This is a genomic window from Ruegeria sp. B10 (assembly GCF_056539825.1).
This window is the reverse complement of sequence record NZ_JBQFVP010000001.1, coordinates 334,872-390,605: the sequence shown is the minus strand read 5'-3', so window position 1 is coordinate 390,605 and position 55,734 is coordinate 334,872. Positions and strand designations below refer to the sequence as shown.

Here is a 55,734-nt window from a genome sequence, read left to right as displayed (position 1 = left end):
CCGGGTTGGGACTGCCCGAGTTGTCCGCGCGGTTCTGGGTATTTGCAGTGATTGGCGGCACCTCCCAGATTTTGGCGACGATCTGTGTCGTCGCCCTGTTCAAGCAGCGCAACTTTGCCGTCGGCATCACGTTCAAGAAAACCGAAGTCATCCAGACCGCGATCGTTGGATTTGTGGTGCTGGGCGATCAGGTCTCGACCGGGGCGTTGGGTGCGATCGTCGTGGGGCTGCTGGCGGTGCTGCTTTTGTCCAAAACCCCCGGAGGGGACGGGGCGTGGTGGCAGAATCTGACCAATCGCGCCTCGCGGCTTGGGCTAGGCTCGGGGGTGTTATTCGCCTTCTCCTCGGTCAGCTATCGCGGTGCCTCGCTTGAGCTGGGCGATATCGAAGCGTGGTTTCGCGCTTTGGTCACGCTGGCTGCAGTGGTCACGTTTCAATTCGTCAGCATGGGGATCTGGCTGTTGTGGCGCGACCGGGCCGAGTTGCGTGCGGTGTGGAACACGCGCCGAACCGGCGTGTTCGTTGGCCTGACTAGCCTGTGCGGATCCTTCTGCTGGTTCTTCGCCTTCACCCTGCAGAATGCGGCCTATGTCAAAGCATTAGGGCAGGTTGAGCTATTGCTCAGCCTGCTTGCCTCGACCTTGTTTTTCCGTGAGATAATCACCCGGCGCGAGATCGCCGGGATGCTGTTGCTGGGCGCGTCGATACTGGCGCTGGTACTGTCAATCTAAGCGTCTGAGTGGTTAGCCCGCGCGACGTTCATCAAAGCTGAGGGCAATGAAGCTGGGCAGATGATCGCCCATGCCGACAACGGCCGGGCCATGATCGTCCTTGCGGCCACGACCACGACCTTTGGGTTCGCGGGGCTCGCGCTCTTTCTTGCCTTCGCTACGCTTGCCTTCCGCTGCTTTTGCGGGTTTCTCGGCCTTCGGTTTCTCGGGCTTGGGTTCTTCCTTGACCGGGTTGTCGAGGCGCGGAATTTCCTTCTGGATCAGCTTTTCAATCGCATCCAGAGCCTTTTCGTCACGACCTGAACAGATCGTCACGGCCTTGCCTTCGCGTCCTGCACGGCCCGTACGGCCGATGCGGTGAACATAGTCCTCGGCATGGCCGGGCACGTCGAAGTTGAACACATGGCTAACTGACGGGATATCGAGACCACGTGCCGCCACGTCCGAGGCGACCAGAAGGCGCAGCGAGCCATCGCGGAACCCGTCCAGCGTTTTCATCCGCTGCGACTGGTCCAGATCGCCATGGATCGCGGCAGCGTCATAGCCGTATTTCTTCAGGGATTTCGCGCAGATATCCACATCCGTCTTGCGATTGCAGAAGATGATCGCGTTGGTGCATTTGTCACCTTCGGCGTCGATCAGCGCGCGCAGAACCTTGCGTTTACCGCTGGCTTCACGATCCCGGCGACCGCCTTTAAACATCACCACGCCTTGTTCAATCGTCTCGGACGCGGTGGCCTGACGGGCGACCTCAATCCGGGCGGGCGCGGACAGGAAGGTGTCGGTGATACGCTCAATCTCCGAGGCCATGGTGGCCGAGAAGAACAGCGTCTGACGCGTGAAGGGAGTTAGCGAGAAGATGCGTTCGATATCGGGGATGAAGCCCATATCCAGCATCCGGTCGGCCTCATCCACAACCATGATCTGCACGCCGGTCAGCAGCAGCTTGCCGCGTTCGAAATGGTCCAGCAAACGGCCCGGAGTGGCGATCAGAACGTCTACGCCGCGGTCGATCAGGGCCTCTTGCTCTTTGAAGCTGACACCGCCGATCAGCAGCGCTTTGGTCAGTTTCAGGTGTTTGGAATAGGTGTCGAAATTCTCGGCGACCTGCGCGGCCAATTCCCGTGTCGGGCATAGCACCAGCGAACGCGGCATCCGCGCACGGGCGCGGCCACGGGCCAGCAGGGTGATCATCGGTAGCGTGAAGCTAGCGGTTTTCCCGGTGCCGGTCTGGGCGATGCCCAATACGTCTCGCCCTTCCAGCGCGGGTGGAATCGCACCTTCTTGAATCGGAGTGGGGGTTTCGTATCCGGCTTCCTCAATGGCTTTGAGGACCTTCGGGTTCAGGTTCAGTTCGGTAAACTTTGTCATATATGTCCGATTATTGCGGACACTTGACCTGGCCCGCGCGTCTGCGTCATGCCGGGTCAATCTGACCATGCGCACCATGCGCGTTTCGGCTTGAGGCGGGACATAACAAAAACGTGGGGCGGGGTCAAATGAACTGAAATCCCGACGGGATCAATCGGCTGGAAATGGCATTTTTTGCAACAATTCAGCAGCTTCTGGGGAAGTGTTTCGCCACTTTTTCATCCAGATGCAACGGGCGGAGCCGGATCTGATCATGTGCCTCAAGACGAGCACGGACGTCCGGGTCAGCGGCGCTGAGTTCATCGTAAAACGCACGCAGCCCTTTCAGACCGTGCGCAGACTCGATCTGGCTGAACAGCTCGTTCTTGTTCACACCGCCTTGATCGCGGGGCAGGTTCGGGGACATGCCGGGTTTGTAGGAGCCGCGCTCCATCCGGAAACGGTAATGTTTGAACCAATGCTCCCAACTCGGCGCGTGATGGTGGCACAACTCCAGCCCCGGTAGTTCGAATTTGCAGGGCAGGAGGGTCTTGTCCTGAAACAGGTTGTGGATGCGAAAACTTAGCTTTTTCAGACCCGTGCGCACGATCAATTTGCCCTGCACATGGCTGAGGAACCCTCCCAGCACATGGGCGCCATAAGTGGGATAAAGCGCCTGCACCAAAGCCTCGCGGTCCGGGCTTTTGGGGATATGCGCTTTGTACAGGTCCTCGGCCCCGGCAATGGCCTCGATCGGCCGGACCCGAACGGCGGGGATATCTGCGGGCACGGTATCCAGTAGCTGCGGGATTGGGGCGTCCGCCCACAGGAACTCATCCACATCGATATGGGCCAGCCAATCCAGATCGGTTTTGCGATAGGTATAGCTGGCATGAGTGGATTGGCGCACCTGATGCTTGCCCGGGCGCGTCCTGTTGCGGTCACGCCAAAAAGCATCATCGCAGAGTGTCACCTGCACCTTCGGATGCTGCTCCAAATGGTGCTGCGCCTCGGGGTTGGGCTCATCCAGATAGAGGTACAGCCGGTCGGCCCCCATATCCAGGTGGTGGGCCGCAAACCGCAGGATATCCTGCGCGGGCCCTCGCACCATCGAGACAACACCCCATGTGGTCATCGGCGCTGCATCCGTGCGAGACGGCGTTCGCGCATCTTTTTCAGGCGACGAAAGACGGTTCCGGGGTCTTTGTTCAGCTCGGTCATCAGGTGATCCGCCAGCGGCGCTATAGTCGGATCGGTCAGTGCCTTGGTCCAGATCGGTGCGATCAGCGACACGGCCAGCCCGCCGCGCTCCAATGAGAAAGACTGCATCTGCAACGGCAGTGGAGCGGTGCTTTTGCCGCGAAACCAATGGGTTTCCTCGGGTCCACGTTTGGAGAACAACCGCTCGAACTCATAAAGCTTCATCAGCCCGAACAGCATGCGTAGCGCCTGACCGACCTCGCGTTGCGTCGGGGTGTCGCCGTGATCGGCAAAGGTCTGCACCGACGAGACGAGCCAGCGCAGATCGAGCGCTTCCAGCAGATGCGGGGATTGCTCGGCCCAAAGCCGCCGAAACAAAGCGGGCGTGTGACGCGGGTAAGAGCGTTTGCGCAGATTGGCGATCAACTGGGCGTTCAGGAAAGCCAGTTCCGAATTGCCCACGAACTCGGTGGCGATCTTGGCGCGCTTCTGGTCCCACGCGGTGGCATCGTCGCTTTCAGGGGCGAAGGTCGCGCGTTCCGGCACGATCTGCTGCGCCATTGCGTCCAGATCAATGTTCAGATCGGGCAGGGGGCGGGTGCCGAACACAAAAGGCGCGCGCCTGTTTTCCAGGATCTCCAGCATGTCGGGCAGGCCGCCGGGAAAGGTCAGGTCGTCATCGCTCATGCGGGCAGAATTGCACAGCCGGGATTGGCTGTGCAATCAGGCAGTTGGATCACACCATCATCTCTTTGGTGGCTGTCAGGTTCAGCGCCGGATAGTCCCGCACGACCCGGTCGATATCCCATTGCAGGCGGGTCAGATAGACAATGTCGCCGTCATGGTCATGAGCGATGTGCTGCTTGTTGGCGTTGACGAATTTCTCAACCTCGGACTTCTCACCACTCACCCAACGGGCCGAGGTGAACTGAGACGCCTCAAACCGAACCGGCAGGCCGTATTCCATTTCGATCCGGCTGGCGAGCACTTCGAATTGCAACGCGCCGACGACGCCCACGATAAAGCCCGAGCCGATCGAGGGTTTGAACACTTTGGCCGCGCCTTCTTCGGCAAACTGCATGAGCGCCTTTTCCAGATGCTTGGCCTTCATCGGATCGCCCGGACGGACGGTCTGCAGCAGTTCCGGTGCAAAGGACGGGATGCCGGTCACGCGGATCGCTTCGCCCTCGGTAAGCGTATCGCCAATGCGCAGCTGCCCGTGGTTTGGGATACCGATGATGTCTCCGGCCCAGGCTTCCTCTGCCAGTTCCCGGTCCGAGGCTAGAAACAGAACAGGGTTCGAGATCGCCATAGGCTTTTTCGACCGCACATGGGTCAGCTTCATACCGCGTTTGAAATGCCCCGAGGCCATACGCACAAAGGCCACCCGGTCGCGGTGCTTGGGGTCCATATTGGCCTGCACCTTGAAGACAAACCCGGCGACCTTCTTTTCATCCGGGGAAATCTGACGCGGTTCTGCCGATTGGATCTGCGGCTGCGGGCCATAGGCGCCGATCCCCTCCATCAGCTCTTTCACGCCGAACGAGTTGATCGCTGAGCCAAACCAGATCGGGGTCATGTGCCCTTCCAGAACCGCTTGCGGATCGAGGGCAGGCAGCAATTCACGCGCCATCTCGACTTCTTCCAGCAGCTTCTCCAGCAGATGTTCGGGCACGTGTTCGGCCAGTTTGGGATCGTCCAAACCGTCGATCTGGATGCTCTCGGCCACTTTGTTACGGTCGGCGCGGTCCATCAGTTCCAGCCGGTCGCGCAGCATGTCGTAACAGCCGATGAAATCGCGACCCACACCAATTGGCCAAGCTGCTGGTGTGACGTCGATGGCCAGCATCTCTTGAATTTCGTCGATGATCTCGAACGTATCGCGGCTTTCGCGGTCCATCTTGTTACAGAAGGTCAGGATCGGCAGATCGCGCAGGCGACAGACCTCGAACAGCTTCTGCGTCTGGCTTTCGACACCTTTCGCTCCGTCGATCACCATCACAGCCGCATCCACCGCAGTCAACGTGCGATAGGTGTCTTCCGAGAAATCGCTGTGGCCAGGGGTGTCGACAAGGTTGAACCGGAAATCCCCATAGTCGAACGACATCGCCGAGGCGGATACCGAGATACCCCGATCCTTCTCCATCTGCATGAAGTCAGACCGCGTGCGCCGCGCCTCACCCTTCGCGCGCACCTGACCAGCCATCTGGATCGCACCCCCATAAAGGAGGAACTTCTCGGTCAGCGTCGTTTTCCCCGCATCCGGGTGCGAGATGATGGCGAATGTCCGACGACGAGCGATCTCGGGCGGCAATACGGGTTGGTTCGAGGCGGTATCAAGCATGAGCGCGCGTATAGGCGGGGAAACCCGCCGAAGCAAGACAAACGGACTGGTTCGAATCGGCAAGCTGTGGCAAAGAGAACATATAGTGAACAAATTATGGGAGTGAACCAATGGAATTGAAAGAGATTGCGAACGAGCTTGTAGCTGGTTGCCGTGAAAACAGGACCGCTGAGAATTTGGGTAAACTCTATGCCGCGGATGCTGTCTCGGCCGAGGCGGTGGATGACGTTGGCATGGGGCGTGAGGTTCAGGGTCTGGAAGCCATTCGTGGCAAACATGAATGGTGGGACAGCGCGACAGAGGTCAGCCATGTCTCGGTCAGTGATCCGATGCTGCATGGCGACGACCGCTTTGCCGTGATTTTCGAGATCAAGGGCAAGTTCATAGAAAGCGGCGAGAATTTCGATATGAGCGAAGTGGGTGTCTACCACGTGGCCGATGGCAAAATTGTGAGGGAAGAGTTCTTCTACTAAGCCCTGTTGAATTCTGGTCTTCTCTGTCTGGCTGGTGCTAGACATGCGGGCAACAACAGATAGAGGGGATCAGAATGGATCTTGGAATTCGCGGCAAGCGTGCGTTGGTTTGTGCCAGCAGCAAAGGGCTTGGACTGGGCTGTGCCGAGGCGTTGGCTGAAGCAGGTGTTGATCTGGTGATGAATGCGCGCGGTGCTGAGGCACTTGAAGCTGAAGCGGCGCGGTTGCGTGCGGACCATGGCGTCGCGGTTGAGACGGTGGCCTGTGATGTGACCTCAACCGAAGGTCAGGCACAGGTAATTGAGGCCGCGCAGAGTGTTGATATTCTAGTCACAAATGCGGGCGGGCCGCCTCCGGGTTTGTGGTCGGACTGGGATCGTGAGGATTTCATCAAGGCACTGGATTCCAACATGCTGACGCCGATCGCTTTCATGAAAGCGCTGCTGCCTGGGATGACGGAAAAAGGTTGGGGGCGGGTGGTGAATATCACCTCGCAATCCGTGCGCGCGCCGATCCCGGCTCTGGGGTTGTCGAATGCGGCGCGCACCGGGCTGACCGGTTACGTGGCCGGAACGGCGCGTCAGGTCGCCCCGCAAGGTGTGACGATCAACAACCTGCTTCCGGGAATTCATGACACCGACCGCGCCTTGTCGCTGGATACCGGTGTGTCCAATCAACAGGGCATTTCTCTGGATGAGGCCCGCGCGGCCCGGTCCGCCACGATCCCGGCGCGTCGCTACGGCACGCGTCGAGAGTTCGGCGCAGCCTGCGCTTTCCTGTGTTCTCAACATGCGGGCTTTATCGTTGGGCAGAACATACTGCTGGATGGCGGCGCAACCAATTTGACGATGTAGGAATGGCACAGAATTTCTCTCTGAAGGACCAATTGTTCAACATGGAAAAGACCCGCTACCTAGCGGGTTTATTCCAGACGGCGGACCCGGACTTCGACGCCGATGCGTTCGAAGCGCAGGTCATGTCGCGCCTGTTGGATCTGGAGCTGAAAGAGAGAATGACCTGGATCGCCGATTGCCTGCAGCAGTCCTATCCGGGCAATTTGCCAGCGGTCGCGCCGTTGATCCTGCGCGCCTTACCGCCGCCATTGGATCCCAGCAAGACAGATGACGATTTTGGCGATTTCATCTTTGCGCCGCTTGGGGATTGGGTTGTCGCCGTTGGAGCCGAGCATCCAGAGCTGGCGTTGGACTTGCTGGAGGAACTCACACAGCGTTTTTCGATGGAATGGGCGATCCGTCCGTTCCTGAACAGCCACCCCGATCTGGTCTTGGCGCGGATGCAGCGTTGGAGCAAGCACGACAGCTATCATGTGCGCCGTCTGGTCAGCGAGGGCACACGGCCCCGCCTGCCATGGGGGCAGGCGGTTGGTCTCGCGGTGACCGACCCCTTGCCTTTGCTGGATCGTCTGCATCGGGACACAACACGCTATGTAACGCGCTCGGTTGCGAACCATCTGAACGATATCACCAAAAAGGACCCCGATCTGGTTCTGGACTGCCTGCAGCGCTGGCGCGAGGCAGGTGAGCAGGACGAGGCAGAGTTGGAGTGGATGATCTCTCACACCCTGCGTGGGCTTGTGAAGGCGGGGCATCCGGGGGCGATGAAGATGCTGGGCTATGACCCGGACGCGGATGTCATTGCAGACATTTCGCTGGACGGCGAGGCCCGGATCAATGACGCTTTGGCGTTCACGGTCGAGTTGCAAGGGTCTTCTGACCAACCTGTTCTGGTGGATTATATCATTCACTTTCAACGCCCTAACGGAAAAACTTCAGCCAAGGTTCACAAGCTGAAACAGGCCGCGCTGAAGAACGGCGCGTTGCGTCTGGACAAACGCCACAAGCTCAAAGGCAATGCGACCACGTTCAAACTGGTGCCGGGTGCGCATCGGCTTGAGGTTCAGGTGAACGGAAAAATCCGCGCCGGTGTCGATTTCGAGCTGCTTGCGGAATAGCTGATCCCTTGCGCCGGATGGGCGGGGTTGCTATCCCCGCTCAAGCCCGATGGAATTGATCGGGAAAGGCAACAGGACTCATCTGTGACAGGCAACACACCTCCTCCTCGTTTGGAAATTCGCAATATGATCCGCCGGTTCGAAGGCCGGGTTGTGGTGGATGACGTCTCGCTGACGGTCGAGGCCGGGCGGGTGACCTGCCTGCTTGGGCCGTCCGGCTGCGGCAAATCCACAACCTTGCGGATGATCGCCGGGGTCGAGATGCAGGACTCGGGCGAGATCTATGTAGATGGCAAGCTGATCTGCGATACGGTGTTCCGCGTTCCGCCTGAACGCCGCGAGATTGGGTTGATGTTTCAGGACTTTGCCCTGTTCCCGCATCTCAGCGTGGCCGACAACGTGAGTTTCGGCCTGAAAGGCAGTAAGGATCAAAAACGCGCCCGGGTTGAGGAACTGCTGACCAAAGTCGATCTGATGCGGTTCATTGACGGGTTCCCGCATCAACTGTCCGGTGGAGAACAGCAGAGGGTGGCTTTGGCGCGCGCTCTGGCACCGCGCCCCCGGATCATGTTGATGGACGAGCCGTTCTCGGGCCTAGACAACCGTCTGCGCGACGGTATCCGGGACGAAACGCTGGCGATCCTGAAAGAGGAAGACGCGGCCGTTCTGCTGGTCACCCATGAGCCGGAAGAGGCCATGCGCATGGCCGATGAGATCGCCTTGATGCGGGGCGGCAAGATCGTGCAACAAGGCGCGCCGTACAATGTCTACACACGGCCAGCGGACAAAGCAGCTGTCGCATTCTTCAGTGATGTCAACGTGTTGCAGGCGCAAGTGAATGGTGCCTTGGCCGAGACCCCGTTCGGACAATTCCTGGCGCCGGGCTTTCCAGACGGTACCGATGTCGAGATCGTTTTCCGCCCCCAACACCTCCGGCTGGATTTCGACCGAAACGGCAAAGGGCCTTTGCCCACGGCCACAGACGGCGTCGCAGCGCGCGGAGTGGTTGAGCGGGCTCGGTTCCTGGGCAATGAAAGCCTGGTCGAGTTTCGGATGGACTACGACGGCTCGATCCTCAAGGCGACCGTTCCAAACGTGTTTGTCCCCGCGCCTGGGCGGGTGATGTGGCTGACCATCCGACGCGACCGCTGTTTCGTTTTCCCTAGATAGAGCGCAATTTACCCGCAAGTGGTGCGCGAAAGCCGCAGATTGCGGGCCTGCATTGCTTGCCGCAACGCGGGGTCGGGTCTATCAAGGGCGAAACGCGGGGGTGGGACGGTCATGCGTATTCTGATTACCAATGATGACGGCATCAATGCGCCGGGGCTGATCACGCTTCAGGCGATTGCAAAGGATCTGTCCGGACCTGACGGTGAGGTCTGGGTCGTGGCCCCAGCATTCGAGCAATCGGGTGTCGGCCACTGCATAAGCTACACCCATCCCATGATGGTCGCCAAACTGGATGAGCGGCGATTTGCGGCCGAGGGCTCTCCGGCGGATTGTGTTTTGGCGGGCCTGCATGACGTGATGAAGGATTGCCCGCCCGATTTGGTGTTATCTGGCGTGAACCGGGGTAACAACTCGGCGGAAAATACGCTCTATTCCGGGACCATTGGCGGCGCGATGGAGGCTGCTTTGCAGGGCGTGCCGGCCATTGCCCTGTCGCAGTATTTCGGCCCGCGCAATCTGGGGCTCGAGGATCCGTTCGAGGCCGCCAGTCGCTTTGGCGCTGATCTGGTACGCCGCATTCTGGACGCGACCCCTGCAGAGCAAGGCGACTACCGCCTGTTCTACAATGTTAACTTCCCACCCGTTCCCGCAGATGAGGTTCTGGGCACCCGCGTTGCCCCGCAAGGGTTCCGCCGCGATACGCATTTCTCGGTTGAGCCACACAGCTCGCCCTCGGGGCGGCGGTTTCTGTGGATCAAGGGCGGATACCAGCACAACCCGACCGCGCCCGGCACAGACGCGGCGGTCAATCTGGAAGGCTATATCTCGGTCACGCCGATGCGGGCGGATCTGACCGCGCATGACACGCTAGAGGCATTGAAGTCGATCGAATGAGTGGATTGGACCCGGAAACCGTCATGCAGTTCCTGTTCGCCCTGCGCAAACGGGGCGTGACCGATGCGCGTGTCCTCGCCGCGATGGAGGCGGTCGACCGGGGGCGCTTCGTCACCGGCCTGTTCGCCGACCGCGCCTATGAGGATATGCCGCTGCCCATCGCCTGCGGTCAGACGATCAGCCAGCCCTCGGTGGTGGGGTTGATGACACAGGCGCTGGATGTGCGTCCGCGTGACACTGTTCTCGAGATCGGGACAGGGTCGGGGTATCAGGCGGTGATCCTGGCGAAACTGGCGCGTCGCGTATACACGGTTGAACGGCACAGGCGGCTGGTCAGCGAGACCGGCAAGTTGTTTGCCGAACTGGGGCTGACCAATGTCACATCGATGCTGTCGGATGGCTCGTTCGGTTTGCCGGAACAGGCACCCTTTGATCGAATCATCGTGACCGCGGCGGCTGAGGACCCGCCAGGCCCGCTCTTGGCGCAGCTGAAAATCGGGGGTATCATGGTGCTACCCGTCGGGCAGTCGGATGCGGTGCAGCAGTTGATCAAGGTGACGCGCACCGAGACCGGTCTGGACTATGATGAATTGACGTCAGTTCGGTTCGTGCCGCTGCTTGAAGGGCTAGGCAAGGACGAGACGTAACAGGTTTTTTGGAATGGATCGCCGGAACCCCGGACAACAGGGGCAGGTGTTGAGGACAAAAGTCATGAGAGCAGTTACCAAATCAACGATGCGCCGTTGTGCGACCGGAGTTGCGGCTCTGGCCATTCTGGCCGGGTGCGAGGGGCCGTTGGATTACGACCTGCGCGGGCAGCTTGGCGGGTTTTCCACCACGGATGCGGCGCAATCCGCGACCACCAACCGCCCTGCGCCCGATGCGCGCGGGGTGATCACCTATCCGAACTATCAGGTCGCCGTGGCGCGCCGAGGCGATACCGTGCGCGATGTGGCGGCCCGGGTCGGCCTGCCCGAAGGTGAGCTATCGCGGTTCAACGGCTTGCAGACAACCGACGCGCTGCGCGAGGGTGAGGTTCTGGCCTTGCCGCGATCTGTTGGCGCGTCAAGCGGTGTGGATATTGCCTCGATCGCTGGAAACGCGATTGATCAGGCCCCGGATACGGGCGGGGTTCAGACGACGGTGCTGAAGCCGGTCGAACCTGCGCCAACGCCTACGCCGGTCGCTTCTGGTCCGGAGCCGGTGCGCCACAAGGTGAAACGGGGCGAGACGGCCTTTACCATTTCGCGTCTCTATCAGGTGCCGGTTGAGGCTTTGGGAGAGTGGAACGGGTTGGGCCCGGATTTCGCCATTCGTGAGGGGCAATATCTGTTAATCCCGGTCAAGAACCAGGCGGCCCCGCGTCAGGCGGCGGCAGCGGCTCCGGTCGCTGCGACCGAGGTGACGCAGCCGGGGCAGGGTTCTCCGACACCGACACCGCCGAGTGCGACCCAGCCGCTTCCGGATGAACAGGTCGCACCGCTGGCCGAGGCTCCCGAAGCGCCGGATGTCACAGCCGAAGCGCCCACCCGCAGTTCCGGTTCCTCCGCTCTGTCCTTGCCGGTCGCGGGCAACATTATCCGGACCTATGACAAGGGTAAGAATGAAGGCATCGACATCGCGGCCGCTCCGGGCACGTCGGTCACTGCAGCCGAGGCTGGAACAGTGGCTGCGATTACCGCAGATGCCGATCAGGTGCCGATCATTGTTGTGAAGCATAACAATGACTTGCTGACGGTTTATGCCAATGTTGAGGATATCACCGTCAAGAAAGGTGATCGGGTGCGGCGGGGGCAGAAACTGGCGGAATTGCGCGGTGGCGACAACGCCTATGTGCATTTCGAAGTCCGCAAAGGCTTTGAGTCGGTTGATCCTGAGCCTTATCTCAGGTGACCAGAATGGCCCGTTCCGGGCCATGCCTCCGGCGGGGATATTTTTAGCCAGATGAAGGGCGGATCACCCGTGTGGATCGAAGTCGCTCAGGCGTTTTCCCGGCTCGTCTGTGAAAAGCTCGGGCAGGGGAGTCACGGTTTCGATCAGGTCGATGCGGAAAACGCGAAAGCCGTTGCGCAGCTCGCACCATGCGGTGAGGGTCCAGACGCGGCCCCAATACTCCATATGGAGGGGGCGGATGGTGCGTTCGGTTAGGGTGCCGTCGATGCGGCGGTAGGACAGGTGCAGTTTCTGGCGGGTTTTGATGGCGGCGCGGAGCGGGGCCATATGCGCCAATCCGCGCGCGGCGTCGGCGAAGGGGTAGACCGCGAATTTCCATGTATCAGCCTCGGCCACGACCTGCGTGGGCAGGACAGCGTCGATCTTTTCCGCCAGTGACTCGGCTGCGGCTTTCAGGCCGGGATCAGCTGCCTCGGCGACGATGGCCATCCCGAGGTTCAGCGCCTCAAGCTCGGCCGTGGTCAGATTGAGTGGGGGAAGGGTGATCTGCTCGCGCACCATGTAACCCACGCCGCGTTCGCCGTCGACGGGAACGCCCGAGGCGACCAGAGTGTCCATGTCGCGATAGATCGTGCGGACCGAAACCTCGAGCCGGTCCGCGATGTCCTGCGCGCGGTGTAGTTTACCGTCGCGCAAGATTTGAATGATGTCGAACAGGCGATCAGTGCGGCGCATGATACGCCGTTCTGACCTGTGTCAGGTCATGTTCCATAGGACTGCCTCATGCCGCATCTGCAGGCTTTCGGGGTTGATGGCCGCCATCAGGGCTGGCGCAAACTCCTGCTGCGGGAATTCTGCGGCCGCCGTTTGTGCAGCGTTCATATCTTGCCAAACGACATAATCCGTCCAGCGGCCGTCTTCCCCTTGGCTGAGGTGGCGGTGGGCAAAGCCGGGTGCTGCGCGCACGAAGCTCTCGGTCGATTGGCTGAGTTTGACGAAGGCCTCGGGTGAGGTGCCCTCGGTCAGGGTGAAGGTGACGATTTCGGCGACATGGGTCATGTGTTTCTCCGTTGACCAGGTTGCGATACCGCTGTCCTAGCCCGTTGCAACTGACATAAACCTGTCAGTTGAGAAAAGCGAGAGCCATGAATCCGCAAGATCACATCAAATTTGCCGCCGGAATTGGCGCGGCTGTCTTTTTAGAACGCGGCTGGCCGCGTAAACACGGGGTCAGAAAAAGGTTCAGGCGCAGTGCGCCTTTGAGAAGGAGAACAAACATGCTCAACAATATCGGACTTCCCGGCCTGCTGCTGATCGCTGTTGTGGTGCTGGTGCTGTTTGGCCGCGGAAAAATCAGCTCGCTGATGGGTGAGGTTGGCAAGGGCATCACCTCGTTCAAGAAAGGCGTCAAGGAAGGCGCGGACGAGCTGGAGCAGGATGCAGCCGAAGTGGCCAAGGACGTCACGCCCGAAACCGAGAAAGACAAGGTCTAAACCCGGATGTTTGATCTGGGCTGGACCGAGCTTCTGGTCATCGGCATCGTTGCCCTGATTGTGGTGGGGCCAAAAGACCTGCCCGTGCTGTTTCGCAATGTCGGGCGGTTCGTCGGCAAGGCCCGTGGGATGGCGCGCGAATTCACCAGCGCCATGAACGAGGCTGCGGACCAGGCAGGTGTGAACGAGATCAAGAAGGGCCTGAACGCGGCTACGAATCCCGTGAACAGCGCGATGGACGGTGTCAAAAAGGCCGCTCAGGATTTGAGCAGCAGCATCGACCCCACGAAGTTCGACCCGGAAAGTGAAACGGGCAAGCTGGCGGCTGAGCGGGCGGAACAGGCCAAGAAGATTCAAGCCACCTCTGCTCGCGCCGCTGCCGAGCGCAAGGCCAAAGAAGCGGCTGATGCGCTGGCCAAAGCCGAAGAGGCCGAAGCCGCGCTGAACACTGAGAACAAGACATGAGCAAGACCGACGAAATCGAAGACAGCTCGGCCCCTCTGATCGAGCATCTGGCCGAATTGCGGACACGACTCATTCACTGCGTCGTGGCGTTTCTGATCGGTATGATCATCTGTTTCACGGTTGCGACGCCTCTTTTCAACTTCCTGACGCATCCTTTGTGTGAGGTGTTGAATGAGCGTGGCCAGGATTGCGGGCTGATCTTCATCTCGCCGCAGGAAGGCTTCTTTGTTGCGATCAAGGTGTCGCTGCTGGGGGGCTTTATTCTGGCGTTCCCCTATATCGGGATGCAGATGTGGCGCTTTGTTGCTCCGGGGCTATATAGGTCCGAGAAGAACGCTTTCTTGCCGTTCATGTTGGCCTCGCCCTTCATGTTCCTGTTGGGGGCAAGCTTCGCCTTCTACGTCGTAACGCCTTTGGCCTATGACTTTTTCCTCGGGTTCCAGCAGTTCGGCGCTGAAGGTGAGGCCGTCGTGGATGGCGCCACCTCTGCACCGCTGAGCGTGGTGTTCCAAGGCTCCGCTCAGGAATACTTGAACCTGACAATCAAGTTCATCGTGGCCTTCGGGTTGTGTTTCCAACTGCCGGTGTTGCTTACGCTGATGGGCAAGGCGGGGCTGGTCACGGCTGAGGGGCTGGGTAGTGTCCGTAAATACGCGGTAGTCGCCATTCTGGTGCTTGCCGCGCTCGTGACGCCTCCCGACGTGATCACACAGATCATTCTGTTCGTAGTGGTCTACGGCCTTTATGAGGTGTCGATCTTCCTTGTGGCGCGTGTCGAGAAGAAACGCGAAGAACAACTCCGCGCGGATGGCTACTATGATGACGAGGCCGAAGCGGATGAGGACCTGATGCAGGAAGAAGACGGGAAGTAATCTCTTGCTGTTTCCAAGACAGGCGCGCCCATGACAGGCGCGCCTTTTTCGTTGGAACCCCTTGTTGCCAAAAGCCGAACATGGTTTGACACCGTTGGAATAAGACCCCGGAGGCCGCCATGGATACCCAAGCCCTGAACCGTATCGCCGACGCGCTAGAGCGGATGGCTCCGGCCCCCCTAGCGGGTCCGGACTTCAACGCTGCATCGGCTTTCGTCTGGCAGGTTGAACCTGACCGGCTTGACCCTGTCCCTCAGGTCAACCGCGTGGATCTGGATCTGTTGGTGGGCATTAACCGTTCACGCGATACGCTGCTGGACAACACAAGGCGCTTTGCGAAGGGCTACAAGGCCAACAACGCGCTGCTCTGGGGCGCGCGGGGGATGGGGAAATCCAGCCTCGTGAAGGCCGTCCACGGCACGCTGCAAACCGAGCACGCAAACCTGAAACTGGTCGAGCTTCAACGCGAAGACATGAGCTCGGTCGCGCGGCTGTTGAACCACCTGCGCGCGGCGCCGCACCGGTTCATCCTGTTCTGTGATGACCTGTCGTTCAGCCATGACGACCAGCACTACAAATCGCTCAAGGCTGTGCTGGACGGCGGCATCGAAGGCCGGCCCGAAAACGTCGTCTTCTACGCCACCTCGAACCGCCGCCACCTGATGCCGCGGGACATGATCGAGAACGAACGCTCCAGCGCCATCAACCCGTCCGAAGCCGTCGAAGAAAAGGTCTCACTGTCCGATCGTTTCGGGCTGTGGTTGGGCTTCCATCCCTGTGATCAGGACGAATACCTGGCCATGATCGACCGTTATTGCGCCGCCTACAAAGTGTCGGTCGACCCGGAAACCTTACGCGCGGAAGCCATCGAATGGCAGGCGACGCGCGGGTCGCGCTCGGGCCGTGTTGCGTGGCAATTCTTCGTCGATCTCGCGGGGCGCAACGGCGTCCATATCGCGTGATCCCAGCTTCATCTGGCTAAAAATACCTCCGCCGGAGGCATGGCCCAAAGGGCCATTCCCTACAACAACGCCAGAATCCGAGCCGCTTCATCCGCTGTGCTGGTCAGCACATCGCGATCCTCACCGGGGTGAAACCGCGCGCGCACGGCTGTCGGCATCGGGGCAGGCTCCACAATCGACACTTTGGGCCCAGTCCGTTCAGTCTCAACCTGCCAACTGTGTGCCAGAGCGATCTGGGCGGCCTTGGTGGCGCCGTAGATGCCGTAGAACTTCTCGCCCGCTTTGGGGTCATCAAAGAACACGGCATGCCCGGCCTCACCCAGCAAAGGTGTCACATAGGGGATCAGTACCGAGGTGGCATTGGCGTTGGTGTTCATCGCCTTTGTCCACTCTTTGGGATCAACGAAATGCGCCGGTGTGAGGGCCGAAGTATGGACGGCCGTATGCAGCCACAAATCCACTTTGCCCCAGCGATCATGAATACCCCTGCATAGGGTAGCCATCGCGTTGGGGTCGGTGATGTCCATGGGCGCAAGGGTGGCCGAACCGCCCTTGGCTTTGATCCGGTCGTCCAGCTCTTCCAACCCGCCAGTGGTACGGGCGACGGCGACGATGTGATACTCGGGGGCCAGCGCTTCGGCCAGGGCTGCGCCCAACCCGCGAGAGGCCCCAGTGACAAGGGCAACTTTGGTCTGATCGGTCATGGCAGCGGTTTGAACGCCCGCGCGCGGGTCGTCAAGAGGGCGCTAGCCCCCCGGAATTCCAATCCGGCGGGTCTGGCCGCTTTGTCGCAGCATGATCCCGTGTTCATCAATGGCGACAACGGTGCCCGAGGCTACGCGGCTGCCCGGCTTGACCTCTTTTAAACGTCCCGAAGACAGGCGCATCAACGCGCGCAGGTCGGCTTTCGGGCCAAAGACACCCAGAACCGAGACCGAATTTCTTTTCAACGCGCCCCGCTGCGTGGCCGCGCTTTTGACATTGGCATTTGGCATTTTCTGCGGCTCGAACCGGGTTCGAACCCCCCATCTAAGTGGATTGTGTGAGTGGTGGAGAAGCGCTGCCTACCAAACCGCAAAATAAATCAAAAGATCACCCCGCTCGCAACAGATCACGGCGAGGTGAGGGGGGCGGAAGCCTTTGCAATCAGGTCATTCCTATCGGCAAAATCCAGCCAAAGCCGTGGCGATGTCCACGGCCTGCGTTGTTTTCTGATTCGCGTTGTCTCTTTAGCCCGACGCCAGTTTCGCCGCGTTCCACGACCCGCCGACAACCTGCATGTCTTCGCGCTTTTTGCTGACGCGGGTGCTGTTTTCTAGACTGTCGAGATAGTCACCGCTGACACTGCCGGTGATGTAGTTTCCGTCAAAGCAGGAACAGTCGAACGCCTCGATGTCAGGGTTGCCTTCTTTGGCGGCCCAGATCAGATCGTCGAGGTTCTGATAGAACAGAGCATCTGCTCCCAGTTCTTCGCGAATCTCTTCGATCTCTTTGCCGTTGGCGATCAACTCGTGCTTGGTGGGCATGTCGATGCCATAGACATTGGGGTATTTCACCGGGGGCGAGGCGCTGGCGATGTAGACCTTCTTGGCCCCGGCCTCGCGGCACATTTGCACGATCTTCTTGATCGTATTGCCGCGCACGATCGAGTCGTCGATCAGCAGGACATTGTGATCCTTGAACTCCAGCGGAATGGCGTTCAGCTTGCGGCGCACGGATTTCTGACGCTCTTCCTGACCGGGCATGATGAAGGTCCGACCGACATAGCGGTTCTTCACCAGACCTTCGCGATAGGGGATGCCGGTGATCTTGGCGGCCTCAAGCGCCACGGGGCGGGCGCTGTCTGGAACTGGGATGATCCGGTCGATTTGAAGACCCGAGTCCTGGATCTGTTTGGCCAGCGTTTGCCCCATACGCATCTGGGTTTTGTAGACCGAGACTCCATCCAGAAGGGAATCCGGACGGGCGAGGTAGACATATTCGAAGATACAGGGCGTCAGCTTGCCTTCGACGGCCTGAAACTCGTGCATGTTGCCGTCCAGATCAATCAGGATGGCCTCGCCGGGGTTCAGGTCACGGATCTTGGTAAAGCCGTTGATGCCAAAGGCCACGTCCTCGGAGGCAAAGGCGTAGTCATTGCCGTCGCCCTCGGTCTCGCGGATAGCAACCGAAAGCGGACGAATGCCGTGCGGGTCGCGGAAGGCCAGCATGCCAACACCGGCGACAAGGCAGATGACCGAGTAGGCACCCTGCACACGCTCCATCGTCATCTTCACGCCGGCAAAGATGTTGCGGATGGGTTCGGCATTGCCATTCACCTTGATCGCGTCGGCCACCTTGTCGGCCAGAACGTTCAGCAGGATCTCTGAATCTGACGTGGTGCGCAGGTGACGGCTGTATTTGCCGGTGACTTTTTCGCGCTGCTCAGCCGTGTTAGTGATGTTGCCGTTGTGGACCAGATAAATACCGTAAGGCGCGTTGACGAAAAAGGGCTGCGCCTCGGACGCGCTGAGCGACCCTGCGGTGGGATAGCGCACATGGCCCATGCCGACTTTGCCCAGAAGCGTTTCGGCGTCCGTCGCGTTGAACACGTCTTTGACCAAACCGTTGGCTTTTTTCTCGCGAAAGAACTCACCATTATATGTGACGATCCCCGAGGCATCCTGACCCCGGTGCTGCAGCATCAGCAGCCCGTCATAGATTTCCGCAAACACATCATGTGTCCGGCTTGCGATCCCCAAAATCCCACACATTTACGGGCTCCAATTACTATGACGTTTTGACCAGAGGGTTGAGTGACGGCCGGATAGGGAGGGGTCGTACCGTTCGTATCTTGCAGGCCAGACGGTGCATTATCACCGCATTGCAGGCAGATGAACATTGAAAGGACAAACCCGACAGCTCCGATTCCGTGGCAGTTTGGCCTCCACATACTGCCTTAGAACGCGGCTGTCATCAAAGGATCACATTTCTATAGGCCGCAGTTCTGATTTCTTCAGTTGCGGCGTGGTGACATATGAATTCATTTGTGCTGACATATGCATAATTTCATCGCGGAACTTATCGGGGAGGGGGCCAGAATGTGGCAGGAACGCTCACCAAACAAGAAAGATGAGCCGCCGAAAAGGCGCTGCCATCGGTGCCGCGGCATGGGGCGTGCGCCGTGCCCGATCTGCAATGGGGCAGGTGAAGTGGTCAAAAGTCGTGATATTCTGGGTAAACCGATTTCCAGCCGGTGTGATGGCTGTTTCGGCTTGAAAACCACCCGCTGCACGGTCTGCGGGGGTGAGGGGTTTGTTCAATGAAAAAGCCCGGCGCGAGGCCGGGCTTTTCGATTAACTGTCTGTGTGATTTAACTGTCGGTGGTTTCCGCAGCAGGGGCCGAGTCGCCTGCGGTGCAGCTGGCCACCAGCTCTTCGTATTGTGCAGTGACCCAACCCAGCGCGGCCTCGGGGTTTTGTTCTTCGATCTGGGTGCTGAACTGTTCGAACACCTTGGCCGAGCGGCTTTCGTCTACAAGCGTGTAGGACTGGCCGGTCATCACGGTGTCGTAGACAAAGAACGCGATAGCGACCAGCAGGATGCCCCGCGCGATGCCGAAGAAGAAGCCAAGCGCCTGATCCAGACCGCCCAGTGCCGACCGTTGCACCAGCGATGAAAATAGCGGCGTGAAGATGCTGACGATGATCAGGGCAATTGCAAACACGGCCGCAAAGCCGGTGATGACCGATAATTCGCAGCTGTCGCGCAGGAAATCTCCGACCACCGGGATTTCTTTGACCAGCGGCACGGCCTGCGGTGCGAAGATGAATGCCAGAACGGCTGCTGCCACCCAGCCAGCGATGGCAAGAACCTCGCGCATGAACCCGCGCGAATAGGCCAGAATGCCTGACAGCACGATGATCAGGGCCACAACCCCGTCAATAATTGTAAAACCTTCCATGGCCCTCGCCTGTTCTTTTCTGCCCCTCAGGGCCGGACTTTAACCTGCTCCGAAGGTTTCGCCAACAAACCCCACCAAATCAGAGGGTCGGGTGAGTGTCAGACCTGCCACAGTACCGGTTTTGCCGCCCGCCGGAGCGATTGCCGATGTGAAACCAAGTTTTTGTGCTTCTTTCAACCTGTTTTCGGTCTGAGGGGCCGGTCTAAGTGCCCCGGACAGAGAGATTTCTCCGAAAACGACTGTATCTGCAGGCAGGGCGCTGTCTTCGCGTGCACTTAGTAACGCCGCGGCAACGGCCAGATCGGCGGCGGGTTCACTGACCTTCAGCCCTCCGGCGACGTTCAGATAGACGTCGAGACCCGCGAAGGGGATGCCGCAGCGGGCCTCGAGCACGGCGAGGATCATCGCCAGCCGTCCGCTGTCCCAGCCGACGACGGTACGGCGGGGTTGCGAATGCGGTGACGGAGCAACCAAGGCTTGCAGTTCGACCAAAACCGGACGTGTGCCTTCAATTCCGGCAAAGACGGCCGAGCCGGGGCTGGGCGTGCCGCGTTCGGACAGGAACAGAGCCGAGGGATTAGTGACCTGCGCCAGCCCTTTGCCTGTCATCTCGAACACGCCGATCTCATCTGCGGGGCCAAAACGGTTTTTGACCGCGCGCAGGATACGGAACTGGTGGCCGCGTTCGCCCTCGAAATAGAGAACGGTGTCGACCATATGTTCGACGACGCGCGGGCCTGCGATTTGGCCCTCTTTGGTGACATGGCCGACCATCACGATCGAAACACCGTGTCGTTTCGCAAACGTGGTCAATTCATGCGCTGCAGCCCGGACTTGTGACACCGAGCCGGGCGCGCTATCCACCGTATCGGCCCACATGGTCTGAATCGAGTCGATGATGGCGAGGCCTGGTTTTTCAGCCTCAAGCGTTGTCAGGATGTTGCGGAGATTGGTCTCAGCCGCCAGTTGGACCGGCGCATCCTCGAGCCCCAGACGCCGGGCACGCATACGGACCTGCGCGCTGGCTTCTTCCCCCGAGACATAGATCGTTTTGACGCCAGCGCGGGCGAACCGAGCGGCGGCTTGCAGCAGAAGGGTGGATTTGCCGATGCCGGGGTCTCCGCCCACCAACAGGGCCGAGGCAGGGACGAGGCCTCCACCCAGAACGCGGTCAAGTTCATCCACCCCGCTGAGCGTACGGGGTGGCGGGGTCTCCTCGGTCGACAAGTCCGTGAGTGCAATGGACTGGCCCCGCTTGCCGCCGAGGGATTTCTTGGCTGGACCAGCCGACAGGGGCACGTCCTGGGTGATCGTGTTCCATTCGCCGCAGGCGTCGCACCGCCCGGACCATCTTGTATGTGTCGCACCGCAGGCCGAACAGGAGAAAGAAGTCGTCTTTGCCATGAGGCCTTTGGTGCCCGAGGACGGGCGGTTCTTCAAGCCCTTGCGGGCTTTCATCTCCGCCGGTGGCACGCCGCGTCCTTAGGCCCTGCGGGCCATCGGGTGCGCCGGGCGCTGACGCGCCTATTCTGCGGCGCGAGGGGGCGACATGGCGACCACGCTGGACGCGCTTGGGTCGCTGCCGTCGGGTGGTGTCTGCAATTGCGCTGAAAGTTCGGGGAGGAGGTCGAACAGTTCATCTCGTAGGCGCGTCAGTTGGGATTTGGCGATGGATTCCTCGATCTCGATATCGCGGGTCCATTGGCTGAGTTCATGCAGGATGGTCTGGGCGTCCTCGATCCGTTGCTGGAACAGTTCGACCTCTTCCTGCCGCTGTTTCAGGAACATCCGGGCGCGTTCGACCCTCTCGTTGCCATAGGTTTCGGCCAGTTCGTGGCTGATCTGGCTCATCTGAGCGGCGGTTTCCAGGATCTCAGGTTCTAACGCCTGAAGGTCGGGGTGGTCGCGCAGAAAGGCCATACGCTCTTTGACCGCATCGAACTCCGAGGCCAAGGCAAAAACGCCGCTACGGTCGGCGGCATGGGCGACCTGGTAGGCCTCGACGATGTCCTGCATATTCAGTGAAAACTTCCTGTGGGCGTTCTCAAGGGCCATCATCCGAGCGCTGGAGGGCAGGTAGAAGCCCAGCATGAGAATCAGGCAGGTCAGGCCGATCTGAACAAAAATACCTGCGTCGATCACGCCGGTCTGGCCGAATCCGGCCTGAAGTGACAGCCAGGGCAAAACCCCCAGCGCCGAGAGTGAAGTTGCAACCACTGCGCCAAGGGCCGCGATGCAGATCATGAAAAAAGTCAGTCTTAAAAAGGCATTCTGAAATTGCAATGTAATGTTGTTGAGGGCGGGCATGGTCGTCCATCTCCTTCTCAAACCGATACAAATCGGGCCGAAGCGGAGGACATATCAAACACGCAAGGTGATCCTCTGCGGACCCGTACACGACTAGAACTTTGCTGCTCGAAATATAAAGATGATACTTAGAAATGTGTTTTCAATCAACACGGTCTAAGGTTTTCGTGATGTGGATGTCATCTCAGTAATATATCCCAGCGCGATCGAGGCCAGAATGCAGCCAGTAAACAGGTAAAGGCCCCAGGCCGTCTCGATGGTCGCGTAGGAGATCCCCTTGGCCAGCGTGATGTAGAGCGCGATGAGGAAGATATCGGCCATGGCGAGCTTGCCGAGGATGTTCAGTGCGGGTTGGACGCGGGCATCCAGCAGGTCCCATTGGATCAGGGCGGTGCCGATGGTTTTGATGTAGGGCGCAAAGAGGGCGAAGACAGTGACGACCAGCGCGAGGAAGATGTCGGATTTCCACAGGGATTGGAGGCCGGTGATGACGCTGATTTCGGAAAGTCCGAAGATCGGTAGCAGGCCCGCGCGCATCAGTGGGGCGAACCACGCGATCGGGTAGAGGATCAGGAGGGAGAGGGTAGCGAGGCGGAGGGTCATTTGCTGTGCGTCTCGGCGAGATTTCAGATTTTGCGGCGATGTTTTGTTATGGTTAACTTAAACCGGTACTCGCCACTGAGTTATTTTTAGACGGGGAGGAACGATGTCGGGTTTTGTGGCCTACAAGTCAATTGTCGATCCATCAGACTGTGATTTTCTGGGGCATATGAATGTGTCCAAGTATTTTGCTGCATGCTCGGATTCCGTTTTTGCGTTGCAGTCAGAGCTGGGGCTTACGGCCGAAGACATGCGATCGGGACGAAAGCTATCCTTTGCGGTGGTCCATGCAGACAGCAATTTTCTTGTGGAATTGAGTGCCGGCGAAGCGATACAGATGGAAAGCGAAATCCTGGAGGTAGGAACGAAATCCATGACCTTCAGCCACAAACTAATTCGAGTTACGGACAGTGAAACGACATTTTCCACTGTTTTCAAATGCGTTTTGCTCAACCTGCAGACAAGGCGCGCAGAAGCTATTCCGCAGGACGTTATCGAACGTTCGACTAAGTGGATGGCAAAGATTGAAGATTAGCGCACCGCCTCAATCGGCCCCTCTGCACTCCCGCTGATGAACTGCTCTAGATACGGATCACCCGACGCGTCCATCTGACTAACAGGTCCGGTCCACTGGATCACCCCGTCATGCAGCATCGCCACGTTGTCGGCAATTGCGCGGACAGAGGTCATGTCGTGGGTGATGGTCATGGCGGTTGCGCCCATCTCGGTCACGATCTCTCGGATCAGGTCGTTGATGACGCCGGACATGATCGGGTCCAGCCCGGTTGTGGGTTCGTCGAAAAAGATGATCTCGGGCTCGGCGGCGATGGCGCGGGCAAGGCCCACGCGTTTCTGCATCCCCCCCGACAACTCGGACGGAAAGCGGTCGGCGACGTTGGATTTCAGACCCACACGGCGGAGTTTCTCGATGGCGATCTCGCGCGCCTCATCCGTGGGGCGTTTCAGCGAGCCACGCAACAGGCGGAAAGCCACGTTCTGCCAGACGGGCAGCGAGTCAAACAAGGCCGCGCCCTGAAACAACATGCCAAAACGCGCCAGAAACGCGTCTCGGTCGCCTTTGCTGGCGTCCTTGCCGTCGACATTAATCATACCGCTGTCGGGCTTGATCAGACCAAGGATACACTTCAGCGCGACCGATTTGCCCGTGCCGGACCCACCGATGATCACCATTGAGGTACCCTTTGGGATCTCAAGGTTCATGCCCTGCAGCACGTGGTTGTCATCAAAGGACTTTTTGACGTTCTCCATCCGGATCATAGCGAGAAGAACACTCCTGTCAGAACGAAGTTGGCGGCGAGGATCAGCACGGCGGCGGCCTCGACCGAGCCTTTGGTGGCGCGGCCCACGCCTTGGGCGCCTCGGCCCGAGTTCATGCCGTAGTAACAGCCCATAATGGCCGCGATCAGGCCGAAGGCTGCCCCTTTGACAAGGGATGAGACGATGTCGCGGGTTTCAAGGAAGTTGACCGTGTTTTGCAGATAGGCAGCCGGGTTGAACCCGAGGTTCTGTGTCGCCACAGTATAGCCGCCCATGATGCCTATGATGTCGCCGATACCGACAAGGATCGGCACCGTGATCAGCGCCGCCAGAACACGCGGAGCGGTAAGGTATTTCATCGGATGGGTCGACAGGGTGACCAGCGCGTCAATCTGCTCGGTCACTTTCATCGTGGCGATTTCGGCGGCGATGGAGGAGGTCACGCGGGCCGCGATCATCAGGCCAACCAGAACCGGGCCAAGCTCTCGCACCATGCCTATGGCAACAATCTGAGGGACTACGGCCTCGGCATTGAACCGCGCGCCGCCTGCGTAGATCTGCAGGGCCAGCGCGCCGCCGGTGAAGATCGCGGTCAGGCCGACCACGGGTAGCGAGAGCCAGCCGATATTCAGCAGCGCCATCGCGATCTCGCGCGGGTAGTAGGGCGGGCGCAGGATGTGTGAAAGCGAGTCCAGAGCGAACAGGGTCACGCGCCCAAACGCGGCCAGCAGGGTCAGAACTGTGCGGCCCAACCCACCCAGCAGAGACAGCGGGTTCATTCCACGTACCCTCGTGAATAACGGCGGCCCATTGAGGTCAGGATTTCATAACCGATCGTGCCGGCGGCCTCGGCCAGATCATCGACGGTCTGATGTCCGTTGAGGATGCGCAGCTTCTCGGGCTCAAAGCCCAGATCGGTGACGTCGATGGTGATCAGGTCCATCGAGATGCGACCCACGACCGGGCAGGGCTGATTGCCTGCGAAGGCGTCAATGCCGCCGCCAATGGCGCGGTGCAGGCCGTCGGCATATCCGGCTGTGACGGTGGCTATCTTCGACGGGCGGCGTGCCGTCCAGCTGTTGCCGTAGCCCACGGTTTCTCCTACCGCGACGTTGCGCACCTGCACGACCGGCAGATCAACGGTGACGACGGGCTTGGCCTCGGCAAAGGGCATTCCGCCGTAAAGGCCAATGCCAGGACGGCAGAAGTCAAAGTGGAATTCAGGCCCCAGCAAAGTGCCTCCGGTGGCTGCCAGAGACCTGGGGGCCGTCATCCCGTCGGTCATCCCGCGAAACGCGGATAGCTGCTGCTGGTTCATCGGGTGGTCCGGTTCATCCGCGCAGGCCAGATGAGACATCACAACCGCCGGGTTCAACGCCTCTGCCTGAGGGCGCAGCTCGGCCCAGTCGGCGGGCTCCAGTCCAAGACGGTTCATGCCGGTGTCAAGCTGGATGCCGAACCCATGTTCAGGCAGAGCCTGTTGGTGGCGTTGGAATTGCTCGCCCGAGTTGATCAGGGGTATCAGGTCGTTATCGCGCAGCAGCTCGGTATCCCCGTCCATATGACCTGAGAATACAGCGATCATCGGTCCGGGCCCTACCGCCTCGCGAATGTCTGCGCCTTCTTCGGCAACGGCGACAAAGAACTTGCGGACACCTTCCTCGGCCAGGGACCAGGCGACAGGTTCGGCCCCAAGACCATAGGCGTCGGCCTTAACTACGGCGCCGGTTTCGACATCCGTTTTTGCATCGAGCGCCCGCCAGTTGCTGGCGAGCGCCTGAAGATTGATCGTCAAACGTGCGGTACTCATGGAGTTGTTCATGACACTGGAATGCGGCAGGTCAAGAGGGGATCGTACACAACCTGTCAGGAAAATCCGCAAGATAGGCGGCATACGGCCATCTGACGCAGGAATTTGGGTAGGTTTGAGGGGCTTTTGACTGGCAGTGATGCGCGTACCGGGATTGTGCAGCGATACAAGTCAAAGGTCTTTTGAGCGGCGGATCGTTCAGAGCGACCCACGCAGGAGGCCCGTCTTATCGCCGCTCGTCAAGCAGCGGCTTGTTGTTGTTAAGATGTCGGGTCACCAATTTGCGCTGGCGCTTTTTGCTTGGAATGTAGCGCGCGGGCTGCGGGGTGGCAAAGAGTGCAAGCTGCGGGAACAGCAGCATCAACTCTTCGCGTGAGGCGTCATCCATGGATTGCAGCGCCTGCGGGCCGGTAAATAGACTTTCACTGGGCGCGTCTTCGGCAAACAGCACCACGTGGCGGTCAAACACAAGGTGGTGATAGGTCACCTGCGAGACACTGGTGTCGACGAATACACCGGGCATTCGGGTCAATTGAATTGCCGAGACCAAAACGGATTCGGTCCCGAACATGCGCTGCGCAATCGGAGATCGGATCAGCATCCGATGCTGGCGCGAGACCATAAGATCACGTTTCGGCAGCGACTGCCCAAGCGCTCCAGCGACGATGCGAACCGGAAACAGTTGCGGGGTCTTTATCAACTCGGCCCGGTTGAGGCTGCGGGACAGGGTCATACGCAGGGTCTCCGGCGGGCCATCTTCGAGTAGAACCTGATCTCCGGCGCGGAGTGCCTCAACAGGAACCTTGCCACGCGGCGTGCCGATCAGAGTGCCGGCTGTGAAGCATGGCGCGCCGGGGCTTGGGTTCGGGTTCTCGACGAAATTCACCCCGTCGGTCGAGGTAAGGGACGAGGTGTCATCTGTTCCGTTGCTGCCGATCTGGGTAGAGGTCTGCCCGCTGGCGGCGCCTTGTGTTGCGGTGACCTCATTGTCGAAGGACACAAAGCTCAGCACCGTGCCATTGTCGTCAAGCGACACAGCGCCCAGCCGGTTGATACGTGCCGAGACCACATAATAGTCGAAACCGTTGACCGTGTTCACCGGCGCTGTATCGACATCTGTGGAGCTTCGTACTGTTCCGTTGGCATTGTAAACTTGAACCCTCAGGTCCGAGACATCCGTACCGGTCGGAACGCGGATTTCGATGAAATCGCCGTCTGGCGCAAAATTTGGCCCGTTTCTGTATCGTATTTCCGAAATGATCGCGGGCAATGACGTAGGCCTTGCTAAAATCCGGCAGTACGTGCCGTCATTCAGTACACACTAACACACGACGATTGGCATTCAAAATCGGCTATTTGGATATTTAAAGTGACTTTTAGTAACCCTCAATCTCGCCGCCTTGTTGCCAGGGTTTGACCAGATTGCCAAAGCGGGTGAACTGCGCCTCGAACGACAGTTCGACAGTGCCAATGGGGCCGTGGCGCTGCTTGCCGACGATGACCTCGGCCTTGCCATGCAGGCGCTCCATGGCCTGCTTCCACTCTTCCATCTTTTCCAGCTCGTGATCGCCGGGCTTTTCGCGTTCCTTGTAGTATTCCTCGCGAAACACGAACATCACCACGTCGGCGTCCTGCTCGATCGAGCCCGATTCCCGAAGGTCAGACAGTTGCGGGCGTTTGTCGTCGCGGCTTTCCACCTGACGGCTCAACTGGGACAGGGCGATGACCGGGATGTTCAATTCCTTGGCAATCGCCTTCATGCCCATCGAGATCTCGGCGATCTCATTGACGCGGTTGTCGGACATGCCCCGGCACAGCTGCAAATAGTCGATCACCAGCAGATCCAACCCGTGCGTCCGCTTCAACCGCCGCGCACGCGCTGCCAACTGCGAAATCGGCAGGGCAGGCGTGTCGTCAATGAACAGGGGGCAGGCTTCCAATTCCTTCGCTGCGTCGACGAACCGGCGGAACTCGGCCTCGGTCATGTCACCTTGACGGATCTTGTGGCTGGAGATTTCCGAGGCTTCGGCCAGAACACGACCGGCCAGCTGTTCGGCGCTCATCTCAAGTGAGAAGAAACCCACAACGCCGCCGTCAATCGCGCCTTCGCTGCCATCGGGTTTCAGCCCGCGCTTATAGGCCTTGGCCACGTTGAACGCCACGTTGGTCGCCAGCGAGGTTTTACCCATCGACGGACGACCCGCGAGAATGATCAGGTCCGAAGGGTGTAACCCGCCCAACTGTTTATCCAAGTCGGCCAGACCGGTGGAAATCCCCGCCATGCCGCCACCGCGCTGGTACGCCTCGTTGGTGACATTGACGGCTTCTGTGACCGCCTTCAGGAAGGATTGGAAGCCCTGTTCGGTCTGGCCCTGCTCGGAAAGCTGATAGAGTTGTTGCTCGGCCTCAACGATTTGTTCTTTGGGCTCGCTGGACACATCGACCCGTGCCGCCTTGTCCGAGATGTCGCGGCCCAGACGGATCAGCTCGCGTCGAATGGCGAGGTCATAGATCATTTGGGCATAGTCATGCACCGCGAAGGCGCTGATTGAGGCACCGGCGAGTTTGACCAGATACGCGGGTCCGCCCAACTCCTTCAGGCCTTCGTCATCTGCCATGAAGGATTTCAGCGTCACGGGCGAAGCCAGCGCATTCTTGGCGATGCGATTGGCTGCGACCTCGTAGATCCGTGAGTGAACCGGGTCGTAGAAATGCTCGGCCCCGATGATCGAAGCGACCCGGTCATAGAGGTCGTTATTGGTTAAGATCGCGCCCAGAAGCTGCTGCTCGGCCTCAATGGAATGCGGCATGGTTTCGGCGTTTTGAATCTGCGCCGCTGCCTGCTCGATACTGCTGATCTCGTTCATCTTGTCCCCGCTGCCCGTTCCGAGGTTCTACACGCCAAGCCCCGGTTCAAGCTATCTGCAAATGAATGGGGGTAAGTTGGTATAACCGCCCCCGGCTTCGGGATAACTGCCCATCTGAATGGGGATAACTTCCGTCCAGTTTTGCACGGGACGAAAGCTATCGCAACATTTGGTGTGATGGGCGCGAAATTCGACTAGATAGGCGCGCTTTGGATCGATTCGAAAATCAAATATCCCCAGCTTACCCACAGGCCGAATTTTACGATTTATTCGCGTCCTGCCACCCGCGCGGGTCGTTCAGGAAGGCTTCGACACCGCTAAGGGTCTCTTCGTCAAAGGCCTTTTGTGCCTTGGCCTCGGCCAGAACGTCCCACCAAGTGCACAGCGAATGCAGCTTCACGCCGTGATCGCCGAGGGTCTTCTCGGTCTCGGGGAAGATGCCGTAGTAGAAGATCACCGCGGTATGGCCGCAGGTCGCGCCCGTTTCACGGATCGCGTCGACGAAGGACAGCTTGGAGCCGCCATCGGTGGTCAGATCCTCGACCAGCAACACGCGTTCCCCTTCGCTCATCGCGCCTTCGATGCGGGCGTTGCGGCCGTAGCCTTTGGGCTTCTTGCGCACATAGGTCATGGGCAGGGCCATCCGCTCCGCGACCATGGCGGCAAAGGGGATGCCCGCCGTTTCACCGCCCGCGATATTGTCGAACGCCTCGAACCCGGCTTCGCGCATCACTGTGACGGTCAGGAAGTCCATCAGGGTCGAGCGGATGCGGGGGTATGAGATCAGCTTGCGGCAATCGATATAGGTCGGGCTTGGCAGGCCCGAGGCCAGCGTGAACGGCTCACGCGAGTTGAAGTGAACGGCCTTGATCTCCAGCAGCATCCGCGCGGTCAGGCGGGCGATTTCAGAGCTGTCGGGAAATGAACTGGGGATCATGGCGCAAACCTCGGGGCTGAAAGAGTGTTGCGGGCTGATAGCCTGTCCATCGGCCCGGAGTCGAGAGGGCCGAACAAAGAAAAAGCGGACCCGCGACAGGTCCGCTTTTGCCCTTGCGGGCGATGGGCAACCAAGGTGGGCTTAGCTGCTCATGTCATAGGCACGCTCGCCGTGTACCGACAGGTCGAGGCCGTTTGTCTCGGTCTCGGCGTCTACGCGAAGCGGGGTGATGGCTGCAACCACCTTAATCAACACAAAGGTGACAACTGCCGTAAAGGCGCCCACAATCACTAGGCCTCCAAGTTGTGCTGCCCATGTGCCCAGACCGAACAGCGCAATCATCAGAGTGCCAAAGATGCCCCCGACACCATGCACTGCAAAAACGTCCAGCGTGTCGTCGATGTTCAGCTTGTTGCGGATGACAAAGACGGCCTCCTGACACAGAACACCTGCAACGGCCCCGATGATCAGCGCTTGCACCGGACCCATAAAGCCCGAGGCCGGAGTGATCGAGGCCAGACCCGCAATGGTGCCGGTGACCAGACCCACCATTGACGCTTTGCCAAAGCGGATCTTCTCCCACAGTGCCCAGGTCAGGGATGCGGTCGCGGCAGACAGATGCGTGACGGTCATGGCCATCGCGGCGCCTCCGTCAGCGGCCAGTTGCGAGCCGCCGTTGAAGCCGAACCAGCCGACCCACAACATCGCGGCACCGATCATGACAAAGCCCGGATTGTGCGGAGGCGTCGTGCGGTTGCGGCGTGGGCCGAGGATCACGGCGATGATCAGCGCGGCCAGACCGGCGGTTTCGTGAACAACGATGCCACCGGCAAAGTCGCGCACGCCGATCTCACCCAGAATGCCACCATCAGACAGCATCCCGCCGCCCCAGATCCAGTGGACCACCGGCGCGTAGCACAGCAGCATCCACAGGCCCGAGAAGGTGAGGACAAAGCCAAAGCCGACCCGCTCGACATAGGCGCCGACGATTAGGGCGGGGGTGATGATCGCGAAGGTCATCTGGAAGGCAAAGAATAGGATTTCGGGTAGGGTGCCCGCGAGGCTTTCGGCATCGACACCGTTCAGGAACGCTTTGCCCAATCCACCCCAGAACCCGCTTTCACCGGGCCCGAAGGCGATGGAATAACCCGCGACCAGCCAAAGGATGCTCATTAAACAGGCAATCGAGAAGCAGTGCATAAACACGCTGAGGACATTTCGGGCACGCACAAGCCCGCCATAGAACAGGGCAAGGCCCGGCAATGTCATGAACAGGACCAGTGCGGTTGCCACAATGATCCAGGCTGTATCGGCTCCGTTCATGGGCCGGTCTCCTTTTTTGCCGTTTGGGCGTCGGCCGGGCAAACCGCCACGGCCGACACCTCGTGAGTGGTGTGCGGCGGGTTGAAGCTGAGCTGGATCGGGGAAAAAAGAGGCAAAGGTGCAAAAAGACGCCTATTTAGACGGCTTTTTTTCAACTGACGCTTAATTTTGCGTCAATGCAGTATAGTTGCTGTAAATTTAAGCGGTTTGCGAAAGACCGGAACAAAGCATTTCCAGCGCATGATCCCGCGCGGCCTGACGGACCCTTTCGCGCCCCAGAGCGCCGAACTCGACAGTTTTGGTGCGCGTAGGTTGCCCTTCGGCGGCAAGGCCAAAGCACACGCGGCCTTCGGGTTTGAATTCCGATCCTCCGGGGCCTGCGATGCCGGTGATCGACACGGCCAGCTGCGCGCGCGACTGGCGCAGAGCGCCTTCGGCCATTTCTTGTGCGACCTGCTCTGAGACCGCGCCATAGGCGTCCAGCGTCTCGCCGCGCACGCCAAGCATCTGCTGCTTGGCGTCGTTGGTGTAGGTGACGAAACCCCGCTCCACCACGGCCGAGCTGCCGGGGATGTCGGTCAAGGCAGCGGCCACCATGCCGCCCGTGCAGCTTTCTGCCGTCGCGATCATGATGCCTTGCTCTATGGCACGGTCCAACAGCTCAGATACGGTCATAGGCCCAACACTCCATGTGCGATCCCGGCCAGAACCATCACACCGATGGCGGCAAAGATCCCGGCGATCACATCATCCAGCATCACGCCCATCGCGTCTCCTTTGCGATCGGCCCAGCCGACCGGGCCGGGCTTGGTGATGTCGAACAGCCGGAACAGCAGGAACCCCGCGACCCAACCGGGCCAGAGCGCGGTGATCTCGATACCGTGTGCCCAGCTTGGGTAAGAAATGGCCCAGAGCGCGACGAACTGGCCTGCGACTTCATCGACGACGATCTCGGACGGGTCGTGATCCTCTTGCCCGGCGGTCATCACTTTTGTGGCCCACAGCCCTGCGATGAACACAACGAGCGTCGCGAAGACGAGCAGGGGGAAGCCGCCTAGAACGTGCAGGACCCATACCAGAGGCAGGGCGACAAGCGATCCCCATGTGCCGGGGGCAGGGCGCAGATATCCGACGCCGCCGACAGTTCCGATCAGACGCGCGATGTTCATGCTTTCACCAGACAGGCAGTGGCGAGCGATGCAATGCCTTCGCTGCGGCCGGTAAAGCCCAGACGCTCGGACGTAGTTGCCTTGACCGAGACTTGATCAGTGCGCAATCCCATGATGTTCGACATTTCTTCTTTCATTTTCGGGGCATGAGGGCCGATCTTGGGGTATTCGCAGACCAGCGTACAATCGACGTTCGAGATGCGGTAGCCCATCGCCTCGGCCAACTCGACCGCATGGCGCAGGAAGATCTCGCTGGCTGCGCCTTTCCATTGCGGGGCCGAAGGGGGGAAGTGCTGGCCGATATCCCCTTGTGCTAGCGCGCCGTAAATCGCGTCGGTGACCGCGTGCATCCCGACATCCGCGTCGGAATGCCCTTGCAGCCCGCGTTCATGCGGGACCTTCACGCCGCAGAGGATCACGTGATCGCCATCGCTAAAACGATGCACGTCATAGCCGTTGCCCAGCCTCACATCCATAGTCGTTCCCATTATGCTTTCCGCCCGTTCGAAATCCTCGGGGCGGGTGATTTTCAGATTGTCCGCATCGCCTGGCACAATGCAAACCTCAAGACCTGCGGCCCGCGCGACCTCAACATCATCGGCGGCGCCTCCGGGGTGCGCGGCATGCGCTTTGACGATGGAATCGTAGTCAAACCCCTGAGGGGTCTGCGCAGCGAACAGGTTGCTACGGTCCTGCGTCCCAGACACCGAGCCACCATGCCCGATCCAAAGCGCATCCGTAACGGGTAAGCCGGGGGCCGCGGCCTGGTGGGTATCCAGCGCGCTCAGGACGTTTTGAATGAGATGTGCCGAGACACAGGGCCGTGCCACGTCATGGATCAGCACGCGGGTCACTTGGTGATTTTCCAATGCTTGCAACCCGTTACGAACCGATCCTGCCCGGTCCGCACCACCTGCGGCCAGTATTAAGTCGGTCTCGCGAAACTCTTCCCAGGCCGAGGCGTCTTCGTCCGACAGGACCAAAACAGTGTAGTCGACGAGGCCGCGAAACCGGTCGATTGTCCAATCCGCTACGCGTCGACCGGCCAGCGCGCGCCATTGCTTAGGCGCGCCGCCTCCGGCGCGCAATCCACGCCCTGCGGCAACGATTATGGCGGCTGTGGTCATGGTCGGGTTTCTCCGGAATGCTGCGCTTTGTTTAGGGGGCGGTGAATGCAGAGGCAATCACCCATGGTAGTGTGATTAAAAAATAGGCAAGTGATGATTTTGCAGGCTTGATGACCGTCGTTTTGTTGTTCATATGCTCCGAATTCGATATCAAATCCGCAATTGCCCAAGGATTAAGCACGTTGACGCTGCACCTCGCCGACAAAACCGTATCTCCGCCTGTCTTGCTGGCCCCGATGGCTGGAATCACGGATCGCCCGTTCCGCGATTTGGTTATGCGTTTTGGCGCGGGGATGGTGGTCAGTGAAATGGTCGCCAGTCAGGAAATGGTACAGGCCAAACCTGGCGTGCGCGAGCGAGCCGAGCTGTCGGCCGATGTGGAAAACACTGCCGTTCAACTTGCCGGGCGTGAGGCGCATTGGATGGCCGAGGCTGCCCGTCAGGTGGCGGATCGTGGCGCGCGTGTGATCGACATCAACATGGGTTGCCCGGCCAAGAAAGTGACCAACGGTTATTCCGGTTCGGCCCTGCTGAAGACACCAGACCACGCCCTGAGTTTGATCGAGGCCGTGGTTGAGGCCGTTGATGTCCCCGTGACGCTGAAAACGCGGCTAGGATGGGATGACGCGTTGCTGAATGCCCCAGACGTGGCGCGCCGGGCCGAGGAGGCGGGCATTCAGATGGTCACGATCCACGGACGGACACGGTGCCAGTTTTACAAGGGCCGTGCCGATTGGCAGGCGATTCGAGCGGTGAAAGAGGCGGTCTCGATCCCCGTCATTGCCAATGGGGACATCGTGGATACGCATGCGGCCCGCGCAGCGCTGAAGCAATCGGACGCGGATGGTGTCATGGTTGGCCGAGGGGCGCAGGGTAAGCCATGGCTGCTGGCGCAGATCTGCCATGAGGTCTACGGCACCGATGCACCGGAGATCCCCGAAAGCGCGGATCTGATCGACATGGTGCGCGCGCATTATCAGGCGATGTTGAGCTTTTACGGCACGGACCTTGGCCTCCGCGTCGCCCGCAAGCATCTGGGCTGGTACATGGATGAGGCCGGAACGCCCGCGCCTCTGCGTCGCGCGGTTCTGACCTCGCGCGATACGGATGAGGTGCTGCGCCTGTTGGGTGATGCGCTGGAGTGGCAGCAGGGAGTGGCAGCATGACTTCGGATCAGAGCATCTGGAACTCGCTGCCGGTTCCGGCTTTCATTATCGACCAGGACGACCGGATTGCGGATGTGAATTCCTCGGGCGAGGGGTTTCTGAACGCCTCGCGCAAGTCGGTGATCGGCCACCCCGTCTGGGATCAGATCGCCGTTGATGCGCCGCTAGAGGAAGCCTTTGACCGCGCGCGTGCTCAGGGAACGCCTTTGTTCGTCAACGATGTGGATGCGGGGTCGGGCAATCGCGCACCGCTGCAATGCGCCTTGCAGATTGCACCGCTGGTTGGGCATCCCGGCTCGATGATCATGATCATATCTCCGCGCGAATTGGCGGGGCGTATGACGCGGGGCAATACGGTCAAATCCGCAGCGCAATCCGCCATCGGAATGGCAGAAATGCTGGCGCATGAGATCAAGAACCCACTTGCGGGGATCACCGGCGCCGCGCAATTGTTGAGCATGAATATCGCACCGCAAGACCTTGAACTCACAGATCTAATCGTTGCCGAAAGCCGTCGGATCGTAAAGCTGTTGGAGCAGGTCGAGCAGTTCGGAAACCTGCAGCAACCCGACTTCAAGCCGGTCAACATCCACGATGTTTTAGACCGCGCCCGCCGTTCGGCCTTGTTGGGCTTCGGCGCGGATATGGCCATTGTCGAGGATTACGACCCCTCACTGCCGCTGGCCTTTGGGGACCCGGACCAACTTCTGCAAGTTGTTCTGAACCTGTTGAAAAACGCCTCCGAGGCGGCGGGTCCGCAGGGCGGCACAATCCGCCTCCGCACCTATTTCGAACATTCCTTCCGCCTGCGCCGCAGCGATGGATCGGGACATTCGCTGCCGCTGCAGATCGAGATCATTGATGACGGGCCGGGCCTGCCGGAGAAAATCCGCAGTGACATCTTTGACCCCTTTGTCTCGGGCAAGGAAAACGGGACAGGGCTGGGGTTGGCTTTGGTCAGCAAGATCATCTCGGACCATGACGGCTGGATTTCCGTTGATTCCGTTCCTGGGCGGACCGTTTTCAAACTGTCGCTGCGCCGTGCGCCGGCTGAAAATAAAAAATCGAAAGAGGAGAGTATCTGATGGATGGCACCGTTCTGGTCGCGGATGACGACCGCACGATCCGCACCGTTCTGACACAGGCTCTGACGCGCGCCGGATGTAAGGTGCATGCCACATCCTCGCTGACCACGCTGATGCGTTGGGTTGGCGAAGGCAAAGGGGACGTGGTGATCTCGGACGTGGTCATGCCGGACGGTAACGGCTTGGAAATGCTTCCAAAGATCGCCGAGGACCGTCCTGGCTTGCCGGTGATCGTGATCTCGGCTCAGAACACGATTATGACCGCGATCCAAGCGGCCGAGGCGGATGCTTACGATTACCTGCCCAAGCCGTTTGACCTGCCAGACCTGATGAAGCGGACCGCGCGCGCCTTGGAACAGAAGCAGCGTCTACAGTCCGACCCCGAACCCCAGGAGAATGAACGCCCGGATGAGTTGCCTCTGGTCGGGCGCACGCCGGTGATGCAGTCGCTTTATCGTCTGGTGGCGCGGGTGATGAACACCGATCTCTCGGTCATGATTTCTGGTGAAAGTGGGACCGGTAAGTCTCTGATTGCGCGGGCTATTCACGACTTCTCGGATCGTCGGACCTTGCCGTTTGTGACGGCGACTGCGGCTGATCTGCGTGACCTCGAAGGCCCCGCACGCGTTATGGCACGGGTGCGTGGCGGGACGCTGCTGATTGATGAAATCGCCGATATCGACGACGAGATTCAGGCGCGGATCGTGCGGATGATGGATACGCCTGGTGATCACGTGCCCCGCTTCATGGCCACCAGCCAATCGGATCTGACCGCCGGGATGGAGGGCGGGCGTATCCGTCAAGACCTCTACTACCGCCTGTGCGGCGCAACCATCCATGTCCCGGCCCTGCGCGAGCGGGTGGATGATATCACCTTGTTGGCCGAGCATTTTCTGGCCCGCGAGGAAAAAGACCTTGGGTCCAAACGCTGGCTCAGCGCTGATGCGGTTGAGCTGGTCCGGCGCTATTCCTGGCCGGGCAATGTGCGGCAGTTGGAGAACGCGATCCGCAGGCTCAGCCTGACCAGCAGATCCGACGAGATCTCTAAGGCCGAGGTAGAGATGGTTCTGGGCAGCCAGCCCGAAGCCGAGCCCGTTCTGGGCGGAGGAGAGCGTGAGAAGCTGGCAACCTCGGTTGAACGCCATCTGCGCCGCTATTTCGATCTGCACGGCAATATGCTGCCACCTCCGGGCCTGTATCAGCGCATTTTGCGGGAAGTTGAGGCGCCGTTGATCGAAATCGCACTGGAGGCCACCGGCGGAAACCAGGCAAAATGCGCTGATTTACTTGGGATTAACCGAAATACGCTGCGGAAAAAGATCACGGACCTCGATATTCAGGTGACACGCCGTCGCAAACTGATGTAATATCGCCACACAAAGCGTGGCATTCGGGTATCGCCCGACGATAGACCACGAGATATGGCGGTTCGCTGCGAAAGCAGCACATCAGGATGAGGGCAGACGGTGGCAACCCGGGCACAGAGCGGGATCCTCCCATCGGTTAACCGGTGGCGCAGATCCCGGAAACTGCGCAATTACAGCACCTTCGGGCTGGTTCTTCTGGGACCGGTCTTGGCGCTTGCGACGTATCTTGTCATTGGCCCGTTCGATCTGGGCGCAACTGCCCCAACGTTGCGCCTGATTCTACTGGCTGACCTCGTTTATGTGCTGGTCGTTGCGGCGCTCGTTCTGGGGCAATTGGGCAGTCTGATCGCGGCGCGGCGAGCGAAATCGGCGGGGTCACGCCTACATTTGCGTTTGATTGGTGCGTTTACACTGCTGGCGTTGGTGCCGACAGTGACGGTCGCGATCTTCGCCGGGCTGACGGTGAATATTGGCCTTGAAGGCTGGTTTTCGGACCGGGTTCGGCAGGTTGTTGGGTCGTCGCTGACGGCAGCCGAGGCTTATGAGCTTGAGCACCGGCAGGGTCTGACACAAGACGCCGCCGTTCTGGCGCTTTTCCTCGACAATGCACGCGCCCGGGATTTCTACATTTCGGATGCGGAACTGCGCGAGGTTCTGGCGCAGGGGCAGGCTCAGATCCAGCGGGGGCTGCGTGAGGCCTATGTGATCGACGGTGATGGTGAAATCCGGTCGCGCGGTGATCGCTCTTACCTGTTCAACTACGAAGCGCCGACGCCCGAGCAGATGGCCGCAACCACCGAAAGCGGACTTCTGATCATCGCGGACTGGCAAAACAACGAATTCCGCGCGCTAGTGCCGCTGCAGGCGTATTTGGACCGGTACCTCTATGTCAGTCGTGAGGTCGACGGCCAGTTGCTGACGCTGCTGGATGACACCAAAGAAACCGCGCAGTTCTATCAACAGCTTGAAAGCGAGCGCGGTCGGGTGCTGTTCGAGTTCGGCCTTCTTTATCTGGGTTTTGCGCTGATCCTGATCCTTGCCGCGATGTCGCTGGGGATGTGGTTCGCGGAACGCCTCTCGAGGCCCGTGGGGCGCCTGACCACAGCGGCGCAGAGGGTTGGCGCGGGCGATCTGAGCGTGCAAGTGATCGAAGAGGCCAGCGACGACGAAATTGCAATGCTGGGTCGGTACTTCAACCAGATGACACGGCAGTTGAAAGGCCAGAGAGACACGCTGCTCGAGAATACTCAGCAGATCGAAAGCCGCCGACGCCTGTTCGACTCGGTGCTGAGTTCGGTAACCTCCGGCGTTGTGGGCGTTGACCCGGAAGGGTGCGTGACCTTCGTCAACCGCTCAGCCGAGCGGCTCTTGGATTGGTCCCGGCGCGAGGAGCACCTGGCCATTGGCATAGCCGTGCCGGAATTCCTGCCTTTGTTCGAAAGCCTGAAAGACAGCGGGCAAGAGGCGGTGCAAGGTGAGATCAAAGTCACCCGCAAAGGCCAGCTGGAGAACCTGCTTGTTCGGATGGCCACGCGGCGAGGCGAGGACGGCGGGCTTGAGGGCTATGTTGTGGCCTTTGATGACGTCACCGATCTGGTCAGCGCGCAGCGCATGGCCGCGTGGGGCGATGTGGCCCGGCGTATTGCCCACGAGATTAAGAACCCTCTGACCCCGATCCAGCTGAGCGCCGAGCGGATCAAGCGGAAATTCTCGCGCAAGCTGGACGAAGAGGATTGCGATATCCTCGTCTCTATGACCGACGTGATCGTGCGTCAAACCAATGACTTGCGGCGGATCGTAGATGAGTTCTCGAAATTCGCGCGCATGCCCGAGCCTGAACGGAGCGAAGAGGATGTCGTTGCGCTGGTGCGCGAGGCGGTGCTGTTACAACAGGCTGGTCAACCCGAGGTGCAGATTGATGCGGATCTTCCGGACCAACCAATCCCGGTGGATGTGGACGCGACCATGCTGAATCAGGCGTTTACCAACTTGATCAAGAATGCCGGGGAAGCCATTGAAACCCTGAAGGAAAAGGGCGCTCCTGAAAACCTGAAGCCGCAGATCAAGGTGGCGGTCTCTAGCGACGATGCTGGGACGATCATCACCATTGCGGATAATGGTATCGGGCTGCCGGAAGACCGTGCGCGGTTGTTTGAGCCCTATGTAACAACACGTGACGAAGGGACCGGGCTAGGCCTGCCCATCGTCAAGAAAATCATCGAAGAACACGGCGGAGCGCTGACGCTAGAAGACGCGCCCACCTTTGACGGACAGGACCATTTCGGCGCGATGGCCGTGATCCGTTTACCGGGGGCGAACCTCCCATCCAATTCAGCGCCACAGAAGCAGGCGATTAAAACCAACATAATGAAAGCAGGCCAAAGATGAGCGACATTCTGATCGTAGATGACGAACGCGATATTCGCGAACTGGTGTCCGACATTCTGGAGGACGAAGGCTATTCAACCCGGCTGGCGGCGAACTCGGATGAGTGCATGTCGTCGATCAATTCCGAGCCGCCGGGACTTTTGATCCTGGATATCTGGCTGAAAGACAGCCGCATGGACGGGATTGATATTCTGAAGGCGGTGAAACGAGACAACCCGGATGTGCCGGTGGTGATTATTTCGGGTCACGGCAATATCGAGATCGCCGTCGCCGCCATCAAACAGGGCGCGTATGACTTTATCGAAAAGCCCTTCAACATTGACCAGTTGATGGTCGTGATCCGTCGCGCGATGGAGACCTCGCGCTTGCGTCGCGAGAATGCATCGCTGAAACGCAAAGAGGTGAGCTGCTCGGATATGATCGGAAAATCGGCCTCGTTCCGGGCGATGCAGGGCCAGTTGGACAAGGTCACAAAGTCGAATGGCCGTGTGATGCTGAGCGGCCCGGCCGGGTCGGGCAAGGAAATCGCGGCGCGCTATATCCACGCGCATTCCAACCGAGCCAACGCGCCCTTCGTGACGGTCAACTGCGCGGGGATCGAACCAGAGCGGGTCGAAGAGGTTTTGTTCGGGCGCGAAAGCAGCGAACGCGGTGTGGAGCCGGGCCTGCTGGAAGAGGCCCACGGCGGTGTGATCTATTTTGACGAAGTGGCTGATATGCCCTTGGGCACCCAGTCCAAGATCCTGCGTGTACTGGTTGATCAGCAATTCCAACGCGTTGGCGGCTCGGACAAGGTACGGGTTGATCTGCGCGTGATTTCCTCGACCAACAAGAACCTCGACGATGAGATTGTGGCTGAGCGATTCCGCGAGGAACTTTATCACCGTCTGAATGTTGTCCCGATTGACGTCCCCTCGCTGGAGGATCGTCGTGAGGATATTCCGGTTCTGGCGCAGCACTTCATCGAAATGTGCAATGAAACGCAGGGCCTGCCGGTTCGGGAACTGTCTGAGGAAGCGGTTGCGCTGTTGCAGACCATGACATGGCCCGGCAACGTCCGTCAGCTGAAGAACCTGATCGAGCGTGTTCTGATCCTCGGCGATGGCACAGGCCCGATTGAGGCGCGCGAGCTGCCGAGCGATGAGGACAAGGCCGAGGATTCGGGTCGTGTGGTCCTGTCCGGCGCGCTGGCCACTCTTCCTCTGCGCGAGGCGCGTGAGGCGTTTGAGCGGGAATATCTGCTGACGCAGATCAACCGGTTTGGTGGCAATATAAGCCGCACCGCCAGCTTTGTCGGGATGGAGCGCAGCGCGCTGCATCGCAAGCTGAAATCGCTGGGCGTTGTGACCTCGAACAAATCGGGCGCGCGCGTTGCACAAATTGATGAGCCGGAACCGGCAGAGTAATCTACCGGGAAGGTCACGATGGGTATTGGCGCGTCATCCACGGGCAAGCGGCTTGAGACCCGGGGCTATCCGGGCTTCGGCAAGCGCCTGAAACGGTTGCGCCGGTCCGTCGGGTACAAACAGACCTATCTGGCCGAGCTGCTGGAGGTGGATCAGGCCACAATCTCGCGTTGGGAGAGAGGTGGACAGACGCCGCCTCCGGACACGCAACAAGCGGTTTTTGCCGCGCTCGGTCCAAAGCGATTCGATGACAGTGCGTTGAGGCGCTTGGTAATGAATTCCGCCGATTGCCTTCATCTAGTCGAAGAGGCGAGCCACAAATGCCTTGCCTATTCCGCCAGTCGGGCAAGGGACTGGAACACCAGCCAGAACGCGCTTTTGGGCGTGTCGCTCTGGCAGTTTGCGACCGAAGAAATCCAGAAGGCCGAGGCCGAGTTGGAAGCCGAAGGGTGGTGGGATATGCACACGCCCGCGCCCAAGGCTTTCCAGACTTCCGAGGCCATTCACGACCGTATTCGGATCAGTGCCGGACAAATCTTCTGGGAACGTCTCTACCTGTCTGACGGCACGCCGGTTCGTCTGGTCAGCGGGACGAAAGCAGGCGCATAATTTATGCGTTCCGTGGGCTGAGCAGGCGCTGTAGAAGCGCTCCATGATACAAGCATTTCAGGTTCTTCTCCTCTGGCTGGCCGGTCTGGGTGCGGCCACGCAATTTGCCAAGATTGCCGTGCCGTTTCCCGAGCTTGTGCTGCTTTACCCCGATCATGCCGAGAGTATGGGGTGGCTGTTGTCGATCATCAGTCTTCTGGGCGCGGTTCTGGGTGCGGTGTCCGGTGCCGTCGTGGGGCGCGTCGGGGCGTTGAAACTGCTCATTGGCGGGTTGTGTCTGGGCGGCGCACTGTCGATCTTTCAGGCGAGCCTTCCTGGGTTTTACACAATGCTGGCCACCCGGATTGTCGAGGGGGTCTCGCACCTCGCCATCGTCGTCGCTGCGCCCACGCTGATCGCTCAGATCACGAGCGGCAAGGCGCGCAATATCTCGATGGTGTTGTGGAGCACATTCTTCGGCGTGGCCTTCGCGTTGAACGCCTGGATCGGCCTGCCGGTCGTCGAGCATTTCGGCCTACCCTTTTTCTTCGCACTGCACGGCGGCCTGATGATCGCCATCGCGGGTCTGATCCTGCTTTGTGGAATAAAGGTTCAACCATCTCTGGGTGCTGCCCCTTGGCGTTGGGGCGAACTCTTTGACGTGCATCTGCGCACCTACCAGTCGCCCTTTGTGTCGGCCCCGGCCATAGGTTGGTTCTTCTACACTTTAACCTTCGTCTCGTTGCTGGCCATCCTGCCAGGTCGGCTGCCCGAGGGGCATACCGCGACGGTTGCGGGCCTGATGCCCTTGGCAGGCATTGTTCTGAGCTGGGTCGCAGTTCCAATCCTTTTGTCCCGAATGTCCTGCGTTGCGGTCGTCAATCTGGGATTTGCGCTTGGAATGTTTGCTATCACCGGGGTTTTTCTTGGCGTGCCGCTGGAACTCGTTTGTGTCTGTTTGTTTGCGGTGCTGGGGCTGGTGCAAGGGGGTAGCTTTGCCGCCGTGCCTATCCTGAACCAAACGCCCGAGACGCAGGCTCTCAGCTATGGCGCCATGGCGCAAATGGGCAATGCGGGGAACTTGTTGGGCACGCCTGTTCTGTTGGCCGTCCTTGGGCGGACGGGCGAGGCCGGTATGTTGATCACAGTGATCGGAATCTACGCGGTTGCGATCCTTGCGCATGTCGCATTGGCGCGAAAACGAGCGCTCCGTCAGCCGGCCTGACCGGGCGTGATGATCTGAAACGACCCGTCATCGAATTTGACGAAGCAAGATTCCGTATTCAGCGGAGGCAGGGTCGTTGTGCGGGTTGCCGGAACGCGGGATTTCACCCCGGATTTGCAGGGCGGCAGGCTGACAGGGCGAAACCCTTTCTGCGCCATGCACTGTGCCTCAACCGTGTTGCGAAGGGGTTGGTTGACGTCGACCGTGTATATGCGCCCAGGCTCCCACCAACCGCCCGACCGATAGCACCGTCCGCTTCCGTCGCAATAGGTGCGGCCCGGCCAATAGGTCGGCGGACCCTGACGGACCTGGTTGGCAACCGGTGCCTGTTCAAGCGCCTGAACCTTACACTGAGTGGTTTGTTCCTGCATCTTCGACACGCTTTCCCCCTCGCGATAGTATATGGAAAGCGGGCCGCAGGCAGTCAGCAGCATCACTGGAACAAGCAGGGGAACGAGTGTTTTCATATGCTTATTCTGCCCGAAAAGGTCGGGTATGACAATTCAATTGACCCTCTCAGGACCATCTGTCATTCAAAGATTTCAGGCAGAAGGGCCAGAAACATGAAGGTCATCATTTGCGGTGCGGGTCAGGTTGGCTGGCAGATCGCACGGCATCTATCGGGCGAACTGAACGACGTCACGGTGGTGGACAACAACCCTGATCTTGTGCGCCGCGCGACGGAAACGCTGGACGTGCAGGGGATCGCGGGCTTCGCCAGCTATCCGGATGTGCTGGAACGGGCAGGGGCGCGCGATGCCGACATGATCATCGCCGCAACCCATTCGGACGAGGTGAATATGGTCACCTGCCAGATGGCCCATTCGGTTTTCGCCATCCAGCGCAAGATCGCGCGTTTGCGGTCTCAATCCTACCTTCAGGCGATCCACTCAGACCTCTATCGCCGCGACCACCTACCGATTGATGTGGTTATCAGCCCCGAGCGCGAAGTCGCCGCCGCCGCCATGCGTCGCCTGTCGGCCCCGTCCGCCTTTGACACCGAGATGTTCATGAACGGCAAGGCCCAGCTGCTGGGCATCCGGATCGACGAGGATTGCCCGATCGTGAACACGCCTCTGCGGCAATTGACCGATTTGTTCTCGACCCTCAGCTCCATCGTGGTCGGGGTCCGGCGCGAGGGCAGCCTTTTCGCACCTGAATCCGAAGATCAGTTGTTCGTGGGCGATGAGTGCTATGTCTTCACTAGCGTGAAGGATGTCGACCGCACGATGGAGGTGTTCGGCAAAGCGCAAAAGCGGCAGGACCGTGTGGTGATCGTTGGCGGCGGCAATGTCGGCCTTGAGGTTGCGCGAACACTGGAAGAACGCGAAAGCCGCGTGCGGGCCAAGATAATTGAACGAGACCGGGAATGCGCCGAAAAAGCCGCCGAAGCACTTGAGCGGACCATCGTCCTGCATGGCGACGGGCTGGATTCGGCTTTGCTGAACGAGGCGGGCATCGACCGCGCTGATGCAATGTTGGCCGTCACAGATGATGACCGCACCAACATGCTGGCCGCCGTGCGCGCCAAGGCGGAAGGCTGCGCGCTGGCGATTGCGCTGATCAACGATCCCAGCATGGTGGCGTTGATGGGGCCGCTGGGGATCGACGCTTATATCAACCCACGGGCTACCACTGTCAGCTCGATCCTGCGCCATATCCGACATGGGCGGGTGCGGCAGGTCTATTCCATCGGCGACGCCGAGGCCGAAGTGATCGAGGCCGAGGTGCTTTCGACTTCGCCCATGGCCGGACAGAAACTGCGCGATATCGACTTCCCTGAGGGTGTTCTTGTTGGCGCGGTCCTCAAAGGCGACGAACTGTTGCGCCCAACGGGCAGTCTGCGGATTGACGAAAAGGACGTGCTGTCGATCTTTGCTATGGCCAAAGACGTCCCCGAGGTCGAACGGCTGCTGCAGGTTTCGATTGATTTCTTCTGATGGCGCGTGTGGTCACAGCTCGGATCGGGGTCTTGCGGCGGTTGCCGTTGTTTCTGCTGATCTGGGGGATTTCGGCGCTGTCTATGTGGGTGCCGGCGGGTTATGCGCTGGCGCTGGATGATCACGATACATCGCGGTCTTTCCTCTATTCCGGGCTGTTGGGGCTATTTCTGGTGTCCGCGATCGCTCTGGCGGCCTCGAACCGGGTGCCGCGGCGGGGGACGCTGGGGCAGTTGGCGGTGCTGCTGGGCTGTTTCACCATTCTGCCGATCTTTCTGGCCATCCCGTTTCACGACGCGCTTGGCAATACCACCTTTCTGAACGCCTATTTCGACATGGTCAGCGCCCTGACCACGACAGGAGCCGATTTGTTTCCCGACCCCAACCGCCTCAGCGCGCCGTTGCATCTATGGCGCGCGCTGGTGGGTTGGATGGGCGGTTTGCTGATGTGGATCGCCGCCGCTGCGATCTTGGCACCGTTGTCACTGGGCGGGTTCGAGGTCACGGCACGCGGTCAACCCGGTCGGCCGGTCTCGGGCGTGGCCCAGAGCGAACAGGTCGATCCGCGTGGCCGCCTGTTGCGTGTGACCCGCACCCTGACGCCGATCTACGCGGGCCTGACCGCCGTGGTCTGCATCCTGCTGCTTATCGCCGGAGAGCAGGGCCTGACCGCGATTTGCCATGCGATGTCGGTGATGGCGACCTCGGGTATCTCTCCTGTTGGTGGGCTGGAGGGCGCGCAGGCGGGCATCACAGGGGAAATGATCCTGTTTCTGTTTTTGCTTTTCGCCCTGTCGCGCCTGACCTTTTCAACCGACACGGCCGCCAGCGGCTTTGCCCGGCTGGACAAAGACCCCGAGTTCCGGATCGGGCTGTTCATCGTGTTGGCCGTCGCTGTGCTGCTGTTCTTCCGCGTTTGGGCAGGGGTCAATGAAATCGGAGGTCAGCTGCAGCCGTTGCAAGCCCTACACGTCATTTGGGGTATGCTGTTCACGGGCCTCGCTTTCCTGACCACAGCCGGGTTCGAGAGTGCGAATTGGAACGATGCCCAGCAGCTTTCGGGTCTGGGGACTCCGGGGTTGGTTCTGATGGGGCTGGCGCTGGTGGGTGGCGGTGTCGCGACCACGGCAGGTGGGGTCAAATTGCTGCGGGTCTTTGCGCTCTACCTCAATGGCGCGCGCGAGATTGACCGGCTGATCCACCCGTCCTCGGTCAGTGGTACCGGCGGCGGCAACCGCCGCATTCAAAGCGACGGAGCATTCATCGCATGGATCTTCCTGATGATGTTTGCGTTGACCCTTGCCCTGTTTAACCTGCTGCTGGCCCTGATGGGGTCGGGGTTCGAACAGGCCATGGTGCTGAGCGTCGCAGCGCTCAGCACAACCGGACCGTTGATCGAGCTTGCGACGGATGTCCCGATCCGCCTGGTTGACCTGTCGGGCGGGGCCAAACTGACGCTCTGCGCGGCGATGGTGATCGGTCGGCTTGAGACACTGGCGATCATCGCGCTGATCACGCCGACCCTGTGGCGGGATTGAACCACTGCGCGTGCCCAGCGTTACTGCCTGATTTTTCGTCTGGAATATCTGTGCGCGTCACTCCATACTCTGCCAGAGGGAGCGCGTTGGTCCGCAGCGCGTAGCAAGAACAATGGCGAGTTAATAAAATATGGCTTCGGACAGACAGAATCTGCAGGACGCGTTCCTGAACAATGTACGGAAAGCAAAAGTCCCGGTCACGATTTTCCTGATCAATGGCGTGAAATTGCAGGGTGTGATCACTTGGTTCGACAATTTCTGCGTATTGTTGCGCCGCGACGGACAGTCGCAGTTGGTCTACAAACACGCGATTTCAACCATCATGCCATCGCAGCCGATCAACCTGTATGAGGGCGAAGACGCCTCTTGATGGAACATGAAAGGAAGCGCACCCGGGCTTGGGTGCTGCATCCTGAAATCAAATCAGATGAACAGCGCCGCGTCCCCGGACCCGCGCTGGAAGAGGCGGTTGCACTGGCAGCCGCATTGCCCGATCTGGACGTGATCGGGTCTGAGATCGTGCGCCTGCCGCGCGCGCAGCCGGGTCTTCTGTTCGGCAGCGGCAAGATCGATGAACTGGCCGAACGGTTGCACGATAGCGAGGTCGAACTGGTTCTGATCGACGGCCCCGTGACGCCGGTTCAGCAGCGCAATCTTGAGAAAGCGTGGAAGGTCAAGATCCTCGACCGGACCGGTTTGATCCTTGAGATTTTCAGCGATCGCGCTCGTACACGTGAAGGGGTCTTGCAGGTCGAGATGGCCGCGCTCAGCTATCAGCGCACACGGCTTGTCCGGGCCTGGACTCACTTGGAACGCCAGCGGGGCGGGTTGGGTTTTGTTGGCGGCCCGGGTGAAACTCAGATCGAGGCCGACCGCCGCGCCATTGACGAGCAACTGGTGCGTTTGCGTCGGCAGCTGCAAAAGGTGGTCAAGACCCGCACGTTGCACCGGGCCGCGCGCGCCAAGGTGCCGTATCCGATCGTGGCGCTGGTGGGCTACACCAACGCGGGCAAATCCACCCTGTTCAACCGCCTGACCGGGGCCGAGGTGATGGCCAAGGACATGCTGTTCGCCACGCTGGACCCGACCATGCGCCGCGTTGTTCTTCCCGACGGACCCGAGGTGATCCTGTCAGACACGGTGGGTTTCATCTCGAATCTCCCGACGGAACTGGTCGCGGCATTCCGGGCAACGCTTGAGGAAGTGCTGGGCGCGGACCTGATCGTGCATGTGCGTGACATCAGCCATGACGAGTCACAAGCGCAGGCCGATGACGTTCAGGCCATTCTCACCTCACTGGGTGTCGATGATGAGCGGCCGATGCTGGAGGTTTGGAACAAGACCGATCTGCTGGACGCCGATGAGCGCGAGGCGGTTTTGGCGCGCGCTGACCGTGATCCGTCGATCTTTGCGATCTCGGCCGTGACCGGTGATGGGATCGCGCCTCTGCTGGCTGATATCGCGACAAAACTGCAGGGGGTTCGGCGTGAAACAACTCTTACGCTGAGCTTCGCCGAAGGAAACAAGCGCGCGTGGCTGTTCCGGCAGGATGTCGTTCGATCCGAGGAGCAAACGGAAGACGGGTTTGAGATTACGGTACTTTGGACCGACAAACAGGCAGCGCAGTTTGCCGGGCTTTAAAGGCTAGCTACCGGCGATTTGCCTGTGAAAATCCTCCATATCGAACCAGCCCACTGAAGACTGGACCCTGTGCTCGGGCGTTAGGTCCCATTCTTCCCATCCACGAACCACCACCTGATTACCGGTTTCGGAATGATGCCCTTCCATCGTTTTTACGAAGATCGCGTGTGATCCGGCCCAGCGAAACATATCGCATCGCACTTCGAGGTTGGAAAATTCAGCGTGAAAACCACGCACCATTTCTACGATGGCGTCCCGGCCTTTGTGCGGGTCGCCTCGGTTGATGATGATCTGCCCATCAGGTGCAAAAAAACGTGCGACATCCTCGGCGTCACCGGAGCTCCAGGCGATGGCGTAATCGCGCGCTATATTGTTCAGGATGTCCCGAATGCTTGCCATGATCGTCCCCCACGGATCCCACATCACCTGTTCGGTGATCCTAGGTTAAATTGGGAAGGCTTGCCACGACACCTCGGAAATCGGGGCGAGGAGTCGCCGAATGGGCGGATTATTGCGGGGTGAGCGTGGTAACTCCCACCGCTGCGGCCCGCGCCAGATCAATGTCGAGGGACATCGGGATGTATTCTCCGCGCCGCCACAGCTGCGCCTGATCGTCATAGTAGCGAGACAGGAAATGCCCGGACTGCCCGGTTGCGGTGATAAAGACCGAACTGTCGGGATCAGCGAAATCGTAGACTCCGCGATAGCCAGCACCATGCACGTTTAGGAATGGGTCAGGTCCTTCACCCGAGGTCCGTCCGCGCAGCAGGGTGTTGTCGCCTCCGCTGGTCGATTGGCGAATGTTAACGAAGTAACGCAGGACCGGAACATTCCCAAGAACCGGATGATCATGGGTGGCCTGATGGGCATCGCCCCAGCGCAGGGATTCAAGCGTGGTGCCGTAGGTCTCGGCGATCCAGATCAGCGCGTCATCCAACGCCAGCTCTGCCATGTCCGAGCAGGTCTCGACCGGGGCGCTTTGGCGCACGTCACACCAGACCGACGCGTCATCAATGTCGCGGTAAACCCGTTCGATGAACAGAGGTTCGACATGTTTGAACTCGCTGGCCAACGGGCCGAGTTCATCCCCGATCAGGCGGATCTGCAAAGCGCGTAGCCACGCGGCATAGATCAAAGGCTCCGGCAGATGTTCGTTCATTTCGCCATTCCATTCCGCCAGCAGCGACAGGGCGATCTGGCGCTGACGTTCGGGCGTGCCTTCGGGGGCCGAGGCACCGGTGAACCACAGATCAGCTCCAATCAGCGGTAGCAGCGAGCGCGCGGTGAAACTGACGGTGTCCAGTTGTGCTTCGATAAAGCTGTCGCGCGTGTGGACCTCACGTGATTGCATCAGCCGTTCCCAGCGGTGAACGCGCTGTGTGTCACCCCATTCGAATGAGACATGGTTGGGAAATGGACGGTCGATAATCTTGTTGTTGGTGTTGCCCAGCAGACCACCGGCGGGTGACGTGAACTCGGGGTTGGAGGCATAGGGCATGCGGCCTTGCCACCGGTTTTCCGCAATCCAGCCGGGCGTTGGAATGCGTCCTTTACTTTGGTTGAGGCGGTCGCGCTTAGGGACTGCTCCGATCAGTTTCAGGCCAATCGTTTCGGTGTCGACCAGAGACAGGTTCTGCGACGGCGCGATGAATTTCTCTGCGACGTCAATAGCTTCGCGCACGGTATCAGCGTTCATCAGGGCCATTGAAGCGCTCATCGACGTGTCATTCGGGCTGAGGGCGGTCCAGGACAATGATGCGACATGTCCGGGTGGCGTGATCGTTTCCAGATCATAGTGACTGCCGGGTAGTACCGGGCCATTCTCCGTCCAGCGCAGGGTCAAGGTGATGGGGGCCTCGTCCTTGATTTCGATGATCGAAGGGCGGCTTTGGAATTCCTTGAACCCGTCGGGGGTCAGGTATTCTTCGGGATTTTCAGGGTTGAGCTGCTCGATATGCAGGTCCTGATCGTCCAGATAGGAGGAGGTCAAGCCCCAGCCCAAACGGTCGCTGCGGCCGCTCATCACGGCAGGAATGCCCGGGATTGTCGCGCCGATCACACCGCCCTTTGCAAGGTCCAGATGCGCGAGGTACCACACGCCGGGTGCGGTGAACCCCAAATGCGGGTCGTTGGCCAAAAGAGTCCCTCCGCTGGCCGAGCGGGACGGCGCGGCAACCCATGCGTTTGACGCTCCGGCTAAACCACGTTTGGGGAATGGCGACAGCGGCGTATCCGGCATCGGCGTCCCAGCAGCATAGCGTGGCAGGCCGGGAAACAGCTGGGCATATTCGGGCAGGGCGGCGATGCCGGCACCGGGCACATCCGGCAGAATGTCGACCAGCCGCGCCGGATCGTCCAGCATCAGCGAGGTGCGGGCGCGCAGAACCTCATCCTTCAGGTGGCCCGACAGCTGCAACCCCATAAGCTTGATCACAGCGAGGCTGTCACCCGGTTGCCAGGGTGAGACGGGGGCGTTGAACAGAAACATCTCGGGCGCGCCGCGGCCTAAAGCCTCTTCGTTGATCTGCGTGAGGCGGGCATTGACCCCTGCGGAATAGGCGCGCAGTGCAGCCTTGGTATAGTCGTCCTGCGCCTCGACCGAGCGATGCGCCAAGCCGTAGAGGTCAAGCCGACGTAGAAGCTTGTCGATGGCAACGGTACGCGCGCCAAATACTTCGGACAGACGGCCCTGGGCGGTGCGGCGCATGACGGTCATCTGCCACAAACGATCCTGCGCGTGCGCATAGCCCAAACCAAAGAACACGTCCGGGTCGGTTTCGCCAAGAATATGGGGCACGTTTGCCGTGTCACGAATAATCTCGACGGGGGCAGTGACGCCTTGAACCTCAAGGGTTTGATCGTATTCGGGCAGCGACTGGCTGGCCAGAAAATAGACCAGTCCGATGGCGGCAAGAACCAGCAGGACAAGACCCGTGGTGATGCGTATCAACCAGCGAAAGACAAGAGCCATGGACGTCCCACTTGTATTCGTTCTTCACGTGGCGAGAGGTTACTTCAAGGCCGCCCCGACCGAAAGAGGAACACTGCGGAAACCTGTCTTGAAGTGGCAATGAAAAAGACCCGGCCCCAAGAGGGGACGAGGTCTTTCAGAGAGAGGCGTTGTAGTGCAAAATCAGGGGATGATGCGGGTGTATTTGATGCCTTCGACGGTCGCGCCGATCTGCAGGCCTGCCTGGCCGAAGATGGCCGCCAAGACCGGGCTGAGCAGGGTGGTTGTATCGGTCGACAACTGGTCGCCCTGATCGCTGACCACATAGCCGATATCAGCACCGGCAGTCCAACCGCTGGAACGACGGAAGTCGTTCAGTGCGTCCTCGGTCATGAAGAACAGCACATGTGCGTATTGCTGCGCGCCAATCTGCAGACCCGCAGTGCCTTTGACGGCCGAGTAATAGTCAACCGTAGCGCCATTGATGCGCAGCGCGCCCTGACCATACCCGCCGCCGAATACGAACCCGGCCTCTGTAATCAGGGGCATGACCAGCATGCCGTTGGCTTTTTCAGCGATCTCGACCGTGTTGGGGTAGCGGGCAAACATCTCAGTCAGTGTTGCGTCTACACGGGCATCAAGGGTGGCCGCGTTCGAGTTGCCGACGCCGTTGCCGCAGGCTGCGGTCAGGGTCAGACCTGCCATGCCCAAGGCAAAGCCGCGACGGTTCAGTCGGGGAAGGGTGGAACTGCTCATGGTTTTTGTCTCTGTAACTGTGCCTGATATGTCGGGTGTTCCCGATCTTATGTGCAAGAATACGCCGATTGACCCTGCATGTCACGACAAAGCTGCCGCGGCCCGCGAAACAATCGGCGAAATATCGCGAGGTGCCGGGGTTTTAGCCTTGAAGAACCCGTGCGACCTGCGGCGCGAAATAGGTCAGGATTCCGTCGCAACCTGCGCGTTTGAACGCCAGCAGACTCTCCAACATCACCTTGTCGCCGTCGATCCACCCGTTCTGCGCGGCCGCCTGGATCATCGCGTATTCGCCCGAGACCTGATAGGCGTAGGTGGGCGCACCAAACGTGTCTTTCACGCGGCGGCAGATATCCAGATAGGCCATGCCCGGCTTGATCATCACCATATCGGCCCCTTCGGTCAGGTCGCGCTCGATCAAGCGCAGGGCCTCGTTCGAATTTCCAGGGTCCATCTGATAGGTTTTCTTGTCGCCGGTCAGGGCGCCAGAGGCACCAACCGCATCGCGGAACGGGCCGTAAAAGGCGCTGGCATATTTCGCGGCATAGCTTAGGATCATCACGTTGTGATGACCCGCCGCCTCAAGCGCCGAGCGCATCGCGCTGATCCGGCCATCCATCATGTCTGACGGACCAATGATATCGGCCCCGGCCTCGGCCTGCGCGAGGGTCATCTTGACCAGCGCCTCAACGGTCTGGTCATTCACGATCTCGCCATCCACTACATAGCCGTCATGGCCGTTGATATTGTACGGATCCAGCGCAACATCGGTCATGACCGCGATATCCGGCGCCACGGCCTTGATAGCACGTATCGCGCGGTTCGAGAGGTTGTCAGGGCTCCAGGCCTCGGCGCAATCCTCGGTCTTGAGCGACGCATCAGTATAGGGAAAGATGCAGATCGCGGGGATTCCAAGGGCTTGTGCTTCGACCGCTGATTTGGCAATTAAGTCGACCGACCGCCGCAACACGCCGGGCATCGAGGGCACGGGCTCTTCAATACCTTCTCCATCGCGCACGAAAACCGGCCAGATTAGATCGTCGGTGGTCAGCGTATGCTCACGCACCAGCCCGCGGATCGCATCGGACTGACGCGCCCGGCGAAATCGGGTTTGGGGGTAGGGGGCGATGGTCGGTTTCATGGCGCGTCCTCCTTGAACATTGCCGCATTGGGTGGCATGAATCCGCCAAGGGCTCAAGGGCATCAATGGACGCGCCATCGCGACAGACCCCCCCTGAGGATTGTGAATAAAGGGCTGCGTTTGGACTGGTACGCTAAGATTTTCGAACTCATCGACATGCGCAGCTTTTCGAATCTGTGGTTCTGGATTGTTCTGGCGGTGATCTGGTCTTCGGCCAGTCACTGGTCGATGGGGGTACCCTACGACATGGTAGTCCGCGCCCGCCGGGTCGGCGGCCAGCTTGAGGTCGACCTGCTGGACATCGTGCGCATCAACACCAACCGTATGCTTTATTATGTCGAGGTGTCGGGCATGGTGATGTTGGCAATGGCCTGTTTCGTCTTTACCGCACTGGCGACGCTCGGCTTTTATTATTGGGTCGAGTTTGCACAGGCCGTGTTCCTACTGTTGTTTCCCCTGGTGATCGTGACCTTCATCAACATCTTTCACGCACGCCGTTTGCGGCGGCACGAGCTGACTTTGGAGCGCGTCTCCAAGACGCTGTCACGATGCCGCCTGTATACGCAGATCATCGGCATGATCTCGATACTGGTCACTTCGATGTGGGGCATGTATCAGAACCTTTCAATCGGCGTTCTGGGATAGCGAAATCTGAAAGGGTCAGGGATGAAGGCTCCGAACCACGTGACAGTCGGCGGCGCCCCCGAAGGGTATGATGCACTGCTTGTCCTGAACGAGATCGCGCGTTCTGGTGGGCCGGTTTGCCATGTGGCACGAGATGACAAGCGGCTCGAGGGGATGCGCGCAGCACTTGCGTTCTTTGCCCCTGATGTGCCGGTTTTCGTTTTCCCCGGTTGGGATTGTCTGCCCTATGACCGGGTCTCGCCCAACGCGGATATCGCCGCAGCGCGGGTGGCGACGCTAGCAGCGCTGGTCCACCAGATGCCCGAACGTTTCGTGCTGCTGACCACACTGAATGCCGCGACCCAACGCGTGCCTGCGCGCGAGGTTCTGCGCGAGGCTGCCTTTACCGCTCGCGTCAACCAACGCGTGGACGAAGGCGCCCTGCGCAAGTTCCTGGTGCGGATGGGGTTCACCCAAAGCCCGACCGTGATGGAGCCCGGAGACTACGCGATCCGGGGCGGGATCATCGACATCTTCCCTCCGGGCGAATCCGGCCCCGTCCGGTTGGACCTGTTCGGAGACGTTCTGGACGGCGCGCGCCGCTTTGATCCGGTCTCGCAGCGCACCACCGAAAAGCTTGACGTGATCGAGCTTGCCCCCGTATCCGAGGTTATTCTGGACGAGGCCGCCATCACCCGGTTCCGTCAGAACTATCGCATCGAATTCGGCGCGGCGGGCACGGATGATCCGCTCTATGAGGCCGTCAGTGCGGGCCGAAAACATCAGGGCATTGAACATTGGCTGCCGTTCTTCCACGAAAAGCTGGAAACCCTGTTCGACTATCTGCCGGAGGCGACGATTTCTCTGGACGATCAGGTCTCACCCGCGCGTCTGGCGCGGTGGGATACGATTGCCGATCAGTATGAGACACGGCGGCTGGCGCTGGAAAACCGCTCACGCATGGATACGGTTTACAAGCCGACACCGCCGGGTTTGCTCTATCTCGATGACGCGGCGTGGGATCGGGCCGTGGGCGATCGGCGCGTGCTGCAATTCAGCCCTCTGCCGCAGGCCAGCGGACCCGGCGTGATCGACGCGGGCGGGCGGATCGGGCGGAACTTTGCGCCCGAACGCCAACAGGAAAGCATCAGCCTGTTCGGTGCTCTGGCGGATCACATCAAGGGCAAGCTGGACAAGGGGCCGGTGCTGATCGCGTCCTATTCCGAAGGCGCGCGAGAGCGTCTAACCGGCTTGATCGAAGACGAAGGTCTGGCCGAGGCGATCCCGGTCACCGATGGTACGCGCATCGGCAAAAGGGGCCTCCATCTGGCGGTCTGGGCCTTGGAACATGGGTTCGAAACGGCGGACTTGACCGTGATTGCGGAACAAGACGTTCTGGGCGACCGCCTGATCCGCCAGCCCAAGAAGCGCCGCAAGGCCGAGAACTTCCTGACCGAGACCCAATCCCTTAGCCCCGGCGATCTGGTGGTGCATGTCGACCACGGCATCGGCCGCTACATGGGGATGGAGGTTGTGACCGCGGCGGGCGCAGCCCACGAATGCCTGCTGCTGGAATATGCCGAACAGTCCAAGCTGTACCTGCCGGTCGAAAACATCGAACTGCTGTCGAAATACGGCCACGACGAAGGGTTGCTGGACCGTCTGGGCGGCGGCGCATGGCAGGCCAAAAAGGCTAAGCTGAAAGAGCGCATTCGCGAGATGGCGGACAAGTTGATCCGCATCGCCGCTGAACGCGCCCTGCGCAAAGCCCCCGTGATGGACCCACCACCCCACGCGTGGGAGGAGTTCAGCGCGCGCTTCCCCTATCAGGAAACCGACGATCAATTGCGGGCCATATCGGAAGTCATGGAGGACATGCATTCCGGCGCGCCAATGGATCGTCTGATCTGCGGCGATGTCGGCTTTGGCAAGACCGAGGTCGCCATGCGCGCGGCCTTTGTCGCCGCCATGTCAGGCGTGCAGGTAGCCGTCGTTGCGCCGACCACTCTGCTGGCTCGTCAACACGCGGCCTCGTTCAAGGAACGCTTCCGAGGCTTCCCTCTTGAGGTCCGGCAGCTATCGCGTTTTGTTTCGGCGAAAGAGGCGCAACAGACTCGAGACGGGCTGGCGCGCGGGACAGTCGATATTGTGATCGGCACCCATGCTCTGCTGGCGAAAGGTATCCGTTTCAACAATCTCGGCTTGCTGATCATCGACGAGGAACAACATTTCGGTGTCGGCCACAAAGAGCGTTTGAAACAACTGCGCTCGGACATCCACGTCCTGACTCTGACCGCAACGCCGATCCCACGCACGCTGCAACTGTCACTGACGGGGGTGCGCGACCTATCAATCATCGGCACGCCGCCCATCGACCGCCTGGCCATCCGCACCTATGTCAGCGAGTTCGACGCAGTAACGATCCGCGAGGCTTTGCTGCGCGAACACTATCGCGGCGGGCAGAGCTTTTACGTTGTGCCGCGCATCTCGGATCTGCCTGAAATCGAAGAGTTCCTGAATGAGCAGTTGCCAGAGCTGACTTACGTCGTCGCTCATGGGCAGATGGCGGCGGGTGAACTCGACGACCGCATGAACGCGTTCTACGACGGCAAATATGACGTGCTTCTGGCGACGACGATTGTGGAAAGCGGTTTGGATATCCCAACGGCCAACACAATGGTCGTGCATCGGGCGGATATGTTTGGCCTTTCGCAGCTCTATCAGATCCGAGGCCGCGTC

The 55,734-nt window shown here is 59.9% G+C and carries 55 protein-coding genes (2 of these 55 running past the window's edge); 27 read left to right on the top strand and 28 right to left on the bottom strand.

Annotated features, from left to right (window positions below):
- Positions 1–731, top strand: the 3' portion of a protein-coding gene (locus ACR0J4_RS01975; RefSeq protein WP_170747410.1) for an EamA family transporter. 172 nt of this gene lie to the left of the window's left edge; only the last 731 of its 903 coding nucleotides appear in the window; the start codon falls outside the window, past its left edge; its stop codon occupies positions 729–731.
- A gap of 12 nt (positions 732–743) precedes the next feature.
- On the opposite strand, the gene ACR0J4_RS01970 is transcribed toward ACR0J4_RS01975, so the two are convergent.
- From ACR0J4_RS01970 to ACR0J4_RS01955, 4 genes are all read right to left on the bottom strand, one after another.
- A complete protein-coding gene (locus tag ACR0J4_RS01970) occupies positions 744–2,102 on the bottom strand; it encodes a DEAD/DEAH box helicase (RefSeq protein ID WP_170641893.1) in 1,359 nt (452 codons plus the stop codon).
- Positions 2,103–2,286: 184 nt separating this feature from the next.
- Positions 2,287–3,216: a glycosyltransferase family 2 protein gene (locus ACR0J4_RS01965; RefSeq protein WP_480668279.1), complete on the bottom strand. Its 930-nt coding sequence runs from the start codon at positions 3,214–3,216 to the stop codon at positions 2,287–2,289.
- Positions 3,213–3,968 carry a hypothetical protein gene (locus ACR0J4_RS01960; protein ID WP_170641891.1) on the bottom strand — a complete coding sequence of 252 codons (756 nt, stop codon included), beginning with the start codon at positions 3,966–3,968 and terminating at the stop codon, positions 3,213–3,215. Before ACR0J4_RS01960 ends, ACR0J4_RS01965 begins: the two co-directional genes overlap by 4 nt.
- A gap of 49 nt (positions 3,969–4,017) precedes the next feature.
- Entirely contained in the window at positions 4,018–5,625 is a 1,608-nt protein-coding gene (locus ACR0J4_RS01955) for a peptide chain release factor 3 (protein WP_170548300.1), read from the bottom strand.
- Positions 5,626–5,735: 110 nt separating this feature from the next.
- Between ACR0J4_RS01955 and ACR0J4_RS01950 the strand changes: the two genes are divergently transcribed.
- From ACR0J4_RS01950 to ACR0J4_RS01920, 7 genes are all read left to right on the top strand, one after another.
- Complete coding sequence (locus tag ACR0J4_RS01950) at positions 5,736–6,098, top strand: nuclear transport factor 2 family protein (protein ID WP_170548302.1); 363 nt, start codon at positions 5,736–5,738, stop codon at positions 6,096–6,098.
- A gap of 74 nt (positions 6,099–6,172) precedes the next feature.
- Positions 6,173–6,952: an SDR family oxidoreductase gene (locus tag ACR0J4_RS01945; RefSeq protein ID WP_170548305.1), complete on the top strand. Its 780-nt coding sequence runs from the start codon at positions 6,173–6,175 to the stop codon at positions 6,950–6,952.
- 2 nt (positions 6,953–6,954) lie between these two features.
- On the top strand, positions 6,955–8,070 hold the full coding sequence (locus ACR0J4_RS01940) for a hypothetical protein (RefSeq protein WP_170548308.1): 1,116 nt from the start codon (positions 6,955–6,957) through the stop codon (positions 8,068–8,070).
- A gap of 126 nt (positions 8,071–8,196) precedes the next feature.
- Entirely contained in the window at positions 8,197–9,240 is a 1,044-nt protein-coding gene (locus tag ACR0J4_RS01935) for an ABC transporter ATP-binding protein (RefSeq protein WP_480668277.1), read from the top strand.
- 111 nt (positions 9,241–9,351) lie between these two features.
- Positions 9,352–10,134 carry a 5'/3'-nucleotidase SurE gene (surE, locus tag ACR0J4_RS01930; protein WP_170548311.1) on the top strand — a complete coding sequence of 261 codons (783 nt, stop codon included), beginning with the start codon at positions 9,352–9,354 and terminating at the stop codon, positions 10,132–10,134.
- Positions 10,131–10,781, top strand: a complete 651-nt coding sequence (locus ACR0J4_RS01925) for a protein-L-isoaspartate(D-aspartate) O-methyltransferase (protein WP_170641889.1) — start codon at positions 10,131–10,133, stop codon at positions 10,779–10,781. Before surE ends, ACR0J4_RS01925 begins: the two co-directional genes overlap by 4 nt.
- 64 nt (positions 10,782–10,845) lie before the next feature.
- Entirely contained in the window at positions 10,846–12,027 is a 1,182-nt protein-coding gene (locus tag ACR0J4_RS01920; RefSeq protein ID WP_170641887.1) for a peptidoglycan DD-metalloendopeptidase family protein, read from the top strand.
- A gap of 63 nt (positions 12,028–12,090) precedes the next feature.
- On the opposite strand, the gene ACR0J4_RS01915 is transcribed toward ACR0J4_RS01920, so the two are convergent.
- Positions 12,091–12,762, bottom strand: coding sequence for a helix-turn-helix transcriptional regulator (locus ACR0J4_RS01915; RefSeq protein ID WP_170641885.1), 672 nt, complete (start codon positions 12,760–12,762; stop codon positions 12,091–12,093).
- Between the two features lie 21 nt (positions 12,763–12,783).
- Positions 12,784–13,086, bottom strand: a complete 303-nt coding sequence (locus tag ACR0J4_RS01910; RefSeq protein ID WP_170641883.1) for a hypothetical protein — start codon at positions 13,084–13,086, stop codon at positions 12,784–12,786.
- A 218-nt stretch (positions 13,087–13,304) separates the two neighbouring features.
- Between ACR0J4_RS01910 and ACR0J4_RS01905 the strand changes: the two genes are divergently transcribed.
- The 4 genes from ACR0J4_RS01905 to ACR0J4_RS01890 all read left to right on the top strand — a co-directional run bounded on the left by ACR0J4_RS01905 (position 13,305) and on the right by ACR0J4_RS01890 (position 15,819).
- Positions 13,305–13,520 carry a twin-arginine translocase TatA/TatE family subunit gene (locus tag ACR0J4_RS01905; RefSeq protein WP_170373887.1) on the top strand — a complete coding sequence of 72 codons (216 nt, stop codon included), beginning with the start codon at positions 13,305–13,307 and terminating at the stop codon, positions 13,518–13,520.
- Positions 13,521–13,526: 6 nt separating this feature from the next.
- The gene (tatB, locus tag ACR0J4_RS01900; RefSeq protein WP_170641881.1) at positions 13,527–13,985 is read left to right on the top strand and encodes a Sec-independent protein translocase protein TatB; all 459 of its coding nucleotides are present in this window, start codon (positions 13,527–13,529) and stop codon (positions 13,983–13,985) included.
- The gene (gene tatC, locus ACR0J4_RS01895; RefSeq protein WP_170483497.1) at positions 13,982–14,857 is read left to right on the top strand and encodes a twin-arginine translocase subunit TatC; all 876 of its coding nucleotides are present in this window, start codon (positions 13,982–13,984) and stop codon (positions 14,855–14,857) included. The genes tatB and tatC overlap by 4 nt, the downstream gene beginning before the upstream one ends.
- Positions 14,858–14,976: 119 nt before the next feature.
- The gene (locus tag ACR0J4_RS01890) at positions 14,977–15,819 is read left to right on the top strand and encodes an ATP-binding protein (protein WP_170641879.1); all 843 of its coding nucleotides are present in this window, start codon (positions 14,977–14,979) and stop codon (positions 15,817–15,819) included.
- Between the two features lie 59 nt (positions 15,820–15,878).
- On the opposite strand, the gene ACR0J4_RS01885 is transcribed toward ACR0J4_RS01890, so the two are convergent.
- The 3 genes from ACR0J4_RS01885 to purF form a co-directional block, all read right to left on the bottom strand.
- Entirely contained in the window at positions 15,879–16,523 is a 645-nt protein-coding gene (locus ACR0J4_RS01885) for an SDR family NAD(P)-dependent oxidoreductase (RefSeq protein ID WP_170641877.1), read from the bottom strand.
- A 42-nt stretch (positions 16,524–16,565) separates the two neighbouring features.
- Positions 16,566–16,814 carry a hypothetical protein gene (locus ACR0J4_RS01880; protein ID WP_170641875.1) on the bottom strand — a complete coding sequence of 83 codons (249 nt, stop codon included), beginning with the start codon at positions 16,812–16,814 and terminating at the stop codon, positions 16,566–16,568.
- Between the two features lie 234 nt (positions 16,815–17,048).
- Positions 17,049–18,572 (bottom strand): amidophosphoribosyltransferase, encoded by a 1,524-nt coding sequence (purF, locus tag ACR0J4_RS01875; protein ID WP_170641873.1) that lies wholly within the window; start codon positions 18,570–18,572, stop codon positions 17,049–17,051.
- 358 nt (positions 18,573–18,930) lie between these two features.
- Between purF and ACR0J4_RS01870 the strand changes: the two genes are divergently transcribed.
- Positions 18,931–19,077 (top strand): hypothetical protein, encoded by a 147-nt coding sequence (locus ACR0J4_RS01870; RefSeq protein ID WP_170641870.1) that lies wholly within the window; start codon positions 18,931–18,933, stop codon positions 19,075–19,077.
- A 94-nt stretch (positions 19,078–19,171) separates the two neighbouring features.
- Here ACR0J4_RS01870 and ACR0J4_RS01865 read toward each other — a convergent pair whose 3' ends face one another.
- The 4 genes from ACR0J4_RS01865 to ACR0J4_RS01850 all read right to left on the bottom strand — a co-directional run bounded on the left by ACR0J4_RS01865 (position 19,172) and on the right by ACR0J4_RS01850 (position 22,672).
- Complete coding sequence (locus ACR0J4_RS01865) at positions 19,172–19,762, bottom strand: CvpA family protein (protein WP_170641868.1); 591 nt, start codon at positions 19,760–19,762, stop codon at positions 19,172–19,174.
- Between the two features lie 39 nt (positions 19,763–19,801).
- Positions 19,802–21,166: a DNA repair protein RadA gene (radA, locus tag ACR0J4_RS01860; RefSeq protein ID WP_170641866.1), complete on the bottom strand. Its 1,365-nt coding sequence runs from the start codon at positions 21,164–21,166 to the stop codon at positions 19,802–19,804.
- 120 nt (positions 21,167–21,286) lie between these two features.
- On the bottom strand, positions 21,287–22,069 hold the full coding sequence (locus tag ACR0J4_RS01855; protein WP_170641864.1) for a kinetochore Spc7 family protein: 783 nt from the start codon (positions 22,067–22,069) through the stop codon (positions 21,287–21,289).
- Between the two features lie 156 nt (positions 22,070–22,225).
- Positions 22,226–22,672 (bottom strand): paraquat-inducible protein A, encoded by a 447-nt coding sequence (locus tag ACR0J4_RS01850; RefSeq protein WP_170548338.1) that lies wholly within the window; start codon positions 22,670–22,672, stop codon positions 22,226–22,228.
- A gap of 103 nt (positions 22,673–22,775) precedes the next feature.
- Between ACR0J4_RS01850 and ACR0J4_RS01845 the strand changes: the two genes are divergently transcribed.
- The gene (locus tag ACR0J4_RS01845; protein WP_170548341.1) at positions 22,776–23,204 is read left to right on the top strand and encodes a thioesterase family protein; all 429 of its coding nucleotides are present in this window, start codon (positions 22,776–22,778) and stop codon (positions 23,202–23,204) included.
- On the opposite strand, the gene ACR0J4_RS01840 is transcribed toward ACR0J4_RS01845, so the two are convergent.
- From ACR0J4_RS01840 to ACR0J4_RS01795, 10 genes are all read right to left on the bottom strand, one after another.
- Positions 23,201–23,947 (bottom strand): ATP-binding cassette domain-containing protein, encoded by a 747-nt coding sequence (locus tag ACR0J4_RS01840; protein WP_170641862.1) that lies wholly within the window; start codon positions 23,945–23,947, stop codon positions 23,201–23,203. The genes ACR0J4_RS01845 and ACR0J4_RS01840 overlap by 4 nt on opposite strands.
- Positions 23,944–24,726: an MlaE family ABC transporter permease gene (locus tag ACR0J4_RS01835; RefSeq protein WP_170548344.1), complete on the bottom strand. Its 783-nt coding sequence runs from the start codon at positions 24,724–24,726 to the stop codon at positions 23,944–23,946. The genes ACR0J4_RS01840 and ACR0J4_RS01835 overlap by 4 nt, the downstream gene beginning before the upstream one ends.
- Positions 24,723–25,757, bottom strand: coding sequence for an alanine racemase (alr, locus tag ACR0J4_RS01830; RefSeq protein WP_170641860.1), 1,035 nt, complete (start codon positions 25,755–25,757; stop codon positions 24,723–24,725). Before alr ends, ACR0J4_RS01835 begins: the two co-directional genes overlap by 4 nt.
- A 226-nt stretch (positions 25,758–25,983) precedes the next feature.
- The gene (locus ACR0J4_RS01825) at positions 25,984–27,027 is read right to left on the bottom strand and encodes a Hint domain-containing protein (protein WP_480668276.1); all 1,044 of its coding nucleotides are present in this window, start codon (positions 27,025–27,027) and stop codon (positions 25,984–25,986) included.
- Positions 27,028–27,133: 106 nt separating this feature from the next.
- Complete coding sequence (locus ACR0J4_RS01820) at positions 27,134–28,624, bottom strand: replicative DNA helicase (RefSeq protein WP_170458558.1); 1,491 nt, start codon at positions 28,622–28,624, stop codon at positions 27,134–27,136.
- Positions 28,625–28,883: 259 nt separating this feature from the next.
- Positions 28,884–29,561, bottom strand: coding sequence for an orotate phosphoribosyltransferase (locus ACR0J4_RS01815; RefSeq protein ID WP_170458556.1), 678 nt, complete (start codon positions 29,559–29,561; stop codon positions 28,884–28,886).
- Positions 29,562–29,702: 141 nt separating this feature from the next.
- On the bottom strand, positions 29,703–30,884 hold the full coding sequence (locus ACR0J4_RS01810) for an ammonium transporter (protein ID WP_170641859.1): 1,182 nt from the start codon (positions 30,882–30,884) through the stop codon (positions 29,703–29,705).
- A gap of 198 nt (positions 30,885–31,082) precedes the next feature.
- On the bottom strand, positions 31,083–31,559 hold the full coding sequence (locus ACR0J4_RS01805; protein WP_170641858.1) for a CinA family protein: 477 nt from the start codon (positions 31,557–31,559) through the stop codon (positions 31,083–31,085).
- Positions 31,556–32,053: a phosphatidylglycerophosphatase A family protein gene (locus ACR0J4_RS01800; RefSeq protein ID WP_170641857.1), complete on the bottom strand. Its 498-nt coding sequence runs from the start codon at positions 32,051–32,053 to the stop codon at positions 31,556–31,558. The genes ACR0J4_RS01805 and ACR0J4_RS01800 overlap by 4 nt, the downstream gene beginning before the upstream one ends.
- Entirely contained in the window at positions 32,050–33,180 is a 1,131-nt protein-coding gene (locus ACR0J4_RS01795; RefSeq protein WP_170641856.1) for a bifunctional 2-C-methyl-D-erythritol 4-phosphate cytidylyltransferase/2-C-methyl-D-erythritol 2,4-cyclodiphosphate synthase, read from the bottom strand. The genes ACR0J4_RS01800 and ACR0J4_RS01795 overlap by 4 nt, the downstream gene beginning before the upstream one ends.
- 107 nt (positions 33,181–33,287) lie before the next feature.
- On the opposite strand from ACR0J4_RS01795, the gene dusB reads away from it, so the two are divergent.
- From dusB to ACR0J4_RS01760, 7 genes are all read left to right on the top strand, one after another.
- Positions 33,288–34,346, top strand: coding sequence for a tRNA dihydrouridine synthase DusB (gene dusB, locus ACR0J4_RS01790; RefSeq protein ID WP_480668275.1), 1,059 nt, complete (start codon positions 33,288–33,290; stop codon positions 34,344–34,346).
- Positions 34,343–35,431 carry a two-component system sensor histidine kinase NtrB gene (locus tag ACR0J4_RS01785; RefSeq protein ID WP_170373864.1) on the top strand — a complete coding sequence of 363 codons (1,089 nt, stop codon included), beginning with the start codon at positions 34,343–34,345 and terminating at the stop codon, positions 35,429–35,431. Before dusB ends, ACR0J4_RS01785 begins: the two co-directional genes overlap by 4 nt.
- A complete protein-coding gene (locus ACR0J4_RS01780) occupies positions 35,431–36,798 on the top strand; it encodes a response regulator (protein WP_170373863.1) in 1,368 nt (455 codons plus the stop codon). The genes ACR0J4_RS01785 and ACR0J4_RS01780 overlap by 1 nt, the downstream gene beginning before the upstream one ends.
- A 99-nt stretch (positions 36,799–36,897) precedes the next feature.
- Complete coding sequence (locus tag ACR0J4_RS01775; RefSeq protein WP_170641854.1) at positions 36,898–39,186, top strand: sensor histidine kinase; 2,289 nt, start codon at positions 36,898–36,900, stop codon at positions 39,184–39,186.
- Positions 39,183–40,592: a nitrogen assimilation response regulator NtrX gene (ntrX, locus tag ACR0J4_RS01770; RefSeq protein ID WP_170373861.1), complete on the top strand. Its 1,410-nt coding sequence runs from the start codon at positions 39,183–39,185 to the stop codon at positions 40,590–40,592. Before ACR0J4_RS01775 ends, ntrX begins: the two co-directional genes overlap by 4 nt.
- Before the next feature lie 18 nt (positions 40,593–40,610).
- On the top strand, positions 40,611–41,201 hold the full coding sequence (locus ACR0J4_RS01765) for a helix-turn-helix domain-containing protein (protein WP_170641853.1): 591 nt from the start codon (positions 40,611–40,613) through the stop codon (positions 41,199–41,201).
- A gap of 43 nt (positions 41,202–41,244) precedes the next feature.
- Complete coding sequence (locus ACR0J4_RS01760) at positions 41,245–42,405, top strand: MFS transporter (protein ID WP_170641852.1); 1,161 nt, start codon at positions 41,245–41,247, stop codon at positions 42,403–42,405.
- Here ACR0J4_RS01760 and ACR0J4_RS01755 read toward each other — a convergent pair.
- Positions 42,393–42,872, bottom strand: coding sequence for a hypothetical protein (locus tag ACR0J4_RS01755; RefSeq protein WP_170641851.1), 480 nt, complete (start codon positions 42,870–42,872; stop codon positions 42,393–42,395). The two genes, ACR0J4_RS01760 and ACR0J4_RS01755, sit on opposite strands and share 13 nt — an antisense overlap.
- Before the next feature lie 96 nt (positions 42,873–42,968).
- Between ACR0J4_RS01755 and trkA the strand changes: the two genes are divergently transcribed.
- The 4 genes from trkA to hflX all read left to right on the top strand — a co-directional run bounded on the left by trkA (position 42,969) and on the right by hflX (position 47,524).
- Positions 42,969–44,345 (top strand): Trk system potassium transporter TrkA, encoded by a 1,377-nt coding sequence (gene trkA / locus ACR0J4_RS01750; RefSeq protein ID WP_170466662.1) that lies wholly within the window; start codon positions 42,969–42,971, stop codon positions 44,343–44,345.
- Entirely contained in the window at positions 44,345–45,883 is a 1,539-nt protein-coding gene (locus ACR0J4_RS01745; RefSeq protein ID WP_170458533.1) for a potassium transporter TrkG, read from the top strand. Before trkA ends, ACR0J4_RS01745 begins: the two co-directional genes overlap by 1 nt.
- Before the next feature lie 130 nt (positions 45,884–46,013).
- Entirely contained in the window at positions 46,014–46,253 is a 240-nt protein-coding gene (gene hfq / locus ACR0J4_RS01740; RefSeq protein ID WP_005982826.1) for an RNA chaperone Hfq, read from the top strand.
- Positions 46,253–47,524: a GTPase HflX gene (gene hflX, locus ACR0J4_RS01735; protein ID WP_170641849.1), complete on the top strand. Its 1,272-nt coding sequence runs from the start codon at positions 46,253–46,255 to the stop codon at positions 47,522–47,524. The genes hfq and hflX overlap by 1 nt, the downstream gene beginning before the upstream one ends.
- 3 nt (positions 47,525–47,527) lie before the next feature.
- Here the strand turns inward: hflX and ACR0J4_RS01730 are convergent, their stop codons facing one another.
- The 4 genes from ACR0J4_RS01730 to hemB form a co-directional block, all read right to left on the bottom strand.
- Positions 47,528–47,923: an SgcJ/EcaC family oxidoreductase gene (locus ACR0J4_RS01730; RefSeq protein WP_170548388.1), complete on the bottom strand. Its 396-nt coding sequence runs from the start codon at positions 47,921–47,923 to the stop codon at positions 47,528–47,530.
- A gap of 109 nt (positions 47,924–48,032) precedes the next feature.
- On the bottom strand, positions 48,033–50,495 hold the full coding sequence (locus ACR0J4_RS01725) for a penicillin acylase family protein (RefSeq protein ID WP_170641846.1): 2,463 nt from the start codon (positions 50,493–50,495) through the stop codon (positions 48,033–48,035).
- 162 nt (positions 50,496–50,657) lie between these two features.
- Positions 50,658–51,230: a lipid-binding SYLF domain-containing protein gene (locus tag ACR0J4_RS01720; protein ID WP_170373852.1), complete on the bottom strand. Its 573-nt coding sequence runs from the start codon at positions 51,228–51,230 to the stop codon at positions 50,658–50,660.
- Positions 51,231–51,372: 142 nt separating this feature from the next.
- Complete coding sequence (hemB, locus tag ACR0J4_RS01715) at positions 51,373–52,371, bottom strand: porphobilinogen synthase (protein ID WP_170641844.1); 999 nt, start codon at positions 52,369–52,371, stop codon at positions 51,373–51,375.
- A 120-nt stretch (positions 52,372–52,491) separates the two neighbouring features.
- On the opposite strand from hemB, the gene ACR0J4_RS01710 reads away from it, so the two are divergent.
- Together ACR0J4_RS01710 and mfd are read left to right on the top strand one after the other, a co-directional pair.
- Positions 52,492–53,016 carry a component of SufBCD complex gene (locus ACR0J4_RS01710; RefSeq protein WP_170548394.1) on the top strand — a complete coding sequence of 175 codons (525 nt, stop codon included), beginning with the start codon at positions 52,492–52,494 and terminating at the stop codon, positions 53,014–53,016.
- A 21-nt stretch (positions 53,017–53,037) separates the two neighbouring features.
- Positions 53,038–55,734: the 5' portion of a transcription-repair coupling factor gene (gene mfd / locus ACR0J4_RS01705; RefSeq protein WP_170641842.1), read on the top strand. It continues 765 nt past the right edge of the window; 2,697 of the gene's 3,462 nt are visible here — the first part of the coding sequence; the start codon lies at positions 53,038–53,040; its stop codon lies off the right edge, out of view.

Coding starts and splice junctions, on each gene's coding strand:
- ACR0J4_RS01955 (WP_170548300.1), bottom strand. CDS start 5,625: ATGCTTGATACCGCCTCGAACCAACCCGTATTGCCGCCCGAGATCGCT.
- ACR0J4_RS01915 (WP_170641885.1), bottom strand. CDS start 12,762: ATGCGCCGCACTGATCGCCTGTTCGACATCATTCAAATCTTGCGCGAC.
- ACR0J4_RS01835 (WP_170548344.1), bottom strand. CDS start 24,726: ATGAACCCGCTGTCTCTGCTGGGTGGGTTGGGCCGCACAGTTCTGACC.
- hfq (WP_005982826.1), top strand. CDS start 46,014: ATGGCTTCGGACAGACAGAATCTGCAGGACGCGTTCCTGAACAATGTA.
- ACR0J4_RS01755 (WP_170641851.1), bottom strand. CDS start 42,872: ATGAAAACACTCGTTCCCCTGCTTGTTCCAGTGATGCTGCTGACTGCC.
- ACR0J4_RS01925 (WP_170641889.1), top strand. CDS start 10,131: ATGAGTGGATTGGACCCGGAAACCGTCATGCAGTTCCTGTTCGCCCTG.
- ACR0J4_RS01760 (WP_170641852.1), top strand. CDS start 41,245: ATGATACAAGCATTTCAGGTTCTTCTCCTCTGGCTGGCCGGTCTGGGT.
- ACR0J4_RS01785 (WP_170373864.1), top strand. CDS start 34,343: ATGACTTCGGATCAGAGCATCTGGAACTCGCTGCCGGTTCCGGCTTTC.
- alr (WP_170641860.1), bottom strand. CDS start 25,757: ATGAGTACCGCACGTTTGACGATCAATCTTCAGGCGCTCGCCAGCAAC.
- ACR0J4_RS01945 (WP_170548305.1), top strand. CDS start 6,173: ATGGATCTTGGAATTCGCGGCAAGCGTGCGTTGGTTTGTGCCAGCAGC.
- ACR0J4_RS01850 (WP_170548338.1), bottom strand. CDS start 22,672: ATGACCCTCCGCCTCGCTACCCTCTCCCTCCTGATCCTCTACCCGATC.
- tatB (WP_170641881.1), top strand. CDS start 13,527: ATGTTTGATCTGGGCTGGACCGAGCTTCTGGTCATCGGCATCGTTGCC.
- ACR0J4_RS01800 (WP_170641857.1), bottom strand. CDS start 32,053: ATGAACATCGCGCGTCTGATCGGAACTGTCGGCGGCGTCGGATATCTG.
- ACR0J4_RS01960 (WP_170641891.1), bottom strand. CDS start 3,968: ATGAGCGATGACGACCTGACCTTTCCCGGCGGCCTGCCCGACATGCTG.
- tatC (WP_170483497.1), top strand. CDS start 13,982: ATGAGCAAGACCGACGAAATCGAAGACAGCTCGGCCCCTCTGATCGAG.
- ACR0J4_RS01780 (WP_170373863.1), top strand. CDS start 35,431: ATGGATGGCACCGTTCTGGTCGCGGATGACGACCGCACGATCCGCACC.
- ACR0J4_RS01940 (WP_170548308.1), top strand. CDS start 6,955: ATGGCACAGAATTTCTCTCTGAAGGACCAATTGTTCAACATGGAAAAG.
- ACR0J4_RS01810 (WP_170641859.1), bottom strand. CDS start 30,884: ATGAACGGAGCCGATACAGCCTGGATCATTGTGGCAACCGCACTGGTC.
- hflX (WP_170641849.1), top strand. CDS start 46,253: ATGGAACATGAAAGGAAGCGCACCCGGGCTTGGGTGCTGCATCCTGAA.
- ACR0J4_RS01970 (WP_170641893.1), bottom strand. CDS start 2,102: ATGACAAAGTTTACCGAACTGAACCTGAACCCGAAGGTCCTCAAAGCC.
- ACR0J4_RS01745 (WP_170458533.1), top strand. CDS start 44,345: ATGGCGCGTGTGGTCACAGCTCGGATCGGGGTCTTGCGGCGGTTGCCG.
- ACR0J4_RS01920 (WP_170641887.1), top strand. CDS start 10,846: ATGAGAGCAGTTACCAAATCAACGATGCGCCGTTGTGCGACCGGAGTT.
- ACR0J4_RS01890 (WP_170641879.1), top strand. CDS start 14,977: ATGGATACCCAAGCCCTGAACCGTATCGCCGACGCGCTAGAGCGGATG.
- ACR0J4_RS01815 (WP_170458556.1), bottom strand. CDS start 29,561: ATGATCCCCAGTTCATTTCCCGACAGCTCTGAAATCGCCCGCCTGACC.
- ACR0J4_RS01765 (WP_170641853.1), top strand. CDS start 40,611: ATGGGTATTGGCGCGTCATCCACGGGCAAGCGGCTTGAGACCCGGGGC.
- trkA (WP_170466662.1), top strand. CDS start 42,969: ATGAAGGTCATCATTTGCGGTGCGGGTCAGGTTGGCTGGCAGATCGCA.
- ACR0J4_RS01845 (WP_170548341.1), top strand. CDS start 22,776: ATGTCGGGTTTTGTGGCCTACAAGTCAATTGTCGATCCATCAGACTGT.
- ACR0J4_RS01805 (WP_170641858.1), bottom strand. CDS start 31,559: ATGACCGTATCTGAGCTGTTGGACCGTGCCATAGAGCAAGGCATCATG.
- ACR0J4_RS01820 (WP_170458558.1), bottom strand. CDS start 28,624: ATGAACGAGATCAGCAGTATCGAGCAGGCAGCGGCGCAGATTCAAAAC.
- ACR0J4_RS01905 (WP_170373887.1), top strand. CDS start 13,305: ATGCTCAACAATATCGGACTTCCCGGCCTGCTGCTGATCGCTGTTGTG.
- ACR0J4_RS01910 (WP_170641883.1), bottom strand. CDS start 13,086: ATGACCCATGTCGCCGAAATCGTCACCTTCACCCTGACCGAGGGCACC.
- ACR0J4_RS01950 (WP_170548302.1), top strand. CDS start 5,736: ATGGAATTGAAAGAGATTGCGAACGAGCTTGTAGCTGGTTGCCGTGAA.
- ACR0J4_RS01840 (WP_170641862.1), bottom strand. CDS start 23,947: ATGATCCGGATGGAGAACGTCAAAAAGTCCTTTGATGACAACCACGTG.
- ACR0J4_RS01730 (WP_170548388.1), bottom strand. CDS start 47,923: ATGGCAAGCATTCGGGACATCCTGAACAATATAGCGCGCGATTACGCC.
- hemB (WP_170641844.1), bottom strand. CDS start 52,371: ATGAAACCGACCATCGCCCCCTACCCCCAAACCCGATTTCGCCGGGCG.
- ntrX (WP_170373861.1), top strand. CDS start 39,183: ATGAGCGACATTCTGATCGTAGATGACGAACGCGATATTCGCGAACTG.
- purF (WP_170641873.1), bottom strand. CDS start 18,572: ATGTGTGGGATTTTGGGGATCGCAAGCCGGACACATGATGTGTTTGCG.
- ACR0J4_RS01935 (WP_480668277.1), top strand. CDS start 8,197: ATGATCCGCCGGTTCGAAGGCCGGGTTGTGGTGGATGACGTCTCGCTG.
- ACR0J4_RS01725 (WP_170641846.1), bottom strand. CDS start 50,495: ATGGCTCTTGTCTTTCGCTGGTTGATACGCATCACCACGGGTCTTGTC.
- ACR0J4_RS01870 (WP_170641870.1), top strand. CDS start 18,931: ATGAGCCGCCGAAAAGGCGCTGCCATCGGTGCCGCGGCATGGGGCGTG.
- ACR0J4_RS01855 (WP_170641864.1), bottom strand. CDS start 22,069: ATGCCCGCCCTCAACAACATTACATTGCAATTTCAGAATGCCTTTTTA.
- ACR0J4_RS01865 (WP_170641868.1), bottom strand. CDS start 19,762: ATGGAAGGTTTTACAATTATTGACGGGGTTGTGGCCCTGATCATCGTG.
- ACR0J4_RS01880 (WP_170641875.1), bottom strand. CDS start 16,814: ATGCCAAATGCCAATGTCAAAAGCGCGGCCACGCAGCGGGGCGCGTTG.
- radA (WP_170641866.1), bottom strand. CDS start 21,166: ATGGCAAAGACGACTTCTTTCTCCTGTTCGGCCTGCGGTGCGACACAT.
- ACR0J4_RS01965 (WP_480668279.1), bottom strand. CDS start 3,216: ATGACCACATGGGGTGTTGTCTCGATGGTGCGAGGGCCCGCGCAGGAT.
- ACR0J4_RS01885 (WP_170641877.1), bottom strand. CDS start 16,523: ATGACCGATCAGACCAAAGTTGCCCTTGTCACTGGGGCCTCTCGCGGG.
- surE (WP_170548311.1), top strand. CDS start 9,352: ATGCGTATTCTGATTACCAATGATGACGGCATCAATGCGCCGGGGCTG.
- ACR0J4_RS01795 (WP_170641856.1), bottom strand. CDS start 33,180: ATGACCACAGCCGCCATAATCGTTGCCGCAGGGCGTGGATTGCGCGCC.
- ACR0J4_RS01720 (WP_170373852.1), bottom strand. CDS start 51,230: ATGAGCAGTTCCACCCTTCCCCGACTGAACCGTCGCGGCTTTGCCTTG.